Genomic DNA, 55,455 nt, shown 5'->3' on the forward strand with positions numbered 1-55,455 from the left:
ATTATGGCGATAGAAGAGGGACCTTTTTATACAGTGTGGAAAAAGGTAATGGCAGATCTGGAGCAGCAAAGCTGGCCACAAGCCTGCTTGTATGTGGTGGCAACGCCTATTGGCAATCTGGCAGACATCAGTCCCCGTGCGATTTTTGCCCTGAGTCATGCGGATGTGATTGCCGCTGAAGATACGCGCTCTTCCCGGGTGTTGTTGAATGCATGGGGAATCACGACCCCCCTGATGGCTGCGCATCGCCATAATGAAGCGCGGGCAGCGCAGGATATTATCCGGCTCTTGCAGGAAGGCAAGCGAGTGGCCCTGGTTTCGGATGCCGGTGCGCCGGCTGTCAGTGACCCTGGCGGGCGTATCGTTCGCGAGGTCAGGCAGCAGGGTCTATTGATCCGACCCATTCCAGGGGCATCCGCAGTGATTACCGCACTCATGGGCAGTGGCGTAAGCAGTGATGAAAATCCGACTTTTGCCTTTGCCGGGTTTGTGCCACAAAAATCGGCGGCCAGGCAACAATGGCTGCGTAAATGGGGGGGTATGGATGCACCGGTGGTCATGTTTGAATCACCACACCGGATTCAGGCTTTTTGCCGTGATTTGCTATTGGTGTGCGGGGCCGATCGCCAGTTAACCGTGGCCCGCGAATTAACCAAACGCTTTGAGCAAATTGTCACCCTGCCCATTGGTGAGCTTGAAGAGTGGTTTATGCAAGATGCCCATCGTCAGCTCGGAGAGTTCGTGCTGATTCTTGATGCCGCGCCCAAAGCGGATGAGGACGAGTTGATGGACAGGGCGAATGAACTCCTGAAAGTATTGCTGGAAACGGTGTCGGTTAAAGACAGCGTGAAGATTGCCACCCAGCTAACCGGACTGGCGCGTGATGTGGTGTATTCACGCGCGCTTGAGCTGAAAAATGCTTAAAGCATGGTTTTGCCGGTTTTTTTGCCCTTGGCATTGTTATTCTTGATGAGTTCAACCTTGACCTTGGCACTGCCTTTATTCACGATACCCAGTTTTTTTGCTGCACCAAAAGACAGGTCAATAATGCGATTGCCATGGAAAGGGCCGCGATCATTGATCCTGACCATAATGCTTTTACCGGTAGAGACCCGGGTAACCTTGACCACACTGTTCAGGGGTAATTCTTTATGAGCGGCGGTCATTAAGTTCTGGTTGAATTTTTCGCCATTGGCCGTGCGTTTGCCATGAAAGCCGGGGCCGTACCATGAGGCATTGCCAACCTCGGAAAAATCGGTAATATTATTGGCAAATGGTACATAACGTTTGCCTTTGACGGTATAGGCACGGGCATGGCTGCGGTGTGACGGCTGGGCCTTGAAGCGGGGGCCAGGTGCTGGCGTGGTTTCCTCTGGCTGGCTTTCTGTGACTGCATCAGTTTCTGCAGTATCCAGGCTGCGCAGGTTTTCACCATAAGCCCTGTCATAGCTGCTTTCCGGAAAAATGCCATTGGCCGTAATTCTGAAACTGCCGGCTTTTAGTTCTTTGACAGGGGCAGGTTGCGTAATTTCTTTGGCTTCAATGACATCTGTCGGATGTTCTTTTTCACTGGTACTGGCATGGGTGCTATATGATAAAAATGTCACACATAAGGCCAGGAAAAGGGGTTGATGCTTTAGAGTCTTCATGTAAGGTTCTTTGGTACTTGTGAACGATGTCGAACGCGTATGGGTCGATGTGAACTGAAGCGCTTGGCCAGTTCTTCTGCTACGTATACAGATCGATGCTGTCCGCCGGTACAACCTATGGCGACGGTAAGGTAACTACGCGTATCCTGCATGTAATAGGGTAACCATTTCTGGATGTATGCAGTGATATCGTTAATGATTTCAGACACGCTATCAAATTGAGATAGCCATGTTGCTACGGGCTCATCACGACCGGTAAGGGGACGTAAGTCCTTGTCGTAATGAGGATTAGGTAGGAATCTTACATCAAAAACCAGGTCTGCGTCACTCGGAACCCCCTTTTTAAATGCAAAAGATTCAAAAGTCAGTAACACATTGTTGTTATCGTGTACGACCAAATCCTTGATCCAGGCCCTTAGTTGGATCGGGGGCAAGTCGGAAGTGTCAATCACTTGCTCGTGATCGCGCAAAGGGGCGAGCAGTTCGCGTTCATGGGAAATACATTCTCCCAGTGAAGGGGCGATGCCGTTTTTCAGCTGCAGTCGGTAGGCCAGCGGATGCCTGCGGCGGGATTCGGAGTAGCGCTGTTTCAATGTGCGGTCATCGGCTTCGAGAAATATGACCTGCAGGGGAGTGCCCATGGCGCGTATTGCGCTAATGACATCAGGCAGGTTGGCCAATTCGCCAGGTGAACGGACATCAATTGCAACCGCTATTTTTTCCAGGCCATCTTCGCGTGCACTGGCGATCAATTCATGCAGGAATTTAACGGGGAGATTGTCAATGCAGGTATAGCCTTGGTCTTCAAGCTGGCGAATGGCCACTGATTTGCCCGAACCGGAAATACCGGTAATAAGAACGACATGAAACATTTTTTTGTATGAAATCAATTGTTTGAACTTCATACAGGATAATCAAAATTTATTACATTTACAATCAGGATTGAAAAATGTATGAATTGATAACATTTGCCCGTTTTCTGTTACTGGAGATTGCTGTTTTCCATAATGGCCTGTGCCTGTCTTTCCATGAACTCACCCAGCGTATCTATCCCTCTTAGTTTGAGGATGGTATTGCGTGCCGCTGCCTCGACCAGAACAGCCAGATTGCGGCCGGCAGCCACTTGCAGCATGACACGACGGATGGGCAGACCCAGCAGCTCCTGGGTTTGATCCTGAATGGGCAGGCGTTCAAATTTTTCACTGTTGGCACGTACCAGGTGCACGATCAGTTTGAGTCGCATTTTGCGTCGTACTGCCGTTTCACCAAAAATGGTACGGATATCCAGCAGGCCAAGCCCCCTTACTTCAAGCAGGTTACGTAACAGATCGGGGCATTGCCCTTCTATCATGGTGGGGTTGGTGCGTGAAAATTCGACGGCATCATCGGCAACCAGGCCATGACCACGGGAAATGAGCTCGAGTGCCAGCTCACTTTTACCCAGGCCTGATTCCCCGGTAATTAACACACCCATGCCCAGGACATCCATGAAAACGCCATGAACGGTTGTGGTGGGGGCAAAACGCTTGCCAAGATAAATACGCAGGACATCAATAAGATGGGCGGCGTCATGCTGGCTGGAAAGCAGCGGGATTTTATTTTGGGAGCAAAAGGTGGTCAGCTCAACGGGGGTTTCAAGGCCTTCTGCAATAATGACAGCAGGCACGCCTCCTTCAGCCAGCTCAATCAGCAGTTTTTCCCTTGAGATTTCTTTGAGTTTTTTGTAGAAAACCAGCTCTTCCTTCCCAAAAACCTGTATGCGGGAAGGATGAACAACATTAAGGTGTCCAAGCAGGTCGGCGGCGGCAGTGTTGGATTCAGGCAGTTGCCGGTTACCGGCATCCATGCCTGCAATCCAGGTCAGACCCAGCGTTTCAGTGTTCTCGTCGACAAGTTCTTGGATGCTTAACATAGCCATATTCAGGACGATTGTGTCAGCAGATCATAAATTTTTGCAGGATCGTTCTCAGACAGCAGTTGATGACGAATCGTGTCATTGGACAGTATGCGGGCGACCTCTGCCAGAATTTCCAGATGCTGCTGGGTGGCACTTTCGGGAACGAGCAGAATGATCAGCAACTGAACATTCTGTCCGTCGGGGGAGTCGAAGGGAATGGGGTTGGCCAGCCGCATGAATGCAGCGGTTGCCTGCTTTAGTTTTGAAATACGTCCGTGTGGGACGGCAACACCGTGTCCAAGCGCGGTAGACCCTAATCTTTCTCGAGAAAACAGGCTGTCGAAAACAACCGAGCGTGCAATACCCTGATTGTTTTCAAATAACAGGGCGGCTTGTTCAAATGCCCGCTTCTTGCTGGTTGCGTTAACGTCAAGAAGCGTATTTTCGGGGGTTAAAATTTGCGTTAATAGATTCATACATCGGATTATATGATTATCTTGCAGAAAGTAGCAATTTCTTTAATCTGTTTTTTTGCACTAAAAACCCAGCCTGATGGCTGGGTAGTTGCAAGGTATTGATATTGCAATAAGTTTACGCGACAGTCATGCGTTTTGTTGAGTCATTTGAATGATCTTGCAGTTTGGATTTGTGTTTGATGACCAGGCGGTCTGCCTTATCACTCAGAAGGTCAATGGCAGCATAAAGGTTTTCTTCTTCGGCTGAGCAGTGAATATCTTTGCCAGGAACACGCAGGGTAATCTCGGCGATATGTTTAAGTGGCTCAAGTGAAAGGATAACCTGGGCATCAATCACATGGTCAAAATGTTTGAGGACTCGTCCGATTTTGCTTTCGACATATTCTTTGATGGCTGGCGTGATTTCTAAATGATGGCCGCTGATACTTATATTCATATAATTGCTCCATTGAATAATTTAAACCGCATTGTGCATGCGCGGAAAAACTTAAGGCACTTGAGTTTTTAGAAGATCCCTCTCACTTTAAGTTAGTCACATCTCTAGTTTATAGATTATTTTTTTTAAAGCAAGTGCCTTAAATCAAACATTTCACATTTACATTTTGAAGTGCTCACCCAGATAAACCTTGCGCACTTCCGGATCCTGGATGATGGTTGCCGGAGCGCCATCGGTGAGTACTTTGCCTTCGCTGATAATATAGGCCCGATCACAGATGCCCAGTGTTTCACGGACATTATGATCGGTAATCAGGACACCGATATTGCGGTTTTTCAGGAAGCGGATGATGCGCTGGATTTCAATGACGGCGATGGGATCCACGCCGGCAAAGGGCTCATCAAGCAAAATAAAACGCGGGTGGGTAGCCAGGGCCCTGGCAATTTCCACCCGACGACGCTCACCGCCTGACAGGGAAAGGGCGGCATTATTGCGGATATGGGTAATTTGCAATTCAACCAGAAGATTTTCCAGCTGTTCTTTAACCTGTGTCCGGTTAAGGGGTTTGCCGGTTTCGGGGTCATATTGCAATTCGAGCACGGCCTTGATGTTTTCCTCTACGGTCAGACGACGGAAAACCGAAGCATCCTGGGGCAGATAGGACAGGCCTATTCTGGCCCGTTGATGAATGGGCAGGTCGGTAATGTTTTTTTCGTCAATTTCGATACGTCCGAAATCAGCGGGTACCAGACCGACAATCATGTAGAAACTGGTGGTTTTGCCTGCACCGTTAGGACCCAGCAAGCCGACAACCTCTCCGCTTGATACGGACAGGGAAACATCCTGGACAACCGTTCTGCCACCATAGGTTTTACGCAGGCCAATTGCCTGGAGCAGGCCTTTGTCGCTGGAGGAAAGAGTATTCAGGCTGGAGCTGGCGGATGTGTTCATGCAGAAAAAAAGATTCAGTTAAATGTGCTGGGCATGGGTTTGTTATTATATTGTTTGCGGCAGGCCTCGGTAGCCTCGTTGGCTGCCGATTGGGGTTTCACAACGGAACGTACCCTGCCTGGTTCGACGCCCTGTGGGCCGCCTTGGGCGGCATAGGTATTGTTCCTGTTGTTATAGATCACCACCTCGCCCCTGACGGTGTCGATTAATTGACCGCAAATATAACGGTTGACAATGGCATGGCCGATCATTTTGACGGTGTCGTCTTTACCGTTATATTCGGCGCGATCACCTTCCGAGCGAATGGTTTCATAGGTTTCCGGGCGCTCTTCAAAGATGTGTACCTTACCACTGTTGACGGTGGCGAAACCATGCTGAAAGCCCTGGGCATCTTCCTGGATTTTCAGGGTGTCGGCCGTTAGCCTCATTGGGCCACGGGTAAGAATGACATTGCCATTGAAAATGCTGGTTTTGGTTTTATCATCGTAACTCAGGGTGTCGGACAGGACCAGGGTTTCCGGTTCGGCCTGTGCGCTGGCGGCAGGCGTGGTGGTTTGTGCCAGTACTGGCGTATTCAAAATGAGCAAGGGGAAGATCAGTTTTATCAATAACGGTTTCATGGCCGGGTATTCTCTTCAGGAGCTTGGTCGGTATTTGACGATTTGGAGGGCAGGTCTTTGCTTGAGATGGAAACATCGGTATTGGCATAAACCTCCAGCTCGCGGGTTTTGTTATTGTAGGTCATTCCCTTGCCATTCATGCGGGAATTTCCCTGGATGACCGTAGCAGGCTTGTCTGTCTCGATAATATCTTTCTCTGGGTAGATAATCAGTTCACTGCTGGTGATATCCAGGGCTGAAGTATCGTCAGACGGAAAGCGGTGTAAATGGGCATTGCCCCGCATCAGGATGGTTTTATCGTTATTGAACATGGTGGCATGGTCTGCCCGTCCGGTGGTGATTGCAGAGCCTGGGCGCTGTCCGGTAGAAACGGCGTTGACAATTTCATACGAATCATTATGGGGGAAATGCTGCATGGCGTCTCCCTCGAGGCGGTTTTGGGGAACGCCGTTTGGGTCGGAACTGAGCATGATGAAGTGGCCCGACCAGGCGTCGGGTTCATGCGAGATGCGGGCGGGCGGGTCCAGTGGAATTGACCGCTGCGCATAATCGGCCGCCCACCAGGTGGTAATCACCAGGCAGAGCAGCATGAACAGGGCAATCAGGGCTGGCAGGCGTTCTTTCATGTCTTATTGGATGACGGGTCCGGTCAGGCGGGTTGAGTGCAGGTACTGGCTTAAAGCACCCTGGGATGCCAGGATCATATCGCAACACTCTCTTGCCGCGCCAGAGCCGCCTGGCAATGAGGTTACCCATTTGGCTGCCTGGGTAATGTATGACGGGGCGTTCGGGACACTGACTGACAGGCCGCACTTGTGCATGGCGGGCAAGTCGATGATGTCATCACCCATAAAGGCAATTTGTTCCAGCCCCAGGCCATGACGGCTGGCCAGTTCCTCGATCAGCTGACTTTTATCCCGTACATTCTGATACAGCTCGCCGATGCCCAGTTCTGCCGCGCGACGTGGGATAATGAGGCCTTCGCGCCCGGTAACCAGAGCAACAATAATCCCGCTTTGCTGCAACATTTTAAGGCCGTGGCCATCAAGGGAATGAAAACGTTTCAGCTGTTCACCGTTTTCGCCGTACCACAGGCTGCCATCGGTTAGCACGCCGTCAACATCAAAGGCGACCAGTTTGATGGTGGTTGCTATTTCACGAATATGCGCAGGTACTTTGGAAAGTACCAGGGATTCGGCGGGATGGGGAATGGATAAAGTGGGTTTCATAAGCCTTTAAATAACCTTTGCAACCATCAGGTCGTGCATGTGCATGGCACCCACCAGGGTACCCTGTTTGTCAACGACCAGCATATGGCTGAGTTTGTTTTTTTCCATCAGTGATGCGGCTTCGACGGCAAGTTCGTCGGGCGCAATGCTTTTCGGGTTGGAGGTCATGACCTCATGCATGGTGAAATGACGGATGTCGCCATGGCGGACAATCAGGCGGCGCAGGTCACCATCGGTAAAAATACCAACGGGCTCATTGTTGTCATTGACAACCGCGGTCATGCCCATGCGTTTGAGAGACATTTCTTTCAGGGCCTGCGGCAAGGAGATGTCCGGAGATACCAGTGGCAGGTCATCACCCTGTCGCATGACATCCCTGACATATGTTAGCAGGCGGCGGCCCAGGGCACCTCCCGGGTGGGAGCGGGCAAAATCGGATTCGCCAAAATTACGGGCTTCAAGGCAGGTGACGGCCAGTGCGTCTCCCAGGGCCAAGGCAACTGTTGTGCTGGTGGTGGGAGCCAGGTTCAGGGGGCAGGCTTCTTTCTGGATGCTGGCATCCAGAAACACATCACATAATTTGGCCAGGTCGGATTGGGGGTGGCCGCAAATGGCAATTACCTTGGTGCCCAGTCTGCGTACAACAGGCAATACGGTAGACAGTTCGTTGGAGTTGCCGGAATAGGAAATGGCAATCACAATATCCCTGCCAGTGACCATGCCCAGGTCACCGTGAACGGCTTCTCCGGAATGAACGAAAAAACTGGGTGTCCCGGTAGAGGCCAGCGTGGCGGAAATCTTGCGGCCGATATGCCCGGACTTACCCAGGCCCATGACAACCACACGCCCCTGGCAAGCCAGGAGTAGGGCGATGGCATTGCTGAAGCTGTTGTCAAGACGGTCGTGAAGGTCCATCAGCGCCTGTGCTTCGGCCTGAATGGTGCGGCGTCCTGAGCTTAGGGCCTTTTCGGGAGTGTATTCAATATTCTTCATCATCACGTGATTTTAATCATATCGGGAATACTAAAACATGGATTTGCGAATTTCATGGAAAAAACCGTATTCCATTCAGGCATGGCCCTATAATGTGGTGAAAATCAGTCGCTAATATATTAATTTTTTAAGAGTTGTGGATTATGGAAGACTCGTCAGTTCCTCTGTTTGGGACCCCCTTGTCAGGAGTGGCCCTCAAGGTCATGTTGTTGGGCTCCGGAGAGTTGGGCAAAGAGGTGACAATTGCCTTGCAACGGCTTGGTGTAGAGGTGGTCGCCGTTGATCGCTATGAAAATGCACCTGCCCATCAGGTGGCCCATCGCTCGCATGTGGTCTCCATGACCGACAAGGAAGCGTTAAGGCGTGTCATACTGGCTGAACAGCCGGATGTCATCGTTCCCGAAATTGAAGCTATTGCCACCGATCTGCTGGTTGAACTGGAAGATGAGGGTGTGGCAAGGGTCATTCCCACTGCGCGGGCAGCCCAACTCACCATGAACCGTGAAGGGATCCGCAGGCTGGCGGCTGAAACCCTGGGTTTGCCGGTGTCACCCTATCAGTTTGTCGACTCCCTCGATGCGCTCAGGCAAGCTATCGATAGTGACATTGGTTACCCTTGTGTGATCAAGCCGGTCATGTCCTCGTCAGGCAAGGGGCAGTCGGTGCTCAAGTCTGCCGCTGATCTGGAAAAATCATGGACGTATGCCCAGGAAGGAGGACGTACGGGCAAGGGCAGGGTGATTGTGGAAGGATTCATCAATTTCGATTATGAGATAACCCTGTTAACCGTGCGCTATCGTGATCCTCACAGCGGACAGATCCAGACCGCTTTCTGTGAGCCAATTGGTCACCAGCAGCTTGATGGTGATTATATTGAAAGCTGGCAACCGCATGTCATGAGTCCGAAAGCACTTGAAAAGGCCCGGGAGATTGCGAAAACCGTGACAGGCAGTCTGGGGGGCATGGGTGTATTCGGCGTGGAATTGTTTGTGGCGGGAGATCAGGTCTGGTTTTCCGAGGTCAGTCCACGCCCGCATGATACCGGCATGGTAACCATGATCAGCCAGGAGCAAAGTGAGTTTGAATTGCATGCCCGTGCCTTGTTGGGTTTGCCGGTCAATACGACATTGCGTCAACCGGGAGCAAGCAGTGTAATTTATGGTGGCGTTCAGGCCAAGGCCGTGACAATTGCCAATGTGGCGCAAGCATTGGCCGAAGAGGGAACCGATATCCGTCTGTTTGGCAAGCCTGAATCTTTTGTGAAGCGGCGCATGGGTGTGGCCCTGGCAACAGCGGCAGATGTGCGGCAGGCGCGAGAAAAAGCCAAGCGCGTCTCCTCGACAGTTACCATTTCAGCGGCAAGCTAAGGTCTGGCACGCCCACTGTCTTTGTTCTTTTTTGTTATTTCATCCATTTACCTTGAGAGACCATGATGACCGATCCCAATGAGCTTGTTCGTAATGCGATACGAAGTGTGCCTGATTGGCCCAAGGAAGGCGTTACATTTCGGGATATTACACCTGTGCTGCAGGATCCGCGAAGTTTTCGTGCCTTGATTGATATTTTTGTTTACCGTTACATGCGCCAGCGTATGGATCTGGTGGCGGGCGTGGATGCACGCGGGTTCATTATTGGCAGCGTGCTGGCCTATGAACTGAATCTTGGTTTTGTACCGGTACGTAAAAGTGGCAAATTGCCCTTTAACACCGTGGCCGAAGAGTACAAGCTGGAATACGGCAATGCCAGTGTCGAAATGCACACTGATGCCGTATTGCCAGGGCAACGTGTCTTGCTGGTTGATGATCTGATTGCCACAGGCGGCACAATGGTTGCCGCCAGTCGTTTGCTGCAGCGCTTGGGCGCCAACGTTGTCGAGGCCGCTGCCATCATCGATTTGCCTGATCTGGGTGGCTCCCGGTTGATACGGGATAGCGGTTTGCCGGTTTTTACGGTGTGTCAGTTTTAACTGGTGGAACAAAAAAAACGGGGCAACTTCAATGACCCCGTTTTTTGTTGCGGTAACGGATTATAAAAAGGCTTATAAAAACAGTTTATAGGCGGGATTGTCGGTTTCCTTGACGAACGGATATCCAATGGTTGACAGGAAGTCCCTGAAGGCTTTTTTGTCTGCGGGCGGCACCTGGATGCCGACCAGAACACGACCGTAATCAGCACCCTGATTGCGGTAGTGGAACAGACTGATATTCCATTCCGGATTCATGGTGTCAAGAAATTTCATCAAGGCCCCCGGCCGTTCGGGGAATTCAAAGCGATACAGCACTTCGTTTTCAGCCAGAGATGAATGCCCTCCCACCATGTAACGCAGGTGTGATTTGGCCAGGTCATCGGCGGTCAGGTCAAGGACATCGAATTTCTTGCGGCGCAACCGGTCGGCCACTTTTTCTGCCTCTTCCTGTGAATTGATCTGGACACCCACAAATACGTGGGCCTTATTGGCGTCTGAAATCCGGTAATTGAATTCGGTCACGTTGCGTGCGCCCAGCGCGGTACACAATTGCTTGAAGCTGCCCTTGACTTCGGGCATGGTGACGGCAAAAATGGCTTCCTTGGCCTCGCCGACATCAGCACGTTCGGCCACAAAACGCAGGCGGTCGAAGTTCATGTTGGCACCGGACGTAATGACCGCAACGGTTTTGTTTTTCCATTTGTGTTCGGCAATATAACGTTTGGCACCTGCCAGGGCCAGGGCGCCGGCCGGTTCCAGTACGCTGCGGGTGTCCTGGAACACATCTTTCAGGGCCGCGCAAATGGCATCGGTATCAACGGCAATGAAGTCATCCACATATTCCTTGACCAGCCGGAATGTTTCAATGCCCACCTGTTTGACAGCCGTGCCATCGGAAAACAGCCCGACATCGGGCAGGGAAACGCGTCGACCGGCCCGGACACTGCGAATCATGGCATCAGAATCTTCGGTTTGAACGCCGATGATTTTGATTTCGGGGCGCAATTGCTTGATATAGGCGGCAATGCCGGCAATCAGGCCGCCACCGCCAATGCTGACAAAAATGGCGTCCAGGGAACCGGGGTGCTGGCGCAATATTTCCATGGCAATGGTGCCTTGGCCGGCAATCACAAACGGGTCATCAAAAGGATGGACAAAGGTGAGGTTTTGTTCTTTTTCGAGAATCAGTGCATGCTCGTAGGCATCGGTAAAGCTGTCGCCATGCAAGACGACCTCACCACCCAAACGTTTTACCGCATCAATTTTGACCTTGGGTGTTGACGTGGGCATGGCAATGACGGCACGGCAACCCAGTTTTTTGGCCGAGAGGGCAACGCCCTGGGCATGGTTGCCTGCCGATGCGCAAATCACGCCATGAGCGCGTGCTTCAGCGGATATATTGGCCATTTTGTTATAGGCCCCCCGGATCTTGAAGCTGAAAACGGATTGCGTGTCCTCACGTTTAAGCAAAATAGTATTCTGGATTCGGGCAGAAAGCAGTTTTGCGGGTTCCAGTGGGGTCTCGGTGGCGACATCATAAACTTTTGATGTCAAAATACGTTTTAGATAATCTGTGGACATGTTGGGGGAGATAGGATTCAAACAATATATTACAGATTAACACAGCATATTCTGAATTTTCTGGATTTTCATCCGGGCAGGATCATAAAAAATTGATGCGGGTTACAAGGTAGTATGGAAAATGAAATGATGGGGGCCGTGCAATGGCTGTTAATGACATTGGCTTTGCCAACAGTAGGTTTGCCGGCCATTTTTTTGATTGCCCTGGTATCGGCAACTTTGTTGCCATTGGGCTCCGAGCCAGCGGTATTCGCTTATCTCAAGTTGTCGCCTGATATGTTCTGGGCAGCCGTTTTGGTGGCTACAGCGGGCAATACGATAGGTGGTGTGGTGTCCTACTATATGGGATATTGGGCTAAAAAAGGGGTGGATCACTGGAAAAAAACGCATCAGGCCACCGATGGGCAAAATACAACGGCAAGTGTGCAGCAAAGGCGTCTCAGGCAACAGAAACTGGGTGGAACCCATTTCAGGAAATTGGCGGTGTATTTAAGAAAAATGGGGCCCTGGGCTTTGTTGTTTTCCTGGTTGCCGATTGTAGGCGATCCTTTATGCAGTGTCGCCGGCTGGATGAAGTTGCGTCTGTTACCCTGTGTTTTTTACATGGCGATTGGCAAATTTGCCCGATATGTCGTCATGACTGCGGTTTTATTGCGTCTGTTTTAGGATAAAGCCGCTTTACCGTAATAAATTTCGGGTTCTCCGCGTAAAATGATAGGTATCGTCAGATAAATTTCAAATTCATCCAGCCATTTATTAGTATGAACGCACCTATTGATACCCAGATTTTGTCAGAAGCAGAGCAAACCGGCCCTGTCCGGCGTTTGCGTGAGATACCTTACAACTACACGTCTTTTTCAGATAAGGAAGTGGTTGCCCGCTTGTTGGGCAGCGATGCCTGGGATTTGTTGTCCGATCTCAGGGGGGTTCGAAAAACGGGTCGCTCTGCACGCATGCTGTACGAGGTCTTGGGTGATATCTGGGTCGTCAGGCGCAACCCTTATCTTCAGGATGATCTGTTATCCAACCCCAAACGGCGTGGCCTGCTGATAGATGCGCTGAACCATCGGTTGAACGAAATCAACCGTCGCCGTGAGCCTTCACACAAAGAAAATGACAGCAAGGTTCAGGAACTGCTCAGACGGGCTCACAAAGCGGTTATCGAATTTGAGGCCGAGTTTGAATATACCGAAACCCTGCGTGCGGAAGTCATGCAGGAAATGGGTCGTATTACCCATAAGGACAATATCAAGTTTGATGGCTTGTCACGGGTTTCCCATGTTACCGATGCTACCGACTGGCGCGTAGAGTATCCCTTTGTGGTCCTGACACCCGATTCCGAACTCGAAATGGCGGCCCTGGTGCGTGCCTGTTTCGAACTTAAACTAACCATTATCCCTCGTGGGGGTGGTACAGGGTATACCGGTGGCGCCATTCCCCTGTCATGGCGTTCTGCCGTCATCAATACCGAAAAACTGGATGCGTTGTCGGCTGTGGAGTCTACGGTTTTGCCAGGTTTGCAAGAGCCCGTTGCCACGATTCTGACTGGTGCCGGTGTCGTGACCAAGCGGGTGGCCGAGGCAGCGGAAGCAGCCGGCTATGTGTTCGCGGTAGATCCGACTTCAGCCGAGGCCTCATGTATTGGCGGAAACGTGGCCGTGAATGCCGGTGGCAAGAAAGCGGTATTGTGGGGAACGGCGCTGGACAACCTGGCCTGGTGGCGCATGGTCGACCCCGATGGCAACTGGCTTGAGGTCACCCGTCTTGAGCATAATATGGGTAAGATTCATGATGCCGCACAAGTCCGTTTTGAAGTGAAATGGTTTGACGGCCGTTACGAACCGGGCAAAAAAGAACTACGTACAAAGATTATTGATATTGAAGGCAGTGCTTTCCGCAAGGTGGGGCTGGGCAAGGATGTGACCGATAAATTCCTGGCCGGCTTGCCTGGTGTCCAGAAAGAGGGCTGTGATGGCCTGATCACTTCGGCACGCTGGGTGTTACATCGCATGCCCAAGCATACCCGTACGGTTTGCCTGGAATTTTTCGGGCAGGCCCGCGATGCCGTGCCGTCCATTGTTGAAATCAAGGACTATCTGGATACCGAAGGCCGTAAAACCGGTGCCATTCTTGCCGGCCTTGAACACCTGGATGAGCGTTATCTGCGGGCGGTTGGTTATGCCACCAAAAGCAAGCGCGATGCCTTCCCCAAAATGGTGCTGATTGGCGACATTGTGGGTGATGATGAAAACGCGGTGGCAGCAGCCACCAGCCAGGTGGTGCGTCTGGCCAATGGTCGTAGTGGCGAAGGGTTCGTGGCCGTCAGTGCCGAAGCACGCAAGAAGTTCTGGGCTGACCGTGCCCGGACTGCCGCGATCGCACGTCATACCAATGCGTTTAAAATCAATGAAGACGTTGTGATTCCTCTTGATCGCATGGGTGAGTACACCGAAGAAATTGAACGTATCAATATAGAATTATCCACCCGCAATAAACTCAAACTGGTCGAGGCGCTTGAGGCTTTTCTTGAAACAGAATTGCCGGTACATAAGTCAGAAGATTTTCTTGATGAGGAACTGACCCGTGAAGAAGTGATTGGCAGCCGTATTGAAGAGGCCCGTGAGGTGTTGGGCCTGACGGCTTCGCGCTGGTTCTGGTTGCTGAACAATATGAATGATTCACTGGCGGGCAGCCTTGACAAGCTGTCCCAGCTGGGCCTGGATGAGCTCATGGGGGTCCTGAAGCAGCGTTTGCAGGACCAACCTGACTGCCGTATCTTTGAGGTATTGCAGGATCGCACGATTCGCATTTCCTGGAAAAAAGAAATCCTGGCCAAAATGGAAGTGATTTTTTCAGGTGCTGACCGGGCTGCGGTGCTGACCGAGATGCAGGCCATTCATGATCGCGTCCTGAAGGGGCGGGTATTTGTGGCCTTGCATATGCATGCCGGTGACGGTAACGTGCATACCAATATTCCGGTTAACTCCGACAACTACGAAATGCTGCGTGAGGCCAATGAAACCGTTGTGCGCATCATGCAAATCGCCCGCGACCTGAACGGCGTGATTTCCGGTGAGCATGGCATTGGCCTGACCAAGCTGGAGTTCCTGACTGAAGCCGAATTGGCTCCGTTTCGCCAATACAAACAGGACATCGACCCTGACGGCCGTTTCAATGCGGGCAAGCTGTTTGCGGGTTCTGACCTGCGTAATGCCTGGACGCCCAGCTTCAACCTGTTGGGTCATGAGTCCCTGATCATGAAGCAAAGTGATATTGGCGCCATCTCAAGCTCTATCAAGGATTGCCTGCGTTGTGGTAAATGCAAACCGGTCTGTGCCACCCATGTGCCGCGGGCCAATCTGCTGTACTCGCCACGCAACAAGATTCTGGCCACCTCATTGCTGGTTGAGGCCTTCCTGTATGAAGAACAGACCCGTCGTGGCATCAGTTTAAAGCATTGGTCAGAATTTGAAGATGTGGCCGAGCACTGTACTTTGTGCCACAAGTGTTATAACCCTTGTCCGGTGGATATCGACTTTGGCGATGTCAGCATGAACATGCGGGCAGTTCTTAACCGCATGGGCAAACAATCGGTGCGTCCCGGTAAAACGGCCGCCATGTTCTTTCTGAATGCGACTGATCCGACCACCATTAATGTGACCCGCAAGGTCATGGATATTGGTTACAAGGCTCAGCGCCTGGGTAATGAGGTTCTGAATTCGGTAGCCAAAAAACAAACCGCCCATCCTCCGGCAACGGTTGGACGTGCTTCTTTGCGAGAAGAAATCATTCACTTCGTGAATAAGAAAATGCCGGGAGGATTGCCCAAGCAAAGCGCCCGTAAGCTGCTCGATATCGAAGACAAGAATTTCGTACCCATTATTCGCGATCCCCATAAAACCAGTGCCGATACCGAAGCCGTGTTTTATTTCCCGGGCTGTGGCTCGGAACGCCTGTTTTCACAGGTCGGACTGGCAACCCAGGCCATGCTGTGGCATGCCGGGGTGCAAACCGTACTGCCACCGGGTTATCTGTGCTGCGGTTATCCGCAACGCGGTAACGGCCAGCTGGACAAGGCCGAGCAGATCATTACCGATAACCGGGTTCTGTTCCACCGGATGGCCACCACCCTGAACTATCTGGATATCAAAACCGTTGTTGTCAGTTGTGGTACCTGTTACGACCAGCTTGAAGGTTATGAGTTTGAGAAGATCTTCCCCGGTTGCCGCCTGATCGATATCCATGAGTACCTGCTTGAAAAAGGTCTGAAACTGGATGGTGCCACCGGCAAGCGGTACATGTATCATGATCCCTGTCATACGCCCCTGAAGCAGCAGGATCCCATGAAAACCGTGAAATCCCTGGTGGGCGACACCACCATCAAGGCCGATCGCTGTTGTGGAGAGTCTGGCACATTGGCCGTCAGCCGTCCTGATATTTCCACCCAGATCCGTTATCGCAAGGAAGAAGAACTGCGCAAGAATTCCGCCGCCATACGTGCGGATGGTTTTGCCGGAGAGGTCAAGCTGTTAACCTCATGTCCTTCCTGCCTGCAGGGTCTGACACGTTATCAAGGTGATATTGCCATTGACGCCGATTACATCGTGGTGGAAATGGCCCGTCATATGCTGGGTGAAAACTGGATGGCCGATTACGTGAAAAACGCCAATACGGGCGGCATCGAGCGCGTGCTGGTGTAAAAGCGCCAGTCAGTCTGCCGGCTTGTTCTCAGGCAAGGGTTTTAAAGCAACCCTTGCCTTTTTAATGCCTCGTTAATTTGTTGGGCAAAAGCGGCCGCACCTGGCTGGTCGCCGTGAATGCACAGGGTATCTGCCTGTATGGGTACCGGTTTGCCGGAAAGCGCAATTACATGGCCCTTTTCCAGCATGCAGATTAACTGCTGGATGGCTTGCTGCGGGTCGCTAATCATGGCGCCGGGTGTACCGCGCGGGGTAAGAGTTCCGTCATCCTGGTAGCTGCGGTCGGCAAATACCTCGTGAGCAACCTGCAGGCCCATTGCCTGGGCAATGTGCGCCTGCCGGCTGTTGGCCAGGGCATACAATACCAACGTATCATCCACATCCAGCACGGCTTGTGCAATCGCCTGTGAAAGGGCGTCGTTATGGGCGGCCATGTTGTACAGGGCGCCATGGGTCTTGACATGATGCAGGCGGGCACCCTGGGTTTTCGCGACTGCCGCCAGCGCACCAAGCTGTACCACCACCATGTCATAGGCCTGGTCGGGCGAAACGGGAAAAGGCCGGCGTCCGAAACCGGGCAGGTCGTTCAGTCCGGGGTGCGCGCCAATATGCACATGGTGCTTAATGGCATTGGCTACCGTTCTGCGCATGATATGGGCATCGCCGCCATGAAACCCGCAGGCAATATTGACGGAAGTGATGTGGGGCATGACGGCTTCATCGTTGCCCATGGTCCAGCCACCATAACTTTCACCCATATCGCAATTGAAATCCAGTTTTTTCACCGTGATGGCTCCTTCTTTGGTGGCTTGGTTAATGGAGTGCAATGCTCCTGCGCCATCAGCAAATTTACTTCAGGTGCAGATGGCGTGTTAAAGGTAACATTCTGACAGTCGCTGTGCAATCATTGCCAGACGGTTTTGCAACACCATGAATTTTTCTTCCCGGTCAAGCATGAGTGCCTGTGCTTGCTCCAGCGTCACCAGAGAAAATGAAAGGTGCTCGTTGGGCAGCAATTGTGCCAGTACCGGCAGATCGGCAGAAATAACATTGGCTATTTTGGGATAACCGCCGGTGGTTTGCCGGTCAGCCATCAGAATAATGGGATTGCCATCAGGGGGAACCTGAATGGTACCGAATGTCGTGGGTTCAGACAGGATTTGCAAGGGTTGGCACAAGAGCAGTGTCGCCCCTTGCAGACGGTAGCCCATGCGCTCGGATTGGGGGGTGATCCTGAATGGCGTGTCAAGAAACCGTTCATGGGTTTGTCGGGTAAAGTGATTCCAGTGATGGCCCTTGATGACCCTGATGCTGTTTTTTTTCTGTAGACCCAGATTGGCGGGAAGGTAAATTTCAAGCTGGCTGAAAAAATCCTGCAGGGTTTGCCGGTGTCGGGGGGCTAGCGGTTTACTGATTGGAATATGATCGTGCTTTTGCAGGGCCCGACCCTGATAGCCACCCAGCCGGTTTTTAAGATCGGTGCTGCAACTGTCCATCATGGCGGGTAGCCTGAATCCGCCATGCGTAGCCAGATAAAGGCGGGCCATGGGTACAGATGCGTTTTGTCTGATATGCAGGGTTTGTCCGGCATGGATCAGAAAAGGGCGGTTGACCGGTATGGGTGTGTCGTTGGCAAAGGCATGCACGGGGGCACCGCTTAAAGCGATGCAGGCATCTTCTTCAAATAATAAATTGGGGGCGGTCAGGGTGATTTCCAGCACCGCTGCTGAAGGCGGGTTGCCCACCAATAAATTGGCCAGCCGCAGGCTGCTTGGGTTCATGGCACCGCCAACCGGCACCCCAAGGGATTGAAACCGGTGTCTGCCTTCATCCTGAAAGGTGGATAGCAGCCCCGGACTAATAACCTGGATGCTCATGTCGCTTGCTCTTTAATTCAGTAAATGTTTTTTTGCTGATGGCCTTGAAACGGACCGTGTCACCGGGAGACAGGAGTGTGTGGGGAGTGCGCTCCGGATTGAAAAGTGTAATGGGGGTTCTGCCAATAATGTGCCAGCCGCCTGGAGACGCCCGGGGATAAATGACAGTTTGCCGGTTGGCAATGGCCACTGAGCCGGCTGCGATCACCGGGCGTGGCGTGGTCAGGCGGGGTACATTCATTTTTGTGTCCAACAGACCCATATAGGGCATGCCGGGTGCAAAACCAAGCATGAAAACCCGAACCGTCTGTGACGTATGCAGGGCAATGAGCTGTTCAATGTCGCATTTGAGTGTGCTGGCCAGCGACTCAAGATCCATGCCATATTCAGGATCATAGCAAACGGGAATTTCAATGGTGCGGTCTGGTGCGGTACCGGATGGGGAGGATGGTTGGGCCAGCAGTGAGTCCAGTGCCTGGCAAAGGTTGTGAAACGGCGTCTTGCCCCAGCAGGCGGCCCGGTAATGGATCCCCACGCAGTTGAAGGCGGGAATAATGTCGCTAATGCCGGGCAGGTTTGCGTTGGCAATGCTTTGGGCCGCTTGCAGGCAAAGCTGGCTTACCTGGAGGTCAAGGTCTTCCTGTCTGAAGCGGATGATAATGCAGGCATCACCCTCGGGGGTGAACTGCCAGCTTTTCTGGAGAACGGGTGTTGGGCTCATTAATAATGCTATCGGGAGGGAAGACGATGCTGAATGTACTTCCCTTGTTGATTTCGCTGTTTATGACCAATTTTGCATTATGCCGTATAACGACGTGTTTTGTAATGGCCAGCCCCAGACCGGTGCCGCCGGATGCCCGGGAGCGGCTTTTGTCGACTCGGTAGAAGCGTTCTGTGAGGCGGGGAATATCATGTTTGGCGATGCCCAGTCCGGTATCGTGGACACTGAAAACGGCATTGCCTTTGTCGTCTTTGCGCCAGCTGACAGTAATGGTGCCATCAGAGGGTGTATAACGGACGGCATTGGTCATCAGATTGCTGATGGCCGAAGAGATTTCCGTTTGCTGCCCCAGAATGGCCAGTTTTTCGTCTATTTCAAAAATGAATTTGTGCCTGCCTTTTGACAATGAATGGGCCAGTTGACCTGCCGACTCAATGAGTTGGGCAAGCTCCAGCTTTTGTCCGCCGCTTGCCTGAGTGGATTCCAGGGTCGACAGGGTGAGCAAATCGGCCACAATGGCCAGCATGCGTTGGGCCTGTTCATGCATGAGCGTTTCATAGTGTTTGCGCTGTTCGGGCGAAACCGCTTCCGGGGGCAGGTCTTGCAAGGTTTCCAGAAAGCCGATCAGAACGGTCAGTGGGGTGCGGATTTCATGCGAGACATTGGCCACGAAGTCTTGTTGCGTGGTGCGCAGTTTTTCGAGCTGGGTGATATCCTGGCACAGCATTAAGATGCCTTCTTCCGAATATTGGTTCAGGTCAAACTTAAGGCAGCGGAACTGACCGTCAGACTCCATATGGGTTACGAACGACTTGCTCCAGTCACCGTTCTGTGCGTACTCAAAAAACTCGGGTAAACGGACCAGATTGAAAATATTATAGCCCTTGTCCTGTGCATAACTCAGTCCCAGCATTTTTTCTGCCAGACCGTTACACCATTCGATATGAAAGTGGCGGTCAAGGGTGATGGCAGCAGCGGGCAAGGCCTGGGCAGCCGACAGGACGCTGTGGGACAGGTGTCTGAGCGAGGTCAGTTCATTGCCGCGAAAACGCAGCAGCTTGTATATGGGCGTGACAATATCGTCATATTTCCCCAGATCGGGCGGGGGCGGATTTTCAGCATCATGTGCCCAGTTGGCGGTAAGCTGAAAATGCCTGTCTTCAAGATAATAGAAAGCGGCAAAGATGAGTCCGAGAGAAATAATACCCCAATAACCCTGCGTCAGGTATTGAATGCCGATGCAGAATAATATTGCGAAACAAAGCCATAGCAAGGGTTTTATCCATCTCATGATAATCAACCACGGGCCTGTGCGCCCAAAATAACGTAAATGAAGGGTAAGGAACAGGCCCTTTGGGCTGCCAAAAGGATTTTATCGCATTATGCGGTCATTTATTGTGGAAGACGGGTGGTAAACCGGTAGCCGCTGCCACGCACAGTTTCAATCAGGCCATGGTGCCCGGATGGTTCAAGGGCCTTGCGCAGGCGACGGATATGGACATCTACCGTTCTTTCCTCAAGAAATACATGGTCGCCCCATACCTGATCAAGCAATTGGCTGCGGGTAAAGACCCGTTCCGGGTGTGTCATGAAAAAATGCAAAAGACGGAATTCAGTGGGGCCTAAGGGCAGGTTGCTGCCATTTCCGGTGGTGCGGTGAGAAACCGGATCCAGTTTCAGTCCGGCAATTTCAATTTCGTCATCGGTCAGTTGTGGGGCCCGGCGACGTAAAACCGCCTTGATGCGCGCGATCAGTTCTTTGGGTGAGAAGGGTTTGGTAATATAGTCATCGGCACCGCTTTCAAGGCCTTCCACTTTATCTTTCTCGGCGCTTTTGGCGGTGAGCATGATAATGGGAATGTCTTTGGTCCGTTCATCGGCCCGCAGGCTTCTGGCCATGCTAAGTCCTGATGCACCGGGGAGCATCCAGTCCAGCAGGATCAGATCCGGGAGCTCGGCGTTAATCAGGATTTTTGCCTGTTCAGCGTCAAGGGCGCGTAAAACTTTATGACCCGCAAATGATAAATTGACGGAAATCAGTTCCTGAATTGCGGGTTCATCTTCTACTACTAGGATCGTGCTTGCCATAATGAAGTAAGATTTAAAGGGGTACCAATGTTAAAATGCCGTATTAATGTATGACACTTATGGTATTGCCTAATTATGTCATGTTTGTGACAACTCTCCGTTTAATAAGATTATTGTATGAAACCTGATACGAACCAAGAAAGCAGCGAAAATTCAACCACCCATTTTGGCTTTAAAACCGTCAGTGAATCTGAAAAGGCCAGTAAGGTGGCGGAAGTCTTTCATTCGGTAGCTTCCCGTTATGATGTCATGAATGATCTTATGTCGGTGGGCTTGCACCGGGTCTGGAAAGTATTCACCATTGGCCGGGCCAATGTCCGTCGTGGCATGAAAGTGCTGGATATTGCTGGTGGCACCGGAGACCTTGCCCTGGCATTTGGTAAAAAAGTGGGTGATACCGGGGAAGTCTGGCATACCGATATCAACAGTTCCATGTTAAGCGTGGGCCGGGACCGTCTTATCGATAAAGGCGTGGTTTTGCCAACGGCAGTGTGTGATGCCGAGTATTTACCGTTTCCTGATAACTATTTTGACTGCGTCACCGTGGCCTTTGGTCTGCGTAATATGACGCATAAAGATCAGGCGCTGGCCGAAATGTTCAGGGTGCTCAAGCCGGGTGGAAAATTGCTGGTTCTTGAATTTTCCCGGGTTTACAAGCCGCTGGAGCCCGCTTATGACTGGTATTCTTTCAATATATTGCCCTGGCTGGGTAAAAAAATCGCCAGTGATGAAGACAGTTACCGTTATCTGGCTGAATCCATTCGCATGCATCCCGACCAGGAAACGCTGGCCGGCATGATGCGTGAGGTTGGTTTTGAGCGGGTGCAGTATTTTAATCTGACTGCCGGCATTGCCGCTGTGCACGAGGGCATCAAGCTGGGTTGAAACCCGGTTGCCCTGACACCGGACAGCCTGGGTATGTAGTGTTTTGAAACAATAGACGCGTCTTTTTGGGTTTTTTTACTTGTTAAAACGTTCAGCTTTTTGTAAGATTAGCCGATGCGCCTGTAAAGGCAGGCTTGATTTATACAAGGAGCTCGTTTTAATGACTAAAAAATGGTCTAAATTTTTAGCCGCGGCATTGGTGGTGGTCTCAACCTCAGCCATGCTCACGGTTTCTTTCGATGCGGAAGCGCGTCGCATGGGTGGTGGTGGCAGTTTTGGTCGTCAGTCCAGTAATGTTACTCAAAAGCGTGCGGCAACGACTCCTCCGGCAGCCGCCAATACCACTCAGCGCTCTGCTGCAGCCGGCAGCACAGCAGCCGCAACCGGTGCAGCGGCACAAAAAAGCGGGTTTTCCCGTTTTCTGGGCCCAATCGCAGGTATAGCCGCTGGTTTGGGTATTGCTGCTTTGTTATCCAGCATGGGACTGGGCGGTGCGTTTCTTGAGTTCCTGTCCAGTGCGATCCTGATCGGTATCGTGATTTTTGCCATTATGTTTATTGTGCGTCGCCTGCGTGGCGGTGCTGCAAAACCGGCCATGCAAGGTGCGGGTGGCAATAATATGTATCGTCAAAACGACCAGCAGCCCATGTTTGGCCAAAAACCGGCTATGCCTGCCAATGCGACCCCAGCAACAGCACCGGCTGCGGCGGCTGTTCCCGAGGTGGTTGCAGGTGAAAACCCCAATGTGGATAAATCCTGGTTTGTGCCGGCTGACTTTGATACGCCTGCTTTCTTGCAGAATGCCAAGGAACAATTCAAGGCTATCCAGGGTATCTGGGATAAGGGTGATATTGCCGCTCTTAAAGAGTATCTCACCGATGACCTGATTGCTGAACTCAGTCCTCAAATTACGGCCCGTGCAGGTCAAAGTGTGACTGAAGTCGTGTTGCTCAATGCCGAGTTGCTGGGTATTGAACAGGTCAGTGATGGTTATTTGGCCAGTGTCCGTTTCTCAGGCATGCTGCGTGAGGAAGTCAATACTGCGGCCTTCCGCTTTGAGGAAGTTTGGAATTTGTACAAACCCGAACAGGGTGGCTGGCTCCTGGCCGGTATTCAGCAAATTCCCGTTGAGTATGCCTCCTGATCCAGAGGCTAAAACCTGCTTTTAATTCATCGGCAGGTTTTCAAAAAACAATGGCGGCGCCTGTGAAAACGGCGCCGTTATTGTTTTTGCCGGTGTCTGTCATTGTCTTGCCAGTCTGTATTGCCGGTTCGGGTCAGGTTTATGGCAGGGCCCTGACAAAAAAAGGTAAACTTGAAGTTTGTTTGCCAAACTGTTTTTCTGCCGGACACATCAAATGTTCCCCTTGTTTCTTCATCCTAATCAGGTTTCCGTTAACCTGCTCAATGCTTTACTTAACCGAGAGCCATGGGCCAAGGATAAGGTTGCCGCTCATGCTGGCAAAACCGTGCGGATCAATATCGCCCGGTTCTCATTTCTGTATACCCTGCATTATGACGGCTCATTAAGCGTGGCTGATGCTGCGGTTGTTCCCAATGTCAGTCTTTCCTTGTCTGAAGATAAACTCAGCCAGTTGCCCGATGCAATCCGTAACCGTGATAATCCGCAGCTTTTGTCTTCCTTGCTGCACCTCGAGGGAGATGCCGGTCTGGCGCAACTGGTGTCTGATCTTGCCCGTGACTTACGCTGGGATATCGAGCATGACTTAACGCGCATGGTTGGCCCCATTCTGGCCAAACGGCTGCTGAAGGGTTTTGGTTTTGTCCGGGAAAATGCCCGGGAACTGGCGCGTCGGGGCACGGAAAATATGAGTGAATACCTGTCTGAAGAAGCGCGGATTCTATTGTCCCACCCCGCTTTTGAAGGTCTGCAGGAACAGCTGCGAGAAAAAAATCAGCAATTGGATGATTTGCAAAAAAGGATCCGGGCACTGCAAAACAAACGAAGTGACCGGGGCATTTCATGATTATGACTTTTTTTCGTCTGCTCAGGATTATTTTAATTTCATTTCGTTATGGTCTGGATGAACTGGTTTTAAGTGGTATCAATCACCCCATTGCGACCCGGTTATTGAAAATCGTTCGCTTTGGACGTACATACAAAAAACCACGTGGTGAACGTTTGCGTCTGGCGCTGGAATCATTGGGGCCAATATTCGTTAAATTCGGACAGGTTATGTCGACCCGGCGCGACCTCGTTCCCCATGACATCGCTGATGAGTTGTCCGCCTTGCAGGATCGGGTACCACCGTTTTCATCGGAACTGGCGATCGAAAGTATTACCAAGGCTTTTGGCAAGTCCCCCGATCAACTGTTTGCCCGGTTTGATCCTGTACCGGTTGCTTCGGCTTCGGTTGCCCAGGTTCACCGGGCCGTATTACATGATGGACGGCAGGTGGCGGTCAAGGTGCTAAGACCTGGTATGCTGGAGGTCATTGAAAAAGACCTGGCCATTATGCGGGTATTTGCCGGCCTCATACAAAAACTGCTGGCAGACGGGAAACGTCTGAAACCCAAGGAAGTGGTTGCTGAATTTGACAAATACCTGCATGATGAGCTGGATTTGCAGGTGGAAGCGGCCAATTGCAGTCAGTTGAGACGTAATTTTTCTACCGATCCCGAGCGAAGCCAGCTGATTCTGGTGCCCGAAGTGATCTGGAACCTGACGTCCAAAACGGTTTTTACCATGGAGTGGATGGATGGGATTCCGGTCAGTCAGATTGACCGCTTGCGAAATGCCGGTGTGGATATTAAAAAACTGGCCCGCATGGGGGTGGAAATTTTCTTCACCCAGGTGTTTGAGGATGGTTTTTTCCATGCGGACATGCATCCGGGCAATATCCTGGTGTCTGACCATCCTGCCTCCCTGGGTAAATACATTGCGCTTGATTTTGGTATTGTGGGGTCTTTGTCAGAGTTTGATAAAAATTATCTGGCACAGAATTTTCTGGCCTTTTTTCAACGCGATTACCGCCGCGTGGCACAGTTGCATATTGAATCGGGCTGGGTTCCCCCCAATACGCGTGAGGAAGAGCTTGAGGCAGCGGTCCGGGCCGTCTGTGAGCCGCATTTTGACCGACCCCTTGCCGAAATTTCATTGGGTCAGGTATTAATGCGGCTGTTCCAGACTTCACGCCGTTTTAATGTTGAAATCCAGCCCCAGCTGGTCCTGCTGCAAAAAACCCTGTTAAATGTCGAGGGTATGGGCCGTGAGCTGGATCCCGAACTGGACTTATGGAAAACGGCCAAGCCTTTCCTTGAAAAATGGATGTGGAACCGCATTGGTCCTAAAGGGCTTATTGAGCGCATCAAGCATGAAGCCCCTCAATGGTCACAAATTATTCCGGAATTGCCCCGTCTGGTGCATGCCAGCCTGGCCCGGGATCACAGTCATCCACAAATCAGGAAAGAACTGGAAAAACTGAATCATACACAGAAAAAAACCAAACAGGTGCTCATGGTTGTCGGCATGGTGCTGGCCTTGAATGCATTTCTTTTCTTGTGGCTGGCGGTCAATGCCGGCCTGTTCAATAAATAAGGATACGAGGCAAGAATGGCGATTCGTTTTGAGAAGAAAATACTTGGCCGTGAGCAGTGCGTGCGGGCCGTGGAAAAGGGTGAGTTCAAGCGACCCTTGGTGTTTACCAATGGCGTGTTCGATATTTTACATCGCGGTCATGTCAGTTACCTGGACCAGGCGGCACAACTGGGCGCAACGCTGATTGTGGCGGTCAACACTGATGAGTCGGTGCGACGCCTGGGCAAGGCTCCTGATCGTCCCTTAAACAGGCAAGAGGATCGTGAGGCCCTGCTGGCGGCATTGGCCTGTGTAACCGCGGTTACCCATTTTTCTGAGGATACGCCACTGGAGCTGATTACACAGCTCAAGCCTGACATTATTGTCAAGGGAGGTGATTATGATATGGAAAAATTGCCCGAAACGGCAATGGTGAAAAGCTGGGGTGGCAAAGCAATTGCGATTCCCTTTGAATTTGAGCGCTCCACCACTTCCCTGGTCAAAAAAATCAGGGAAGCAGGGCAGGCACCTGAAGCGGATGGCTAGAATTTGAAATGTGAAACCGTTGTGCCGCTTAGTGGTTTGATATAGGTTTCAAACAGGGATTCGGTTTCGAAGGAGGCAGCGGTGGTACGGGTAATCCGTAATGCGGTCATGGCAGGAGCCTGACCGACCACGGCAACCAGACGGCCACCGATAGCAAGCTGATATTTCAGGGAGTCGGGGATGTTGGGCAAAGAGCCGGTAACCAGAATGGCATTGAACTCGGCAGAGCCCCAGCCCGTGCGACCATCACCGATTTCAACATTGACATTGCTGATTTTTTCACGCTGCAGGTTTTCTTTGGCGAAAGCGGCAATATGCGTGTCGATTTCGATACTGAGAACCTGGGTGCACAAACGGCTGAGCAGGGCAGCCTGAAAGCCTGAACCTGTGCCAATTTCCAGTGTGGCGTCACTGGGCTTTAATTGAAGCTCTTGTGCCAGACGGGCTTCAAGTTTGGGGGCCAGCATGGTTTCGTGGGTATCAATTCCATTGACTTCCAAAGGAATTTCAATGTCGGAAAAGGCCAGATTCTTGTAGCGTTCGGGAACGAAGTTTTCGCGTGGCAATGAAAGCATGGCGTCAAGTACCGCGCTGTCAAAAACATTGGCCGGGCGGATTTGCTGTTCCACCATATTAAAGCGGCTTTGTTCAATTAAAGATGTTGGGGCATTCATATTGGCTACTTGTAATCATTTAAATGAAAGTTGGACCTATTGTACTAAGATCATTAGGGTTTTGTCGTATTCCTTACCACCATGCATGAAAATGTTGCACGGGGCCATGGCCGCTGCCAACCGTAAGAAGATTGGCTTTGGCAATGGCGGCCAGCAGATATTCTTTGGCCTGTTGCGTGGCATCAGGGACGTTTTTGCGTTGCGGTAACAGGGCGCAAATGGCCGCTGATAGCGTGCAGCCGGTGCCGTGTGTGTTTTTGGTGGCAATGCGCTGACCGGGCAGTTCCAGCATTTTGTCACCGTTATACAGCAGGTCGATGGTGTCGTTACCGGGAAGGTGTCCGCCTTTAAGCAAGACCCATTTGTTGTCGCGGTCAGACATCAGTTTGCGCAGTTTTTCGGCGCTGCGGTACATTTCCTTTAGCGTTTCGGCCGCACGGGCATTGAGCAGGACACCGGCCTCAGGCAGGTTGGGCGTTATCATGGTGGAAAGCGGAATCAAGGCTTCTTTTAATGCATGAATGGCATTTTTTTCCAGCAGTACATCACCGCTTTTTGCCACCATGACCGGATCAAGCACAATGTATTCAGGTTTGAATTTGGCCAGTTTCTCAGCCACTGTCAGGGTGACTTTTTCATGTCCCAGCATGCCTATCTTGACTGCGTCAATGCGGACATCCTGAAAAAGGGTATCCAGCTGCAGCGCGACAAATTCGGGGCTGATTGCCTGTACACCGGTCACGCCTTGCGTGTTTTGTGCGGTCAGGGCAGCGACAACCGCACAGGCATAGGTACCCAGCGCACTCATGGCTTTGGTATCGGCGAGTATGCCGGCACCGCCGGATGGGTCCATTCCGGCAATGGTAAGTGTATTGTTAATCAAGTCCAGTCCGTATTATTTATATTAATGAAGAATGCCAACAATAATAACTTAAATTCCGGGACGGTTTGTTTGACTAGCCTTGCCTGATCAGCTGTTCGGCCCGTTGCTGGATGGATTGCAGGATATTTTTCAGCTGTTCTTGTTCATCCGGTTGCAGGCAATCCAGCAAAAATTGGTTGCGTGCCAGCATGCCGGGCGCAATTTCCTGGTAAATGGCGCGCCCTTTTGGGGTGACCGAAATGATCAGGTTGCGCTTGTCATGTTCATCAACGGTTCTGTCCAGCAGTTTTTTTTCCTCCAGTCGTGCAATGGCACGGCTAACCTGCATTTTATCCAGGTTGGCGTGAAGGGCGATGTCGGTGGCCCGCATGTGTTTGCCTTGATTGAGGGCAACCAGCACACGCCAGTCATCGCGCATTAAACCATGACGTGTCTGATAAACAGGTGCAATGGCCTGGCTGACGCGCTCAGCCAGGACACTGATCTGGTAGGGAAGAAAATCGTCCAGGTTCAAATTCATGTCGGAAAAATGGGATAATTGAGTATGGTAACAAAAAATATTAATTCTATGATACCTAATAAATAACAATAATTTAATAAATAATTGATATTTATTAAATTATTGTTGACATGGTGTGGAAACAATAGTTTAATGGTAACCATAGTTACTAATTTGGCTGTTTACGAATATATCGATAACATTTTCAGAGGCAAATCATCATGGCTATCCAGCAAATTCATCACGTTGCTTATCGCTGCAAAGACGCAAAAGAAACCGTACTTTGGTATAAAGAAAACCTGGGTATGGATTTCGTCTTGGCGATTGCAGAAGACAAAGTGCCTTCAACCAAGGCCCCGGATCCTTACATGCATATTTTCATGGATGCCGGTAACGGAAATATCCTGGCATTTTTTGAGGTGCCCAATTCTCCTCCAATGGGTCGTGATCCCAATACCCCCGATTGGGTCCAGCATATTGCTTTCCAGGTTGAGAGCGTCCAGGAGCTCGAGGAAACCAAGGCACGCCTGCAGGCCAAGGGTATCGAGGTGATTGGTGTGACCGATCACGTGATTTTCAAATCCATTTATTTCCGTGATCCTAACGGTCACCGCCTGGAGCTGGCCGCCAAAACCGCCACGCCTGAAATGGACCGTAAACTGGATGAGGTGAAATGGGACATGCTGGAAGAGTGGTCAAAAACCAAAAAGGCACCCAAACACGCAGCCTGGTTGCACGAACCTGAATTCAAGCAATAGTCTTCCGGTTTTATGGCGATACCATCAAGTGTCGCCATGCGCTAACCTTTGTGGCAAAAGCCCGCCTTATTGAAGTGAACCCATCGTTGGATACTTCATGTCAGCGGGCTTTTTCTATTGGACAAACAGTGTGCGCGCATCGGCAAAGCGTTGCGCAAAGTAGCGACTGTTTAAAGAGTCAATTCTGACCTTGCCATTATTGCGGCTTGATGGGGCGTGGACGAACTGGTTGTTGCCAATGTAAATTCCCATGTGGGTGTAGGGACCCGATGTGTTGAAAAAAACCAGATCGCCACTTTTCAGGGCTGATTTGGGGACCGGTCTGGAAACACCGGCAATCATTGAGGTTTTGCGGGGCAGCTGAACCTTGGCGGTTTTATTGAATACATAGTTGACAAAACCGCTGCAATCAAAACCTTCTTCGGGATGATTGCCACCATAGCGATAGGGTGTGCCAATATAAGACAGGGCGTTTTTCATCAGGGGTTGCCGTTTGGCCGGATCAACACTGGCGTATTGGGAAGATCCCGCCAGCTTGGGGCTGCTGGAACAACCGGCCAGGAGCAGGGTGCCAATGAGTGCGGAAAACAAAAAACGGAAGGGCATAAACTCTCCTTTTGCAAGAAAGTGTTTTGACAGTATCGCAGGCAATAAGGTGTTGATAAAGACTTTGGCGCGCCAATCAGGTATTTATTTAAAATATATTGTTTTAAAACAACTCATTATGGAATTTCTTTAATGTAATAAATGAATCCGGCAAGCCGCACCGTAACGCGAAGTAAGCCGTGGCAGGTTTTGTCGGGTGGACGAGCCGGTATTTGCCGTTAATCATGAGGTTAATATAAAGTACGTATAATGAACCGGATGATTAACGTAGGAAACAGCAATGAGTGAACAGAATACTTTTGATTTCGATTTGTTTGTAATTGGTGCCGGAAGTGGTGGCGTTCGGGCTGCGCGTATGGCGGCTCAGACAGGGGCGCGGGTTGCCACCGCTGAGGGGGCTCCTCTGGGGGGTACCTGCGTGAACCTGGGATGCATTCCCAAGAAACTGTACAGCTATGCGGCGCATTACGCCGAGGCATTTGAAGAGTCGCATGGATATGGCTGGGAAGGCGAAAAACCGGTGCTTAACTGGGAAACCCTGAAGCGGCAAAGGGCAACAGAGATTAGTCGTCTTAACGGGGTTTATGAAAATCTGTTCAAGGGTGCCGGGGTGGAACTGATCCGTGGCTGGGCAACCCTGCAAGACCCGCATACCGTCACGCTCGATAATGGCCAGTCTTATACGGCAAAATACATCCTGATTGCGACCGGGGGCAGGCCTGCCGTGCCGGATGTGCCAGGCAAGGAATATGTGATCACATCTAATGAGATCTTTGACTTGCCCGAGTTTCCACAACGCCTCCTGGTCGTGGGGGGCGGTTATATTGCCTGTGAATTCGCCTCTATTTTCAATGGCCTGGGTGCGCACGTTACCCAGCTTTATCGTTCTGAACAGGTCTTGCGTGGTTTCGATCGTGAAATCCGTGATTTTGTAGCCGGTGAAATGCGCAAGGCCGGTGTGGATCTCAGGGTCAATGCCAATATTGCGTCAATTGAAAAAACCGGTGAAGGCCTGAAAGCAACCCTTGAAGATGGTTCCGTGTTGCTGACAGACCAGATTCTTTATGCAACGGGACGTGCGCCCAATATTAAGGGCTTGGGGTTCGAAGCATTGGGCGGGGAAATTGCCAAAAACGGGGCGATCAAGGTGAATGAACGTTATCAAACTTCAATCTCTTCCATTTTTGCCCTGGGTGATGTGACAGACCGGATTCAGCTCACACCGGTAGCCCTTGCCGAAGCCATGGTGCTGGTGGATGATCTGTTTGGCAAAAAACAGAAAACAATGAGCTATGAATATATTCCCACGGCGGTGTTTACCCACCCCAATATCGGAACCGTCGGTTATTCGGAAGAAGATGCACGCGAAAAATTCGGCCAGATCCGAGTGTTCCGTTCCGAATTCCGCCCGCTCAAGCATACGCTTAGTGGCAGTAGCGCGCGTGTTTTCATGAAGCTGATCGTAGACGTGGCGACCGATAAAGTCGTGGGCATGCATATGGTGGGCGATGATGCCGGTGAAATCATCCAGGGTTTTGCCGTTGCGGTGAAGGCAGGAGTGACCAAGGCCGTGTTTGACAGTACCATAGGCATTCACCCCACCGCTGCCGAAGAGTTCGTGACCATGCGAGGGTAATCACGCGGTTATCAAATTATTGCTGCATTTAACTTGTCTAGTTTTTTGCCAGAAAGGAATTGCCGAAAACCGGTAATTCCTTTTTTATTATATAGATAAAAGCACTTTTGACAGAAGGGAACTTGTCTGGTTTTTGGAGGGCGGATAAAGCGCAATATTGCAATTTTGTCATAGATCATTAACGCTCCTGTCATATCACCGCTTTATTATGCAGCCATCTTTCGAATTAATCCTTTGTAAAAAGGCAGGAAAATGGCTTCAGCGATTCAAGTACAAAACCTGAGTAAAACATTTGGTTCCAAACAGGTTTTATTCAATATGGAACTGAATGTTCCCAAAGGTGCCATGGTGGCACTGATTGGCGCATCGGGTTCAGGCAAATCAACATTATTACGCCATTTGTCAGGTTTGGCCTGTGCCGATCGCGCAACGGGCGGAAGCATTCATGCACTGGGTCAACAGGTTCAGGGCGATGGTCATTTAAGCCGTGACGTGCGTCGTATCCGTTCTGATATTGGCTATATTTTTCAGCAATTCAATCTGGTTGGCCGCCTTAGCGTACTGCAAAATGTATTGCTGGGCTGCCTGGGCCGCATGTCCCGTCTGCGTGGCACGCTGGGATTGTTTAATGCTGAAGAAAAAGAACGAGCCTTGCGTTCGCTTGAACGCGTGGGTCTGCTTGAGCATGCTTACCGGCGTGCCTCAACATTGTCGGGAGGACAGCAGCAACGGGTGGCGATTGCCCGTACGCTTTGCCAGCAGGCAGAAATCATACTGGCTGATGAACCTATTGCTTCGCTTGATCCGGAGTCGGCCCGCAACGTGATGGATGCCCTGGCCGATATTAATAAAAAAGATGGAAAAACCGTCATTGTCACATTGCATCAGGTGGATTATGCCGTCAAGTACTGCAAGCATGCGGTTGCCCTGAAAAATGGCAAAAAGCACTTTGATGGCCCAATCAGTGGTTTGACCAATCATTTCCTGAATGATCTGTATGGCGCTGAACTGGGTACGAGCTTATTGTTTTCCGATCATCAGGCAGACAAAGAAGAACGGCATGAGCCCATGTTCAGGCAAGTGGAACGCAAGGTGGCTTGACCTGAAACCATTAAAAATTCAAATTTAAATTAATTTGAAAACGAAAGCCTGCAATGGCTATATCCCTTTGTAAACCCAATCATTTGTTATTGCAAACCTGAAACCAGAGATAAACAATGCTTAAATCCATTTACCAACGTGTGGGAGTTTCCCTTTTGGCAACCGCTTTGACGGCAGGTGTCGCCTATGCCCAAGACAAACAAGAAATCAACTTCGGTATTATTTCCACCGAGTCTTCACAAAACTTAAGACAGCTGTGGGATCCGTTCCTGGCCGATATGTCCAAAAAAACCGGTTATGAAATCAAGGCTTTCTTTGCCCCTGATTATGCCGGCATTATCCAGGGTATGCGTTTTGATAAGGTTGATATTGCATGGTATGGCAATAAATCGGCCATGGAAGCGGTAGACCGCGCCAATGGTGAAGTGATTTACCAAACGGTTGATAAAGACGGCAAACCGGGTTACTGGAGCCTGTTGATCGCGCATAAAGACAGCCCGATCAATAATGTGGAAGACATGATCAAGAATGCCAAAAACCTGAACTTTGGCAATGGTGACCCAAACTCCACTTCCGGTTTTCTGGTGCCTGGCTACTACGTTTTTGCCCAGAACAATCTTGATCCCAACAAGATTTTCAAACGCACGGTTAATGCCAATCACGAAATCAATGCCTTATCGGTAGCCAATAAGCAGGTTGATGTCGCGACCAACAACACCGAAAGCCTGGATCGCCTGAAAGTTTCAAACCCTGAAAAGGCGGCACAAATCAAGGAAATCTGGCGCTCTCCATTAATTGCTTCTGACCCGATTGTATGGCGTAAGAACCTGCCTGAAGAGGTCAAAACCAAAGTGACTGAGTTTTTTGATACCTATGGCGACAAGCCGGAAGAGCTGGCGGTGCTGAATGGGCTGAGTTGGGCCAAGTTCAAACCTTCCAGCAATGACCAGTTGCTGCCGATCCGTCAGCTGGAACTGTTCAAACAGCGTAACCAGGTGGCTGCTGACGGGAAACTGTCAGAAGCCGATAAACAGGCCCAGCTGAAAAAACTGGATGAGGATCTGGAGAAACTGGCCGCCAGCCTGAAAGCATTGGAAGCAAAACAGTCCTGATTGCCGTTGCAGGATTTGAAAAGGTGCGTGGCCTGGTGCCATGCACTACAAATACAGAAAAGATATGACAACACTTACTTCACAAGTAAATTTACAAAAGCCACCGCGTAAATCCCTGTTAAGCCTGCTGGGATGGGGGCTGTTCCTGGTGATCCTGGCATGGTCCTGGCAAGGCGCTGAAATGAATCCGGCCCAGCTGTGGAAAGATGCCGGAAACATGGCAGAGTTTGCCGCGGATTTTTTCCCCCCCGACTTTACCGACTGGCGTTTATATCTGCATGAAATGATCATCACGATTCAGATTGCCGTATGGGGAACGGTGCTGGCGGTGATTGCCGGCATTCCACTGGGCATTCTGTCTTCAGCCAATATAGTGCCCTGGTGGATTAACCAGCCTGTACGTCGTCTGATGGATGCCTTGCGTTCGATCAATGAAATGGTGTTTGCCATGCTGTTTGTGGTGGCGGTAGGGCTTGGGCCTTTTGCGGGCACCCTGGCGCTCTTTCTGGGCACTACAGGGGTATTGGCCAAGCTGTTCGCCGAGGCGGTTGAATCGATTGATCCCGGTCCGGTTGAAGGCGTGCGGGCCACGGGTGCCAGTGCCTTGCAGGAAGTGATCTTTGGTGTCATTCCACAGGTGATGCCCTTATGGATTTCCTATGTGCTGTACCGCTTTGAGTCAAACGTACGTTCGGCTACGGTGGTCGGGATGGTGGGTGCCGGTGGTATCGGGGTCTTGCTGTGGGAGGCAATTCGTGGTTTTCAGTTTGGCCAAAGTGCAGCCATCCTGCTGATCATTATTGTCGCGGTTAGCGTGATCGACATGATTTCCCAGCGATTACGCCGTTTCTTTATTTAAGCTTTAAGGGATAAGGGGCAGGTAGAAACTGCCCGTTTTCAAACATGAACTTGTATAGACAGGAAGGTCCGGTTTATTTGACATTGGCAGCCACGCTCAGGGCGGAGCTGTCCATTTATCAGGCAGGTGATTTCCTGCCCGGTGAACTGCCTTTGGCCAGACGTTTTGCCGTGAATCGGCATACGGTACGCCGGGCGCTGGAGGTGCTGGTGCAGGAAGGCTGTGTTTTACGTATCAAGGGAAAGGGAACCCAAGTGCTGAACCGCCCCATCCCTTATCCGGTCCAGGCCAACAGTGCGCATAGCGATGCGCTCAGTGCCATGGGTTATAGCGCCAAAGCCCGTTTGCTTAAGGTTTACCAGCGCAGCCCCAGCGCAGATGAAATCAAGCATCTTGAACTGCGCGATGGGGAAGATGTGCTTGAGTACAAAACCCTCCGGTTTATTGAAGAGCAGCCGGTCAGTCTGATCAGCCATCACTTTTCAACGCGCTATGGTTTTTTATTAAAAGATTATGCCAAAGGATCAATGCGGTCTTACCTGAAAGAGCGGGGGTGTGAACTCTCCCGTAAATTCAGCCTGATCGGTGCCCGCATGCCCACGGTAGATGAAGCCAGCCGCTTGCTGATGTCCCAGCAACAGCCGGTACTGACTATTCTGACCTTATCCCAGGATCAACATGACAGACCCATGGAGTTGTCCTTCAGTGTCAGTCGTGCCGATCATTTTCAATATCAGGTTTTTATTAATGGAGTCAACGAGCATGACAGCTCAAGCAAATAAAACGTTGCGCCAGCAATGGATGCAGGTACTGGCCAGGGCCGGAGATGCATTGATGTCTTTTGAAACAGAATTGACCCGTAGTGCCTATCGCAAAATCCGTGCGCCTGAAACCGGCATGGTGATGGTAAGGGGACGCACCGGTGGCACCGGACAGGCTTTCAATGTCGGTGAAATGACGGTGACCCGCTGCGTGGTCCGTTTGGATGAGGGCAGTACCGGATACAGCTACATTACGGGGCGCAATAAACGGCATGCCGAACTGGCGGCCCTGGCCGATGCCCATTTGCAAGGCAATGATCAGGCGCACTGGATGGCAACCTTAATACAGCCGCTACAGCTGCAGCAACAGCAGAAACGTTCGCAAAGAGAAGCGGAGGTAGCCGCTTCCAAGGTCAGTTTCTTTACGATGGTTCGCGGAGATTAAAACAATGAACTCAAACGATTTGAAACCGGCTTTTGACAATCCGGTTAGCGGTTCCCGGCAAAGTTTCCGGCTGGCCCTGAAAGCCATGTCCGAACCCGGTCTTTCCCATGAGCTCCGTCTGGTTGATGCGCTGGATACACTGGCGCCTGCCAGTTATGCCCTGGCCTTGACCCTGCTTGACAGTGATACGAAGGTCTGGCTGAGCCCGGCACTGGATACACCTGCCATCAGGGCCAACCTGGCTTTTCATTGTGCCTGCCCGGTGGTAGAACAGCCCCAGGATGCCGACTTTGCCCTGATGCTGGCTTCTGAAACCGGGGTGATTGCCAGTTTGAATGCGGGAACCGATCGCGACCCTGATCAGTCCTGCACAGCCCTTATTCAATTGGATTCTTTTGAGGGTGGTGTGCCAACTGTCTGGCAGGGACCTGGCATCGAAACACAAAGACAGGTTTGTTTGCCGGTGAATCAGGCTTTCTGGCAGACCCGTCAGGCGGTGAGTGCGTTTCCCCGCGGTATTGATATGTTTTTTATTGCCGGTGAGCAGATCATGGCCTTGTCACGCAGTACGCAAGTCAACTTTCAGGTGGAGAATTAACCATGTATGTTGCTGTAAAAGGTGGCGAAAAAGCCATTGATCACGCCCATTACCTGCTGGCAAAAAAACGTCGTGGTTCTACCGACATTCCCGAGCTTGAAGTGGTGCAGATTCGTGAACAAATGAGTCTGGCGGTGGCGCGGGTCATGACCGAGGGCTCTTTGTATGATGAAGAGCTGGCGGCACTGGCCATTAAACAATCGGCGGGTGACTTGCTGGAAGCGATTTTCCTGCTGCGTGCCTATCGTACGACCTTGCCCCGCTTTACCGAGTCAGTGCCATTGCAAACCGGTGAGATGCAAATAGAGCGCCGTATCTCTGCCACTTACAAGGACTTGCCGGGCGGACAGTTGCTGGGCCCCACGTTTGACTATACCCACCGCTTGCTGGATTTCACCTTGCTGGCAGAGGGGCAGGCCTTGCCCGAACCGTCACAGGAACCTTTGCAGGCCGAGCCTTGTCCCCGTGTGCTTGAGCTGCTGGAAAAAGAAGGCCTGATGCGGGTTGAAAAGAACAGCCAGGCGGACGTGCCGGATATTACCCGTGAGCCGCTGGACTTTCCAACCAGCCGGATGCAGCGCTTGCAGGCATTGGCCCGTGGGGATGAAGGTTTCATGATGGCACTGGCTTATTCAACCCAGCGTGGCTATGGCCGCAATCATCCCTTTGCCGGTGAAATCCGGATTGGTTTTACCGAGGTCTGGATCGAGCCGGAAGAACTGGATTTTGCCGTGCCGCTGGGTGATATTGAAGTGACCGAGTGCGAAATGGTGACCCAGTTCATTGGTTCCAAAACCGAACCGGCCCAGTTCACCCGTGGTTATGGTCTGGCCTTTGGTTACAACGAACGCAAGGCCATGAGTATGGCGTTGGTGGATCGCGCCCTGTGTGCCGGGGAACTGGGTGAGGAAATCATCTCACCGGCCCAGCAGGAAGAGTTTGTGTTAATGCATTGCGATAACGTGGAAGCTGCCGGATTTGTTTCACACTTGAAGCTTCCGCATTATGTCGACTTCCAGTCAGAGCTGGAACTGATCCGCAAAATGCATGCACAGGATGAGCAAATCAGTGAAGAATATTCTATACAGGAGAAGCAGGCATGATAAGCAGCCTGGAAAATCAGAACCGTCCGGCCCGGGCAGAAGGGTATAACTTTGCCTATCTTGACGAACAAACCAAACGCATGATTCGTCGTGGCCTGCTCAAGGCCGTGGCCATCCCCGGCTATCAGGTGCCTTTTGGCGGTCGTGAAATGCCTTTGCCATATGGCTGGGGTACCGGTGGCATACAGGTAACCGCTGCCGTACTGGGTGAGGACGATGTACTTAAGGTCATTGACCAGGGGGCTGATGATACGACCAACGCGGTGTCCATCCGGCGCTTTTTTTCCACCACCGCAGGTGTGCAAACCACCGAAAGAACCGGGGAAGCCACAATCATCCAGACCCGTCACCGGATTCCCGAGGCTGAACTGAAGAAAGGCCAGATCATGGTGTTTCAGGTACCCATTCCCGAGCCCTTGCGTTTTATCGAGCCTTCAGAAACGGAAACCAAGACCATGCATGCCCTGAATGATTATGGTGTGATGCACGTGAAGCTGTATGAGGACATTGCCAAATATGGCCATATTGCAACGGCGTATGCCTATCCGGTGTTGGTGGATGACCGTTATGTGATGGACCCGTCACCTATTCCGAAGTTTGACAACCCGAAGCTGGACATGAGCCCGGCCCTGATGCTGTTTGGTGCCGGTCGTGAAAAGCGCCTGTATGCGGTTCCCCCGTATACCCGGGTCAGCAGTCTTGACTTTGACGATCACCCGTTTGAAGTGCAAAAGTGGGAGCAAAGTTGTGCCATCTGTGGCAGCGACCATTCTTACCTGGATGAAATCATTGTCGATGACCAGGGCACCAGACAGTTCGTGTGTTCGGATACCGATTATTGCAGCCAGCAGGTTGCAGAGCAGGAGAAACAGTAATGGCGGCATTACCTTCAATTATTGAAACAACACAAAGTGCGGGCAGGCAGCCTTTGCTTGCAGTCAGGGAAGTGGGCAAACTGTTTGGCCCTGATAAAGGTTGTCAGAATGTCTCCTTTGACCTGTATCCCGGTGAGGTGCTGGGCATTGTGGGTGAGTCCGGTTCCGGTAAATCCACGTTGTTAAGCGTATTGTCGGGGCGTAGCCAGCCACAGGAAGGCAATATCACCTACTGCAATCAACAGGGTGAGTTGATTGACCTGTACAGCAGTAGCGAAGCCGAGCGCCGTACCCTGTTGCGTACCGAGTGGGGGTTTGTCGAGCAGAACCCGCGTGACGGACTGCGTATGGGCGTATCAGCCGGTGCCAATATTGGTGAGCGCCTGATGGCACAGGGTGTCCGTCACTACGGTACCTTAAGGGAACAGGGCCTGAGCTGGCTGAATCAGGTGGAAATTGATCCCAACCGCATTGATGATTTGCCGCGCACTTTTTCGGGTGGGATGCAACAGCGTCTGCAAATAGCCCGCAACCTGGTTTCCAGTCCACGCCTGGTTTTCATGGATGAACCCACAGGGGGGCTGGATGTCTCGGTACAGGCCCGTTTACTGGATATGTTGCGCCGCCTGGTGCGTGAGCTGGATCTGGCTGTGGTTATTGTGACCCATGACCTGGCTGTGGCCCGTTTGCTGGCAGACCGCTTAATGGTGATGCGCCGTTCACGGGTTGTGGAAAGCGGCCTCACTGACCAGATTCTTGATGATCCGCAGCATCCCTATACCCAGTTGCTGGTGTCATCCGTTTTACAGCCTTAAGGTGATTGCAATGCAAACAATTTTGGAAGTTGAAAATTTAAATAAAACCTTTACGTTGCATCAGCAGCAGGGCGTTGTCCTGAATGTGCTGAAAAATATCAGTTTCAACGTACAGGCAGGCGAATGTGTGGTCTTGCACGGTCACTCGGGGGCAGGTAAATCAACCCTGATGCGTACGCTATACGGTAACTACCTGCCTGCCAATGGCAGTATCCGTATTTTGCACCAGGGTGGCATGTTCGACATGGTGGGTGCCGAACCGCGCGAGATTATGGCGGTGCGCCGCGAAACCATGGGTTATGTGAGTCAGTTCCTGCGGGTGATTCCACGCGTCACGTGTCTGGATATCGTCATGGAGCCGGCGCTGGAGCGGGGCTGGAGCCTTGAAAAGGCTCGCAGCCGGGCCCAGGCCTTGCTGCAGCGCCTGAATATTCCCGAGCGCTTGTGGTCATTGGCTCCCGGCACGTTTTCCGGTGGTGAGCAGCAGCGGGTCAATATTGCCCGTGGCTTCATGGTTGACTGGCCGGTTCTGCTGCTGGATGAACCCACGGCATCGCTCGATGACGTCAACCGTCAAGTGGTGCTGGATTTGATTACGGAAGCCAAACAGGCGGGTTCGGCGCTTATTGGCATTTTCCATGACAAGGCTGCCCGTGATGGGGTGGCCGACCGTTACATTGACATGAATACCCAGGAGGCAAGTCATGCCGCATGAGCAGATTTACACCAATGCCAAGGTTGTCACGGCCAATGAGGTCTTTACCGGTACGGTGGTGGTTCGGGATGGCCTGATCAGCGAGGTGAGCGAAGGAAACAGCCGGCTTTCGGCTGCCCGGGATTTAAATGGCGATTATTTAATGCCTGGATTTATCGAGTTGCATACCGATAACCTGGAAAAATACATGAATCCCCGTCCGGGGGTGGATTGGCCGTCAGACTCGGCCGTACTGGCCCATGATGCGCAAATTGTCGGCTCCGGTATTACTACGGTGTTTGATGCGCTGTCGATTGGCGATGTGAATCCCAAAGGGAACCGTCTTCAGCAATTGCCTCGTATGGTAGAGGCCATTGGAAAGGCTAACCGGGAGGGTCATATGCGTGCCGATCATCGGTTGCATCTGCGTTGTGAGGTGAGCCATGAAAAAACCCTTGAAATGTTTGAAAAACTGGTTGATCATGAGCTGGTCAAGCTGGTTTCTTTAATGGATCACACACCCGGACAGCGCCAGTTTGTCAAATACGAGAAATACCGTGAGTATTATCAGGGCAAATATCACCTGAGCGATGCCGAGATGGAAAATTTTATTGTTCGCCAGCGCATCAATGCCGAAAAATACAGTGTTGAGTATCGTCGCAAGATTGCCGGTATTTGCCAGGAAAAAAACCTTTCCATGGCCAGCCATGATGATGCCACTCATGAGCATGTGACAGAGTCGGCCGGTTTTGGCATGCAAATTGCAGAATTTCCCACCACGCATGAAGCGGCCACGCTTAGCCATCAGTTGGGCATGAAAGTACTGATGGGGGCGCCCAATATTGTACGGGGCGGTTCCCATTCCGGCAATATTGCCGCCGCAGATCTTGCCGGCCATGGCGTACTGGATATTCTGTCCAGCGATTATTATCCGGCCAGCCTGTTGCAGGCGGTTAAAAAGCTGAGCGAATTGGAAAATGGTTACGATTTGCCCAAGGCCGTCGCCACCATTAGCCTGCTGCCGGCACGCGCCGCCAATTTGAGTGATCGCGGTGAAATCAGGCTGGGTTTGCGGGCGGATCTGGTTCATGTCGCACAGGCCGGTTCTCAGTTTGTGGTGCGTCAGGTCTGGCGCGAAGGGAACAGGGTGTTCTAATGGCGGGAAAACTGGTTTATTTGGTGGGACCCTCAGGAAGTGGCAAGGATAGTCTGTTGCAGGCCCTGGCCCATGATTTGCCAGATGATTGCGTTATCATGAAACGGGTGATTACCCGGCCAGAAAATTCGCCGGGTGAAGTGGCGGATTCGGTCTCGATGCAAGTATTTGAGCAGATCGAGGCCCAGGGCGGTTTTTCCATGAGCTGGCGGGCCAACGGCCTGGCCTATGGTATTCCGAAAGACCTTGACCGTCATCTGGCGGAAGGAAAAACGGTATTGGTTAACGGTTCGCGTTCTTATTGTACTCATGTAAGCCAGTTATATCCCGATGTCATTATCGTGCTGGTTGCCGTCAAGCCCGAGCTGCTCAGGCAACGCCTGATTAGCCGGGGACGGGAATCCTTGCAGGAAATTACCTTGCGTTTAGAGCGAAACAGCTGCTTTGAGCAGGTATTGCAAAATAAGCTGGCCTTGCAGCAGCTCAGTTTCTTTCTTTTGGACAACTCCGGTGATTTGATGCAGGCGGTTGAGCAATTGCGCGATAAACTGGAAATGTGGTGCCATGCAGGGGTTCGATCTGAAAAGCGTGCGTTTTTATCCTGAGATAACCGGTATCTTGATGTTTTCCCCGGTTTGCAGGCCGGGATTTTTTCTGGAGCAATAAATGAAATTGACATTTCTGGGCACCGGGGATACGGCCCAGGTGCCCGTTTATAACTGCCACTGCCCGGCTTGCCAGCAGGCACGCCAGAATCCGCAATTTGTGCGCAAACCCAGCAGTGTGCTGGTACAAAGCGGGACAGAACAATGGCTGGTTGACAGTGGCCATATGGATTTATGCCAGCGCTTCGCGCCGGGTACGCTAAGCGGTATTTTGCAAACGCATTATCATGCCGACCACGCCCAGGGTTTGTTGCATTTGCGCTGGGGCGTGGGGTTGCGTATCCCGGTTCATGGCCCGTTTGATGAAGCCGGCTTTGCCGATTTATACAAGCACCCCGGTATCCTTGATTTTTCGCAGCCTTTTGCTGCATTTGAAACTCGCCAGTTGGGGGCGCAATTCCAGGTGACCGCCTTGCCATTGGTGCACTCCAAACCCTGTTTTGGTTATTTGTTTGAGGAAGGGGAAAGGCGTATTGCCTACTTGACCGATACGGTTGGACTGGGGGCGGATACTTACGCTTTTTTAAAACAGCGACCCCTGGACTATTGCATTGTGGATTGTTCCCATCCGCCTCGCGATACGCCTCCACGCAATCACAATGATCTAAACACGGCGCTGAAGATGTGTGAGGGCTTGGCGATTGGTGTCTTGCTGCTGACCCATATTGGCCATGAAATGGATAACTGGCTCATTAACAATCCCGACTCCCTGCCGGCTAATGTCAAGGTGGCCAGGGACGGACAAGTCCTGACGGTTTGATATTGTTTCTTATAGATGGTTTAATAATATTCAGGTTCATGCCCCGTTAATCGGGGCGTTATTTTTTAATCTCCGAAGTAAACAAACAGGAACAACACATGCTGGAACCCTTGTCCTATTGGCTTAAAGCCTGGGAATATGACGTGACGGAAAACGAGGCCACCTGGATTGCGCTGGGCTTGATTTTCATTACAACCGTTATCATTCATTTCATCCTGCATTATGGGTTGGTACGATTTTTGCGGGCGCATATGCAAAAATCCCCGTATCTGTTTTTACAGCTATTAAGCCATTCTCGTCTGCTCAGCCACGTAGTCTTTTTTATTCAGGGGATCCTGGTCGGTATACAGGCCAATTTATGGCTATTACAGGGAAGGCTTCTGAATGGCATATTAATTGCCGTGCAAATATGGACATATATTTATGCACTGCTCGCCTTGTTTTCAACGCTGAATATCCTGCTGGACTGGTGTTATAAAAGGCAGGTGGCCACACAGCTTCCTTTAAACGGGATTTTCCAGACCATCAAGCTGGTCGCCTCCATTGCGGTGGGTATTTTCATTGTTTCCCTGCTTATTGGCCGTTCACCGGTTATTTTGCTAAGTGGTTTGGGTGCCATGACGGCCGTCCTGATGCTGGTGTTCAAAGATCCCATTCTGGGTTTGGTAGCCGGCATACAATTGTCGGCCAACCAGATGCTCAAGCTGGGTGATTGGCTTGAAATGCCCAAATACAATGCTGATGGTGCCGTGATTGATGTCGGCCTGACCACTGTCAAGGTCAGGAACTGGGACAACACGATCACCACAGTTCCCACTTATGCACTTATTTCAGATTCGTTCAAGAACTGGCGGGCGATGTCGGAGTCGGGTGGGCGTCGTATCAAGCGATCCATTAATATTGATGTGACCAGCATCAATTTTATCAGTGAAGCAGAAATGAAAAAGCTGGCCAGAAGCCGTTTGCTGGCCGACTATATCCTGGAGAAAAGTCGTGAGCTCGAGCGTTATAACCTAGAGCATGACTGGGATTTGAGCCTGGCCCTGAATGGCCGGCGGTTAACCAATATAGGTACCTTCAGGGCCTATTTGGAAACGTATTTGCGCAATCATGCCAATATCCGCAAAGACATGACCATCATGGTCCGGCAGTTGGCCCCCACTGAAGATGGTGTGCCTATTGAAATTTACTGCTTTACCAATACCGTGGCGTGGGTTGAATATGAAAGTATCCAGTCTGATATTTTTGATCATATCTTTGCCGTGGTTCCCGAATTTGGGTTGCGCCTGCATCAATCGCCCAGCGGGCATGATTTTGCCTTGATTGCCCGGAATTTGTCTGAAGTCGCAGAAAAGCAAAGTCAGTCAGCCTGAAAACAGGACCGCTGACGGTTGGGAGAATCGGGCATTTGCCTGTGAAAAAACCAGGTAATAACCCGATTCAGCCACGGCCGGCGGGTTTGTCGTGACTTGAATAGAAAACGCTCTGTTACAATGAAACGTTATTGTTTACCCGGAATGGGTAAATTTTTTCTATGGTTTTATAAGAACATCCATGTAGGAGATTGAAAATGGCTATTTCCCGTCGTGATTTAATGAAAATTGCGGGTGTTTCCGGTTTGGCTGCTTTGGCACCGTCTTTCGTGCGTGCCCAAGACAAGAAACTGGAAAAAACAGATGTATCAATCGCGGTGGGTGGCCAGGCGCTGGTTTACTATCTGCCTTTGTCGATTGCTGATATTAATGGCTACTTCAAGGAAGAAGGACTGAATGTGAAAATTGCCGACTTTGCCGGTGGCTCAAAAGCCTTGCAGGCGGTTGTGGGTGGCAGCGCCGATGTTTGTTCTGGTGCATTCGAGCACACCATTAACCTGCAGACCAAGAAGCAGTTTTATCGCTCTTTTGTGCTGCAGGGACGTGCGCCCATGATTGGTCTGGCTGTGTCCAAAAAGAACATGCCCGATTACCAATCACCGGCAGACCTGAAAGGCAAAAAAATCGGTGTCACGGCACCAGGGTCTTCCACCAATATGCTGGTGAGCTTTTTCCTGAAGCAACATGGTCTGAAAGATTCCGATGTGTCCATTATTGGCGTCGGTGCCGGTGCCGGTGCGGTAACCGCTTTGCGCTCGGGGCAAATCGATGCCATCAGTAACGTGGATCCGGTGTTAAGTATTCTTGACTATGCGGGAGATATCCAGATCATTGCCGATACCCGCAGCCTGAAAGTTACCGAAGAGATTTTTGGTGGCCCCATGCCCTCAGGCTGTCTGTATGCGTCACAACGCTTTATTGATGAGAATCCCAATACGACACAGGCCTTGGCCAATGCCATTGTCAAAGCCGACAAGTGGATCCAGCAGGTGGGTGTTGACGAAGTCATGAAGGTGGTTCCCGAAAGTTACCTGTTGGGTAATCCCGAGGTCTACAAGCTGGCCTTGACCAAAAGCTTCGAGGGCTTGTCACCCAATGGCCTGATGAACGAGAAAGGACCCGAAACGGCTTTGAAAGCATTGGCCAGCTATATTAAAAATTTCAACGCCGAGGCGATTGATTTGTCCAAGTGCTGGACCAACGATTTTGCTGAAAAAGCGCAAACAGTTTAAGTCAATATGTCAGAACCTGCATTATCTTTGGATAAGATCACATGTACCTTCGTGTCACGTGATAACAAAAACGAGAAATATACCGCACTGCGTGACGCCAGCCTGCATATTGCACCTGGTGAGTTTGTCTCTGTCGTGGGGCCAACCGGTTGTGGCAAGTCAACCCTGCTTAACGTAGGGGCCGGGTTGCTTGAGCCGTCTGCCGGTTCCGTCAAGGTCTTTGGCCAACCTTTGCGGGGTATTAATCACCGGGCCGGTTATATGTTCCAGGGTGAGGCACTCATGCCCTGGCGCAGTGCGCTTGAAAACGTGATGGCCGGGCTTGAGTTTGCCAATGTTCCCAAAGAGCAGGCCCGTGCCCGGGCCATGGATTGGCTGCAACGGGTTGGTTTGTCGCATGCCGTCAACAAATACCCCCATCAAATGTCGGGGGGAATGCGTAAGCGGGCCATGCTGGCGCAAACCATGATCCGGGATCCGGATATCATTCTTATGGATGAGCCTTTTTCGGCCCTTGACATCCAGACCCGTCAATTGATGGAAAACGAGGTCCTGGAAATATGGATGAGCCAGCGCAAGGCGGTGTTGTTCATTACCCATGACCTGGATGAGGCGATCGCCATGAGTGATCGTGTGGTGATTCTTTCAGCCGGTCCGGGAACGCATATTATTGGTGAGTTCAAGATTGATTTGCCACGGCCCCGTGATGTGGCCGAGGTTCGTTCCCATCCCCGTTTTGCCGAGCTGCACAAGGCTATCTGGGATGTCCTGCGCGAAGAAGTCCTGAAAGGATACAATCAACAGAAACGGGCCTGATATGTGGAATTCAATTAAACCTAATACACGCAACTTCCGGTTGTGGCAGTTTATTATTTTGGTGTCAATACTGGGTGTTTGGTATTTTGCCTCGCTTAACGACAACGTGGCTTTCTTTTTTGGCCGGCCGCTTGGGGTGGCCCAGACTATCTGGGACTGGTTTATTGTCGATGGCGATATTTACCGTCATTTAGGGGTGACCTTAAGTGAAACCCTGTTGGCTTTTGTGATTGGCACGGTATTCGGCATGTTGTTTGGCTTGTGGCTGGGCCTGTCAAAAACCGCCAGTCTGGTGCTTGATCCTTACCTGACCGCGCTCAACTCCATGCCCCGGGTTATTCTGGCGCCTATTTTTGCCATGTGGTTTGGCCTGGGTATCTGGTCAAAAGTGGCGCTGGCCGTCACGCTGGTATTTTTCATCGTGTTTTTCAACGTGTACCAGGGCATCAAGGAGGTCAGCCCCACTTTGCTGGATAACGCAAGAATGCTGGGAGCCAACCGCAAACAATTGTTGCGCCATGTCTATTTGCCATCGGCAACCAGTTGGGTGTTTTCCAGCCTGCATGCATCGGTAGGTCTGGCTTTTGTGGGCGCAGTGGTTGGCGAGTACCTGGGTTCGGCAAGTGGGGTCGGTTACCTTATTTTGCAGGCCGAAGGCACTTTTGATATCAATACGGTGGTGGCCGGTATTATTGTGTTAACCGTCTTCGCCTTGGTCCTTGATTTAATGGTCAGCCTTACCGAGAAACATTTCCTGACCTGGAAACCCACCTCGGGCGAAACCGAAAAGCTGTAAGTGCTCAAGCAGACAGATGTTTGTCTGTTGATACGATCCTCCTGTTGCCGGATAACACATGCCGGGAACAGGGGGATTTTTTCTTGTCTGTTTTCCTGTTGTTTTTTTAAGGTTGAGTCAGGCTCACCGTTCGCAAGATGGGCATATATGGTTAAGATATGATATTCATGAATTACAGTTTAAATAAATAAGAATATTTACTTTTTTGTTGGATGACAAATGACAAAACAAATCAGGATTGCAGCCATTCCCGGTGATGGTATTGGTAAAGAAGTCATGCCCGAGGGCTTGCGTGTATTGAAAGCGGCACAGGAAAAGTTTGGGCTGGATTTGCACATAGAGGAGTTTGAGTGGGCCAGCTGCGATTATTACGTTCAGCACGGCAAAATGATGCCCGATGACTGGTTTGAAACCCTGCAGCAGTTTGATGCCATTTATTTTGGAGCCGTAGGCTGGCCCGATACCGTGCCTGACCATATTTCCCTGTGGGGTTCCTTGCTAAAGTTCCGTCGTGATTTTGACCAGTATGTAAACCTGCGCCCGGTAAAATTGTTACCTGGCGTGCCATGCCCATTGGCCAATCGCCAACCTGGCGATATTGATTTCCTGGTCGTGCGTGAAAATACCGAAGGTGAATATTCGTCGGTAGGTGGCAAAATGTTTGAAGGCACCGACCGTGAGCTGGTGTTGCAGGAGTCGGTTTTTACCCGCAAGGGCGTAGACCGCATTCTGAAATACGCCTTTGAGCTGGCGGCCAGGCGCGAACGTAAAAAACTCACGGCCGCCACCAAATCCAATGGCATTTCAATTAGCATGCCTTACTGGGATGAACGGGTGGCCTTAATGGCGCAAGACTACCCACAGGTACAATGGGATAAACAGCACATTGATATCCTGTCTGCCCGCTTTGTGCTGCAACCCGACCGCTTTGATGTGGTTGTGGCTTCCAATCTGTTTGGCGATATCCTGTCCGACCTGGGGCCGGCCTGTACCGGCACGATTGGGTTGGCGCCTTCAGCCAACCTGAACCCCGACCGCACCTTCCCGTCCCTGTTCGAGCCGGTGCACGGGTCTGCGCCTGATATCTACGGACAAAACATCGCCAATCCGATTGCCATGATCTGGTCGGGTGCCATGATGCTGGACTTTTTCAGAGAACAGGATCCGGCCTGCGCACAGGCTCATGATGCCATCATGGCTGCGATTGAAACCGTGCTGGTGCAGGGGCCAAAATCTCGGGATCTGGGTGGCACGGCCAATACCACAGAAGTGGGCATGGCGATTGCCGGTCTTATTTAAGCATTGGCAAACAAGGAAAAATAATGAGCAAGAAACGGATCGCCATTGGCGCTTTGGGGGGCACCATTAGCATGACTGCCAGCCAGTCCGGGGGCGTAACCGCCACCCTGGGCGCCCGGGAGCTGGCTCAAGGCGTGCCGGGTATTGCCGATATGGCAGATTTTAGCCTGCAAACCCTGCAAAAATTGCCCAGTGGTTCCATTCGTTTTGAGCATCTTTTCAATTGCCTGGCATGGGCCGAAAAAGAAGTGGAAAAGGGTGCCGATGGTGTCATTATTACCCAGGGCACCGATACGCTGGAAGAGTCCGCCTTTTTTCTGGATCTTTTCTGGCGTCATCCCCAGCCCTTGGTATTGATGGGGGCCATGCGTTCGCCCGAAGAGCCCGGAGCCGATGGCGCAGCCAATTTGCTGGCCTCGGTGACGGTTGCGTGTAGCCAGGAATCTGTCAACAGGGGTGTTCTGGTAGTCATGAATGACGAAATTCATGAAGCGAGACATGTCCGTAAAGTTCATTCAAGCCGTGTTAATGCCTTTGAATCTCCGGTATTTGGTCTGGCAGGGGTGGTGCTTGAAAAGCAGGTACAGTATTTCAGGGCAACCGTGCGTAAACCACAACTGGCGATCCCGGCCAGTACCAGTGCTAAAGTGTTATTGCTTGAGCATACGCTTGATGATGATCCGGATATACTTTCTCTGGCAATAGCGCACGGGGCTTGCCAGGCAGTCGTGGTTGCAGGCTTCGGATCCGGCCATGTTTCTGAGTCCCTGCGGGATGTGCTGGTGGTGGCCGCAGAACGGATACCGGTTGTTGTCTGTTCCAGAACCGGTGCGGGCAGTACCACACAGGCCGTGTATGGTTATAAAGGTGCTGAAATAGACCTGCAGAAAAATGGTGTTTTAATGGGGCGGTGGTTGTGTCCGCGCAAGACGCGATTGTTACTGGCTGTGGCACTATGGAATAATTGTGACAGGGAACAGATTAAAGACTTGCTCGTGCAATGGAGTGCAAGCCACTAATACCAGGAAAAAATATGAGTGATTTTAGTTATTTTTTACTTGCGACGGTACTGGGCGTATTGTTTTTGGGGATTGGGTTGATTGCCTGGAGGCTTATTAAACGGGCAATTGGCATTCCCAAAGAGATTGATAAAAATGATCTGGATTGACCGTTCGTTTTTGCTTGAACAACATGCCTGGTGTAAAGGCGTTTTTTCAGCTGTTCAAGAAAGGTTCTAGCAGGGTTTTGGCCAGTTCAACCTGGTCTGCCCGAACCATCAGGGTCTGCTCATTCAGGCTATTGGATACCGCTCCGGGATACATGGAACTGAATCCCCGTCCTGAAATGATAAAGTGAATGTTATAGGCCGTCATGAGCGAAGAAATAACGGCCGCCTCCGGTTCTGATTTCATTGTATAAATCGGGATCATGTCCATCGTGTTCTCACTGTGTGGTAGTAACAAAAATAGAGTATATTTTTCAATTGTTTAAGTGTATCCTATACGAAACGGCCATTGAGGTGGATGAATTGGCTTTTCTGTTTTAACCTTTCGGAGGTGTAGCATGAAAAAATCCTTTATACTTATCTCCACTTTTGCTGTTTTGGGAGCTGGGCTTTTCGCTACTTCGGCGGGTGCTGCCAGTTTCGAGTATTCCCCTCCCCTGGAAGTAGGGTTCAACAACAATAATAATCATGAGTTGAAATTCCGTGGCTTCGAGCAGGATAAACTGGAAGAAAGAAATTCCCGCATAAGCTGTGTGGGTGCTTGCGATGACCGTAATAAAACCCTGTACTTCCTGCAGCATCAAACCATTGCCAATCTTCCCCTGGTTACGGGCACAACAGAACAGGTAAGCTCGTCCAGTATAGATAACCAATCCGTTACAGTCAGTCATGAAGTCATTAGCAATGAGGCCGTTGACAATAGTTCCCAGTAAGTTCTTACTGGAGGTAACTCATAGGCTGTCTGATGAATACTAAAGGGAATGCATAAACCTGCTTGCCAGCTTGGCTAGTGCGCAGGTTTTTTGTTTTTCATTGTTGTATATTAGGATGAAACAGAGCGGTCTAGCCTGAGCTTAGTTACGATTAACCCCAGGGTCAACAAGCTCATGCTGATGCAAAATATAATAACGGCTGACAGTAAACCAAAAGCATCGGCCAGCAGCCCAACTGAAACAATGGGTAGAATGGTTCCCAGATAGCCAATAAACAAATAAGTTGAAAAAATGGGACCTCGGTTTTCAGGGGTGCTGAGTTGTCCCACAATGCCAAACGTGGCCAGCAGGATGGCGCCATGGGCAAGCCCGGCCAGGATATCCGACATTACAAATAATAGGGTGGAATGGGTACTCATGGTGAGTCCCAGTGCCAGGCAAGCCAGCAGCAGGAACAGCATGCCAAGGTATAAGGTCCGGTGTAGGGGCAAAGACCTTAGCATGAACTGGGTACAGCCTGATATGAACAGGACCGAAGCAATTGCCGTCCCGCTAATGGCTGGGCCGTTCCATGGAATCATTTTTTCAAGGAAAGAGGGGGCCAGTGAACCATAAAGGCTGAATATGCCAAAAGCGGCAAACGCGGTCATGGAAATAATCAGGAAAAGCGGTTTAAGGGCAGGGTCTGCCGGCATCTCCAATTTGGGCATGAAAGAAGGGTGGCCTGGCTTGCTTTGTATTTCTGGCCTGACAGACCGCAAGCCATAAAGAATAACAATACAGGGTACCAGGACGGTGACATAAGGCGTGACCAGTGGATAGGGCAGAAACTGGGCAATCCAGCCACTAATGAATGGCCCCGAGCCAAATCCCGCTACACTAACCATAGAGGCAATCTGCCCCGATCTGGATTTATGGCTGGCAGGAAGAATCTGGCTCATGCCAAGCATGGCTGAAGTGCTGATCATACCAGAAGCAATACCTATGGTGACCCGCCCGAGCCCAAGCAGGAATGGGGAAATGGCCAGGGCAGAAATGCTTAGGCCAATAATGGAAAAAACAAGTCCTCCTTTGAGGACGGGTAAAAAACCGTAGTGGGCGGTGACTTTACCCAGAAAAAGCAGGGTAACCAGGACACCCATCATATAGGCAATGAAAATATAGGTGATTTCGCTGGGTAGCAGGTCCCACAGGGCTTGGTAAAACGGATAAAGAGGGCTTGCAAGGGCAGTTCCCATGGTGCCGGCACACAGTGCGGCACCGACCCAGGCAAAGGGTCTCCAGGTGGTTTGCATGTTTACGCGTGAAAAGTCACGAATTCTTCCAGCGGCACCCGGGTGGTCACCAGGGTGTTGGCAGGGTTGGAGGTATCTTCATAGCCAAGGGAAATGCCGCAGACCAGGGTTTGCCCAGTCGGGATGGACAGATGCTGTTTGACAATGGCAGGGTAATTGACCAGTGCAACCTGCGGGCAAGTGTGCAGGCCCAGGGCACGGGCGGCAATCATGATATTTTGTATGAACATGCCGGCATCCAGCCAGCTGCCCTGTTCCATGTCGTTGTCAAGGGTCACGAATAAGACAACAGGGGCCCCGAAAAATTCAAAATTGCGGGCATGCTGACGTTGCATGGCGGCCTTGTCGCCTTTTTGGATACCCAGAATATTGTAAAGCGACCAGCCGTTTTCGCGACGACGGGCCAGATAAGGTTCCCGCCATTCTTTAGGGTAGTATTGGTATTCGCACTGGTTGGGGGTGCCAGTCTGGAAAGCATCAAGCAGGGCGGCAGATAAGGCATCGCGGGCCTGGCCTGATACGACATGTACCTTCCAGGGTTGGATATTGCTGCCACTGGGCGCGCGTGCTGCGGTTTTCAGCAAGGTGTGTAACAGCGGGGCCGGTATGGCATCTGGCAAAAAGCCTCGGATGCTTTTGCGACTGGTAATGGCCGCTAATGCAGCGTTTTGGGGGATTTGCTCAATCGTGTCCATGTATATCAAATGCCTGAGAGGTAAAAAAAACGGACCTGGTCCGTTTTTTTTGTTAACGATTATTGAAATTGGCCGGTCGTTTTTCAATAAAGGCATTCATGCCTTCTTTGCGATCTTCCAGTGCAAAAGTAGCATAAAGCATTTTTCGCTCAAAGGCGAGCCCTTCGTTCAAGGGTGTTTCAAAAGCCCGGTTCAGGGATTCTTTCATCATCATGAGAACAGGCAGGGAATACGCTGCGATGGCTTGTGCCTGTTCAAGTGTTTCGTGCATGAGTTCCGCTTTGGGATACACGCGCGATACCAGGCCAAACTGCAGGGCCTCGGCGGCGGTAAGCATGCGACCGGTAAAGCATAGATCCATGGCTACCGCTTTACCGACAGAGCGGGGCAGACGCTGGGTGGCACCGGCCCCCGGCAAGGTGGCGATCCTGACTTCGGGTTGTGAGAACTTGGCATTGTCTGCTGCAAACACCATATCGCACATCATGGCCACTTCGCAGCCACCCCCCAACGCATAGCCTGAAACAGCGGCAATGGTAGGCTTGCGGAAAGTTTTCAGGCGCTCCCAGTTGCGGGTAATGAAGTTGTCACGATACACATCAATGTATTCGTAGTTGCGCATTGCGGCAATATCGGCTCCGGCGGCAAACACTTTTTCCGAACCGGTAATAATCACACAATGAATGGCATCATTTTGCTCGAACTCATCCAGACCCAGGGTCAGGCCGTTCATGACATCATCATTAAGGGCATTCATGGCATCCGGGCGATTGATGGTCAGTATGCCGACCTGGCCCACGATTTCTTTAAGTACTGCTGTATTCATGTTTGTGGTTCCACCTATTGGCTGGATTAATCAATCTGGAAAGTTTTGGCTTCCTCGCGCAGCATGAATTTTTGCAGTTTGCCGCTGGGTGTTCTGGGTAAATCGCCCCTTATTTCCAGCTTTTCGGGGAAGTATTGCTGGGCCACTTTTTTCTCTTTCAGGTATCGGATCATTTCCTCAAAAGAGAAGCTGGCACCTTCGTTAAGCGTTACAAAGGCGCATGCCCGTTCACCCAGCCGTTCATCAGGGAAGCCAACAATGGCAACGGTGGCAATGGCAGGATGCTGGTAAAGCAGGTTTTCAATTTCAACCACGGGAATGTTTTCTGCACCGCGAATAACGATATCTTTGCTGCGGCCATTGATGCGGATATAGCCCTCCGGGTCCATGAAGGCAAGGTCACCTGAATCAAACCAGTCGTCTTCGGTCAGTGCATTGAGTTCGGGTTTTTTGTAATAACCCACACATTGGGAAGCACCTCTGACCAGCAGGCGTCCTGTTTCGCCTTGTGGCAATTCATTGTCATTACCGTCAACTATTTTCAGTTCGGTGCAGGCAATGGCCTTGCCATCGCTGATGCTGGATTTTTCCAGTGCCTTTGAAGGGGGGGTAATGGTGATGGCGCCGTTTTCGGTCATGCCCCAGGCAGAACATACCGTGAGGTTCATGATTTTATGGGCACGCTCTATCACAATGGGCGGAATGGGCGCGCCTGCGCAGCAGAATTTGGTAAATTGCGGAGAACGGGGGGCTCCCTTTTCAGTGGCATTGCACATGTCCTGTACAAAGGGGCTGGAAGCCATGCTGAACGTGACTGCTTCGTCTTTAATGATTTGCAGGGCGATATTGGGTTCCCAGCTATCCATGACAACCGTGGTTGAATTAAGCATGATAGGCAGCATGGCCAGATAACCGTAACCGGTAAGGTGTGCCATGGGAGAGGCACCCAGGATAATTTCACTGTCTTTCAGTTCAAGGGTATCCACGAAACCGTCAAGGGCGGCAAACAGCGTGTTGGACGTATGCATGACCGCTTTGGGTTCACCGGTGGTGCCCGATGTGAACATCAGCAGAAGAATATCGTTTGGTTTGACCGGATCGGGGACAAGGGGTTCGGAAGAGGTGTCCGTCAGCAGGAGTTTGTCAAAACTGTTTTCGCCTTTACCGCCTACGACCACAATATGTTGCAGGGTGTCTATTTTTTGTAGTAGTCCGTTGGCCATTTCTTCATAGTTGAAGTTCTTGAATACGGACGGGACAATGAAGACCTTGGATTCGAGAAATTTCAGCATATAGCTTAATTCCCGGTCACGGAAAATGGGCATCAAGGGGTTCGCCACCGCACCAATCCGGGCGCATGCCAGGGATAAGGCAATAAACTCCCAGCTGTTGGGAATCTGGAAACTGACTACATCGGAGCGTTGAATGCCCAGGCGGATAAGGGATTTGGCAATGGTGTCAATACGCTCATTGAGTTGACGATAGGAAAGGCGTACGGGGGAGCTGTTTTCACCATCGACCTTATAGGTAACAACGGCAGTTTTATCCGGATGCGTTTGCATTGCCTGGCTGAAGAAATCCTCGATAGTCCTGTTTTTCCAGAAGCCGTTTGTTGTCATTTTTTCTTTGCGTGCATCAATCAGGGATGTGTCAAATTTCATGATCTGTCTCTTGTGTAATAGTGGATGAAAGAATTTGATGCTTGATGGATGGATTACCTTATTTATGCATGGATTCGTGGATATCCCTGCAGGCATATAGGTAAACATATTTCCATAATATTTTTTGTTATTCTTCCTCATTGAGCACAATTAAAATACTAGTGTTTTCCCTTTATTTTGATTTTTTTGTCCATTAATCAGGGAATTTTGTTGAACTCGATCAAGGATTATGTAATTATAGGTATATAGGTAAATATATTTACATATATTCTAATCAGGTTGAAGAGGCAATATGGAATTTTCAATTACAGAAGATCAGCGGGTATTGGTGGAAAGTGCGGGCAGGTTTGCACGCGAGGTGCTGGCACCCGGTTATCAGCTACGCGATAAAACAGGACGCCTTGAGCGGGACATCGTGCGCCAGATGGGTGATTTGGGTTTGCTGGGTGTGGAAATGCCCGAAGCTTATGGTGGTATGGGAATGGACTGCGTCACCAGCGGTCTGTTGCTTGAGCAGCTTTCCGCTTCGGATTTCAACATGGCATATGTCAGCTTGCTGGTGTCCTTATGTGGTCAAATCGTCAATCGTTTTGCCAGCGAATCGCTTAAACAGGAATGGTTGCCAAAAATCATTGCCGGAGAAAAACTGATTGCGATTGCACTGACTGAGCCCTCAGCCGGTTCAGACGCTGCAGCATTGCAATTGAAAGCGGTCAAAGAGGGCGATCATTATGTCCTGACCGGTGAAAAAACCTCCATTTCACTGGCTGACCAGGCCGATGTTGCCGTGGTTTTTGCCCGTACCAACAGTGGCGTCAAAGGTGCCAAAGGCATTAGCGCATTTTTGGTACCCATGGATTTGCCCGGTATTACCCGTACCGCCTTTGATGATCTGGGTACACGTTGCGTGGGGCGGGGCTCAATATTTTTTGATGGTGTCAAGGTGCCGGCCAGCCATATGCTGGGTGAAGAAGACAAAGGTTTTACCCAGGTCATGCAGGGTTTTGACTATAGCCGGGCCTTAATCGGTCTGCAGTGTCTTGCCGTGGCACGTGCCTCTTTGGATGAAACCTGGGAATATGCCAAAGAGCGTGAAACTTTTGGCAAACCCATCGTGGAAAACCAGGGGGTCAGTTTTCCATTGGCCGAATATGAAACCTATTACCAGGCGGCCCGTCTGGTTTGCCTTGAAACACTCTGGCTGAAAGACAATGATTTGCCCCATACCTCACAGGCGGCCATGTGTAAATGGTGGGGACCAAAACTGTCTTATGACATTATTTACCAGTGTCTGCTGTTCCATGGACATGGTGGTTATGCCAAAGACTACCCTTATGAGCAGCGCTTAAGGGATGTGCTTGGCCTGCAAAT

At 51.0% G+C, this 55,455-nt stretch carries 58 protein-coding genes and 2 pseudogenes (1 of these 60 running past the window's edge); 35 read left to right on the top strand and 25 right to left on the bottom strand.

The window, feature by feature from the left end:
- Window positions 1-3 precede the first annotated feature (3 nt).
- Window positions 4-924, top strand: a complete 921-nt coding sequence (gene rsmI, locus HCX92_RS02000; protein WP_169293326.1) for a 16S rRNA (cytidine(1402)-2'-O)-methyltransferase — start codon at window positions 4-6, stop codon at window positions 922-924.
- Here the strand turns inward: rsmI and HCX92_RS02005 are convergent.
- The 10 genes from HCX92_RS02005 to HCX92_RS02050 form a co-directional block, all read right to left on the bottom strand.
- On the bottom strand, window positions 921-1,649 hold the full coding sequence (locus HCX92_RS02005) for a septal ring lytic transglycosylase RlpA family protein (RefSeq protein ID WP_169293250.1): 729 nt from the start codon (window positions 1,647-1,649) through the stop codon (window positions 921-923). The two genes, rsmI and HCX92_RS02005, sit on opposite strands and share 4 nt — an antisense overlap.
- A complete protein-coding gene (rapZ, locus tag HCX92_RS02010; protein WP_169293327.1) occupies window positions 1,646-2,521 on the bottom strand; it encodes an RNase adapter RapZ in 876 nt (291 codons plus the stop codon). The genes HCX92_RS02005 and rapZ overlap by 4 nt, the downstream gene beginning before the upstream one ends.
- 110 nt (window positions 2,522-2,631) lie before the next feature.
- Window positions 2,632-3,561 (bottom strand): HPr(Ser) kinase/phosphatase, encoded by a 930-nt coding sequence (hprK, locus tag HCX92_RS02015; RefSeq protein ID WP_169293251.1) that lies wholly within the window; start codon window positions 3,559-3,561, stop codon window positions 2,632-2,634.
- 8 nt (window positions 3,562-3,569) lie between these two features.
- A complete protein-coding gene (gene ptsN / locus HCX92_RS02020) occupies window positions 3,570-4,022 on the bottom strand; it encodes a PTS IIA-like nitrogen regulatory protein PtsN (RefSeq protein ID WP_169293252.1) in 453 nt (150 codons plus the stop codon).
- Between the two features lie 115 nt (window positions 4,023-4,137).
- Window positions 4,138-4,458, bottom strand: coding sequence for a ribosome hibernation-promoting factor, HPF/YfiA family (gene hpf, locus HCX92_RS02025; protein WP_169293253.1), 321 nt, complete (start codon window positions 4,456-4,458; stop codon window positions 4,138-4,140).
- Window positions 4,459-4,617: 159 nt separating this feature from the next.
- The gene (gene lptB, locus HCX92_RS02030) at window positions 4,618-5,409 is read right to left on the bottom strand and encodes an LPS export ABC transporter ATP-binding protein (RefSeq protein WP_169293254.1); all 792 of its coding nucleotides are present in this window, start codon (window positions 5,407-5,409) and stop codon (window positions 4,618-4,620) included.
- Window positions 5,410-5,423: 14 nt separating this feature from the next.
- Window positions 5,424-6,029, bottom strand: a complete 606-nt coding sequence (lptA, locus tag HCX92_RS02035) for a lipopolysaccharide transport periplasmic protein LptA (RefSeq protein ID WP_169293255.1) — start codon at window positions 6,027-6,029, stop codon at window positions 5,424-5,426.
- Window positions 6,026-6,655 carry an LPS export ABC transporter periplasmic protein LptC gene (gene lptC, locus HCX92_RS02040; protein WP_169293256.1) on the bottom strand — a complete coding sequence of 210 codons (630 nt, stop codon included), beginning with the start codon at window positions 6,653-6,655 and terminating at the stop codon, window positions 6,026-6,028. Before lptC ends, lptA begins: the two co-directional genes overlap by 4 nt.
- Before the next feature lie 3 nt (window positions 6,656-6,658).
- Window positions 6,659-7,258, bottom strand: a complete 600-nt coding sequence (locus tag HCX92_RS02045) for an HAD family hydrolase (protein ID WP_169293257.1) — start codon at window positions 7,256-7,258, stop codon at window positions 6,659-6,661.
- A gap of 6 nt (window positions 7,259-7,264) precedes the next feature.
- Window positions 7,265-8,254, bottom strand: coding sequence for an SIS domain-containing protein (locus tag HCX92_RS02050; RefSeq protein WP_169293258.1), 990 nt, complete (start codon window positions 8,252-8,254; stop codon window positions 7,265-7,267).
- A gap of 140 nt (window positions 8,255-8,394) precedes the next feature.
- On the opposite strand from HCX92_RS02050, the gene purT reads away from it, so the two are divergent.
- Both purT and HCX92_RS02060 read left to right on the top strand, forming a co-directional pair.
- A complete protein-coding gene (gene purT / locus HCX92_RS02055; protein ID WP_169293259.1) occupies window positions 8,395-9,618 on the top strand; it encodes a formate-dependent phosphoribosylglycinamide formyltransferase in 1,224 nt (407 codons plus the stop codon).
- Window positions 9,619-9,680: 62 nt separating this feature from the next.
- The gene (locus HCX92_RS02060) at window positions 9,681-10,217 is read left to right on the top strand and encodes an adenine phosphoribosyltransferase (protein WP_169293260.1); all 537 of its coding nucleotides are present in this window, start codon (window positions 9,681-9,683) and stop codon (window positions 10,215-10,217) included.
- A gap of 72 nt (window positions 10,218-10,289) precedes the next feature.
- Here HCX92_RS02060 and ilvA read toward each other — a convergent pair whose 3' ends face one another.
- The gene (ilvA, locus tag HCX92_RS02065; protein ID WP_169293261.1) at window positions 10,290-11,798 is read right to left on the bottom strand and encodes a threonine ammonia-lyase, biosynthetic; all 1,509 of its coding nucleotides are present in this window, start codon (window positions 11,796-11,798) and stop codon (window positions 10,290-10,292) included.
- Window positions 11,799-11,912: 114 nt separating this feature from the next.
- Here ilvA and HCX92_RS02070 point away from each other — a divergent pair, with 114 nt between their 5' ends.
- The 3 genes and pseudogenes from HCX92_RS02070 to HCX92_RS02075 all read left to right on the top strand — a co-directional run.
- A complete protein-coding gene (locus HCX92_RS02070) occupies window positions 11,913-12,464 on the top strand; it encodes a YqaA family protein (protein ID WP_169293262.1) in 552 nt (183 codons plus the stop codon).
- A 95-nt stretch (window positions 12,465-12,559) separates the two neighbouring features.
- Window positions 12,560-12,910: pseudogene (locus HCX92_RS15020) on the top strand (DUF3683 domain-containing protein); the annotation flags it as partial.
- Between the two features lie 42 nt (window positions 12,911-12,952).
- Window positions 12,953-16,498 (top strand): annotated as a pseudogene (locus HCX92_RS02075) (DUF3400 domain-containing protein); the annotation flags it as partial.
- Window positions 16,499-16,539: 41 nt separating this feature from the next.
- Here the strand turns inward: HCX92_RS02075 and HCX92_RS02080 are convergent.
- From HCX92_RS02080 to phoB, 5 genes are all read right to left on the bottom strand, one after another.
- Window positions 16,540-17,283 (bottom strand): LamB/YcsF family protein, encoded by a 744-nt coding sequence (locus tag HCX92_RS02080; protein ID WP_169293264.1) that lies wholly within the window; start codon window positions 17,281-17,283, stop codon window positions 16,540-16,542.
- An 87-nt stretch (window positions 17,284-17,370) separates the two neighbouring features.
- Window positions 17,371-18,375 (bottom strand): biotin-dependent carboxyltransferase family protein, encoded by a 1,005-nt coding sequence (locus tag HCX92_RS02085; RefSeq protein WP_169293265.1) that lies wholly within the window; start codon window positions 18,373-18,375, stop codon window positions 17,371-17,373.
- Window positions 18,356-19,096, bottom strand: a complete 741-nt coding sequence (gene pxpB / locus HCX92_RS02090; protein ID WP_169293266.1) for a 5-oxoprolinase subunit PxpB — start codon at window positions 19,094-19,096, stop codon at window positions 18,356-18,358. The genes HCX92_RS02085 and pxpB overlap by 20 nt, the downstream gene beginning before the upstream one ends.
- Complete coding sequence (gene phoR, locus HCX92_RS02095) at window positions 19,044-20,387, bottom strand: phosphate regulon sensor histidine kinase PhoR (RefSeq protein WP_169293267.1); 1,344 nt, start codon at window positions 20,385-20,387, stop codon at window positions 19,044-19,046. Before phoR ends, pxpB begins: the two co-directional genes overlap by 53 nt.
- Window positions 20,388-20,488: 101 nt before the next feature.
- The gene (gene phoB / locus HCX92_RS02100) at window positions 20,489-21,184 is read right to left on the bottom strand and encodes a phosphate regulon transcriptional regulator PhoB (RefSeq protein ID WP_169293268.1); all 696 of its coding nucleotides are present in this window, start codon (window positions 21,182-21,184) and stop codon (window positions 20,489-20,491) included.
- Between the two features lie 117 nt (window positions 21,185-21,301).
- Here phoB and ubiE point away from each other — a divergent pair, with 117 nt between their 5' ends.
- From ubiE to rfaE2, 5 genes are all read left to right on the top strand, one after another.
- The gene (gene ubiE, locus HCX92_RS02105; protein WP_169293269.1) at window positions 21,302-22,069 is read left to right on the top strand and encodes a bifunctional demethylmenaquinone methyltransferase/2-methoxy-6-polyprenyl-1,4-benzoquinol methylase UbiE; all 768 of its coding nucleotides are present in this window, start codon (window positions 21,302-21,304) and stop codon (window positions 22,067-22,069) included.
- 160 nt (window positions 22,070-22,229) lie between these two features.
- Window positions 22,230-23,213, top strand: coding sequence for a Tim44 domain-containing protein (locus HCX92_RS02110; RefSeq protein ID WP_169293270.1), 984 nt, complete (start codon window positions 22,230-22,232; stop codon window positions 23,211-23,213).
- 214 nt (window positions 23,214-23,427) lie between these two features.
- Window positions 23,428-24,057 carry an SCP2 domain-containing protein gene (locus HCX92_RS02115; protein ID WP_169293271.1) on the top strand — a complete coding sequence of 210 codons (630 nt, stop codon included), beginning with the start codon at window positions 23,428-23,430 and terminating at the stop codon, window positions 24,055-24,057.
- On the top strand, window positions 24,054-25,628 hold the full coding sequence (gene ubiB / locus HCX92_RS02120) for a ubiquinone biosynthesis regulatory protein kinase UbiB (protein ID WP_211182224.1): 1,575 nt from the start codon (window positions 24,054-24,056) through the stop codon (window positions 25,626-25,628). The genes HCX92_RS02115 and ubiB overlap by 4 nt, the downstream gene beginning before the upstream one ends.
- 15 nt (window positions 25,629-25,643) lie before the next feature.
- Window positions 25,644-26,153, top strand: coding sequence for a D-glycero-beta-D-manno-heptose 1-phosphate adenylyltransferase (gene rfaE2, locus HCX92_RS02125; RefSeq protein WP_169293272.1), 510 nt, complete (start codon window positions 25,644-25,646; stop codon window positions 26,151-26,153).
- Here rfaE2 and HCX92_RS02130 read toward each other — a convergent pair.
- The 3 genes from HCX92_RS02130 to HCX92_RS02140 form a co-directional block, all read right to left on the bottom strand.
- Window positions 26,150-26,827, bottom strand: a complete 678-nt coding sequence (locus tag HCX92_RS02130; RefSeq protein ID WP_169293273.1) for a protein-L-isoaspartate O-methyltransferase — start codon at window positions 26,825-26,827, stop codon at window positions 26,150-26,152. The genes rfaE2 and HCX92_RS02130 overlap by 4 nt on opposite strands.
- Window positions 26,828-26,900: 73 nt before the next feature.
- Window positions 26,901-27,710 carry a bifunctional hydroxymethylpyrimidine kinase/phosphomethylpyrimidine kinase gene (gene thiD, locus HCX92_RS02135; RefSeq protein WP_281421620.1) on the bottom strand — a complete coding sequence of 270 codons (810 nt, stop codon included), beginning with the start codon at window positions 27,708-27,710 and terminating at the stop codon, window positions 26,901-26,903.
- 73 nt (window positions 27,711-27,783) lie between these two features.
- The gene (locus HCX92_RS02140; protein ID WP_169293274.1) at window positions 27,784-28,230 is read right to left on the bottom strand and encodes a MarR family winged helix-turn-helix transcriptional regulator; all 447 of its coding nucleotides are present in this window, start codon (window positions 28,228-28,230) and stop codon (window positions 27,784-27,786) included.
- A 200-nt stretch (window positions 28,231-28,430) separates the two neighbouring features.
- Between HCX92_RS02140 and HCX92_RS02145 the strand changes: the two genes are divergently transcribed.
- On the top strand, window positions 28,431-28,967 hold the full coding sequence (locus tag HCX92_RS02145) for a VOC family protein (RefSeq protein WP_169293275.1): 537 nt from the start codon (window positions 28,431-28,433) through the stop codon (window positions 28,965-28,967).
- A gap of 114 nt (window positions 28,968-29,081) precedes the next feature.
- Here HCX92_RS02145 and HCX92_RS02150 read toward each other — a convergent pair whose 3' ends face one another.
- The gene (locus tag HCX92_RS02150) at window positions 29,082-29,573 is read right to left on the bottom strand and encodes a C40 family peptidase (protein WP_169293276.1); all 492 of its coding nucleotides are present in this window, start codon (window positions 29,571-29,573) and stop codon (window positions 29,082-29,084) included.
- Window positions 29,574-29,853: 280 nt separating this feature from the next.
- On the opposite strand from HCX92_RS02150, the gene gor reads away from it, so the two are divergent.
- The 21 genes from gor to HCX92_RS14960 all read left to right on the top strand — a co-directional run bounded on the left by gor (window position 29,854) and on the right by HCX92_RS14960 (window position 48,837).
- Window positions 29,854-31,209, top strand: a complete 1,356-nt coding sequence (gene gor / locus HCX92_RS02155) for a glutathione-disulfide reductase (RefSeq protein ID WP_169293277.1) — start codon at window positions 29,854-29,856, stop codon at window positions 31,207-31,209.
- 252 nt (window positions 31,210-31,461) lie between these two features.
- Entirely contained in the window at window positions 31,462-32,310 is an 849-nt protein-coding gene (gene phnC / locus HCX92_RS02160; protein WP_169293278.1) for a phosphonate ABC transporter ATP-binding protein, read from the top strand.
- Window positions 32,311-32,426: 116 nt separating this feature from the next.
- Window positions 32,427-33,422, top strand: a complete 996-nt coding sequence (gene phnD, locus HCX92_RS02165) for a phosphonate ABC transporter substrate-binding protein (RefSeq protein ID WP_169293279.1) — start codon at window positions 32,427-32,429, stop codon at window positions 33,420-33,422.
- A gap of 64 nt (window positions 33,423-33,486) precedes the next feature.
- The gene (gene phnE / locus HCX92_RS02170; RefSeq protein ID WP_169293280.1) at window positions 33,487-34,281 is read left to right on the top strand and encodes a phosphonate ABC transporter, permease protein PhnE; all 795 of its coding nucleotides are present in this window, start codon (window positions 33,487-33,489) and stop codon (window positions 34,279-34,281) included.
- A 44-nt stretch (window positions 34,282-34,325) separates the two neighbouring features.
- A complete protein-coding gene (gene phnF / locus HCX92_RS02175; protein ID WP_169293281.1) occupies window positions 34,326-35,063 on the top strand; it encodes a phosphonate metabolism transcriptional regulator PhnF in 738 nt (245 codons plus the stop codon).
- Window positions 35,044-35,487, top strand: a complete 444-nt coding sequence (phnG, locus tag HCX92_RS02180; protein ID WP_248289975.1) for a phosphonate C-P lyase system protein PhnG — start codon at window positions 35,044-35,046, stop codon at window positions 35,485-35,487. The genes phnF and phnG overlap by 20 nt, the downstream gene beginning before the upstream one ends.
- Window positions 35,488-35,491: 4 nt before the next feature.
- The gene (phnH, locus tag HCX92_RS02185; protein WP_169293283.1) at window positions 35,492-36,085 is read left to right on the top strand and encodes a phosphonate C-P lyase system protein PhnH; all 594 of its coding nucleotides are present in this window, start codon (window positions 35,492-35,494) and stop codon (window positions 36,083-36,085) included.
- A 2-nt stretch (window positions 36,086-36,087) separates the two neighbouring features.
- Window positions 36,088-37,188: a carbon-phosphorus lyase complex subunit PhnI gene (locus tag HCX92_RS02190; RefSeq protein WP_169293284.1), complete on the top strand. Its 1,101-nt coding sequence runs from the start codon at window positions 36,088-36,090 to the stop codon at window positions 37,186-37,188.
- Window positions 37,185-38,063: an alpha-D-ribose 1-methylphosphonate 5-phosphate C-P-lyase PhnJ gene (locus HCX92_RS02195; RefSeq protein WP_169293285.1), complete on the top strand. Its 879-nt coding sequence runs from the start codon at window positions 37,185-37,187 to the stop codon at window positions 38,061-38,063. The genes HCX92_RS02190 and HCX92_RS02195 overlap by 4 nt, the downstream gene beginning before the upstream one ends.
- The gene (gene phnK, locus HCX92_RS02200) at window positions 38,063-38,878 is read left to right on the top strand and encodes a phosphonate C-P lyase system protein PhnK (protein WP_169293286.1); all 816 of its coding nucleotides are present in this window, start codon (window positions 38,063-38,065) and stop codon (window positions 38,876-38,878) included. The genes HCX92_RS02195 and phnK overlap by 1 nt, the downstream gene beginning before the upstream one ends.
- 10 nt (window positions 38,879-38,888) lie before the next feature.
- Window positions 38,889-39,593 (top strand): phosphonate C-P lyase system protein PhnL, encoded by a 705-nt coding sequence (gene phnL, locus HCX92_RS02205; RefSeq protein WP_169293287.1) that lies wholly within the window; start codon window positions 38,889-38,891, stop codon window positions 39,591-39,593.
- On the top strand, window positions 39,583-40,728 hold the full coding sequence (locus tag HCX92_RS02210) for an alpha-D-ribose 1-methylphosphonate 5-triphosphate diphosphatase (protein ID WP_169293288.1): 1,146 nt from the start codon (window positions 39,583-39,585) through the stop codon (window positions 40,726-40,728). Before phnL ends, HCX92_RS02210 begins: the two co-directional genes overlap by 11 nt.
- On the top strand, window positions 40,728-41,333 hold the full coding sequence (phnN, locus tag HCX92_RS02215) for a phosphonate metabolism protein/1,5-bisphosphokinase (PRPP-forming) PhnN (RefSeq protein ID WP_169293289.1): 606 nt from the start codon (window positions 40,728-40,730) through the stop codon (window positions 41,331-41,333). The genes HCX92_RS02210 and phnN overlap by 1 nt, the downstream gene beginning before the upstream one ends.
- Before the next feature lie 61 nt (window positions 41,334-41,394).
- Window positions 41,395-42,153: a phosphonate metabolism protein PhnP gene (phnP, locus tag HCX92_RS02220; RefSeq protein WP_169293290.1), complete on the top strand. Its 759-nt coding sequence runs from the start codon at window positions 41,395-41,397 to the stop codon at window positions 42,151-42,153.
- A gap of 98 nt (window positions 42,154-42,251) precedes the next feature.
- Window positions 42,252-43,526, top strand: a complete 1,275-nt coding sequence (locus tag HCX92_RS02225; protein ID WP_169293291.1) for a mechanosensitive ion channel family protein — start codon at window positions 42,252-42,254, stop codon at window positions 43,524-43,526.
- A gap of 197 nt (window positions 43,527-43,723) precedes the next feature.
- Entirely contained in the window at window positions 43,724-44,758 is a 1,035-nt protein-coding gene (locus tag HCX92_RS02230; protein ID WP_169293292.1) for an ABC transporter substrate-binding protein, read from the top strand.
- A 6-nt stretch (window positions 44,759-44,764) separates the two neighbouring features.
- On the top strand, window positions 44,765-45,574 hold the full coding sequence (locus tag HCX92_RS02235) for an ABC transporter ATP-binding protein (protein ID WP_169293293.1): 810 nt from the start codon (window positions 44,765-44,767) through the stop codon (window positions 45,572-45,574).
- 1 nt (window position 45,575) lies between these two features.
- Entirely contained in the window at window positions 45,576-46,370 is a 795-nt protein-coding gene (locus HCX92_RS02240; RefSeq protein WP_169293294.1) for an ABC transporter permease, read from the top strand.
- A 219-nt stretch (window positions 46,371-46,589) separates the two neighbouring features.
- On the top strand, window positions 46,590-47,669 hold the full coding sequence (locus HCX92_RS02245; RefSeq protein ID WP_169293295.1) for a tartrate dehydrogenase: 1,080 nt from the start codon (window positions 46,590-46,592) through the stop codon (window positions 47,667-47,669).
- Window positions 47,670-47,692: 23 nt separating this feature from the next.
- On the top strand, window positions 47,693-48,688 hold the full coding sequence (locus HCX92_RS02250; protein ID WP_169293296.1) for an asparaginase: 996 nt from the start codon (window positions 47,693-47,695) through the stop codon (window positions 48,686-48,688).
- Between the two features lie 14 nt (window positions 48,689-48,702).
- Window positions 48,703-48,837: a hypothetical protein gene (locus tag HCX92_RS14960; protein WP_256368573.1), complete on the top strand. Its 135-nt coding sequence runs from the start codon at window positions 48,703-48,705 to the stop codon at window positions 48,835-48,837.
- A gap of 46 nt (window positions 48,838-48,883) precedes the next feature.
- Here the strand turns inward: HCX92_RS14960 and HCX92_RS02255 are convergent, their stop codons facing one another.
- Window positions 48,884-49,105, bottom strand: a complete 222-nt coding sequence (locus HCX92_RS02255; protein WP_169293297.1) for a putative signal transducing protein — start codon at window positions 49,103-49,105, stop codon at window positions 48,884-48,886.
- Window positions 49,106-49,232: 127 nt separating this feature from the next.
- Between HCX92_RS02255 and HCX92_RS02260 the strand changes: the two genes are divergently transcribed.
- Complete coding sequence (locus HCX92_RS02260; RefSeq protein WP_169293298.1) at window positions 49,233-49,607, top strand: hypothetical protein; 375 nt, start codon at window positions 49,233-49,235, stop codon at window positions 49,605-49,607.
- A gap of 110 nt (window positions 49,608-49,717) precedes the next feature.
- On the opposite strand, the gene HCX92_RS02265 is transcribed toward HCX92_RS02260, so the two are convergent.
- From HCX92_RS02265 to HCX92_RS02280, 4 genes are read right to left on the bottom strand one after another with little or no spacing between them, the layout of a single operon-like run.
- Entirely contained in the window at window positions 49,718-50,902 is a 1,185-nt protein-coding gene (locus HCX92_RS02265) for an MFS transporter (RefSeq protein ID WP_169293299.1), read from the bottom strand.
- A 2-nt stretch (window positions 50,903-50,904) separates the two neighbouring features.
- Window positions 50,905-51,597: a nitroreductase gene (locus tag HCX92_RS02270; protein ID WP_169293300.1), complete on the bottom strand. Its 693-nt coding sequence runs from the start codon at window positions 51,595-51,597 to the stop codon at window positions 50,905-50,907.
- A gap of 52 nt (window positions 51,598-51,649) precedes the next feature.
- Window positions 51,650-52,423 (bottom strand): enoyl-CoA hydratase-related protein, encoded by a 774-nt coding sequence (locus HCX92_RS02275; protein ID WP_169293301.1) that lies wholly within the window; start codon window positions 52,421-52,423, stop codon window positions 51,650-51,652.
- 26 nt (window positions 52,424-52,449) lie between these two features.
- A complete protein-coding gene (locus tag HCX92_RS02280) occupies window positions 52,450-54,084 on the bottom strand; it encodes an AMP-binding protein (RefSeq protein WP_169293302.1) in 1,635 nt (544 codons plus the stop codon).
- A 292-nt stretch (window positions 54,085-54,376) separates the two neighbouring features.
- Between HCX92_RS02280 and aliB the strand changes: the two genes are divergently transcribed.
- Window positions 54,377-55,455, top strand: the 5' portion of a protein-coding gene (aliB, locus tag HCX92_RS02285) for a cyclohexanecarboxyl-CoA dehydrogenase (RefSeq protein WP_169293303.1). 70 nt of this gene lie beyond the right edge of the window; only the first 1,079 of its 1,149 coding nucleotides appear in the window; its start codon is at window positions 54,377-54,379; its stop codon lies off the right edge, out of view.

The organism is Advenella sp. EE-W14 (assembly GCF_012923605.1).
In the GTDB taxonomy this organism is placed as follows: domain Bacteria; phylum Pseudomonadota; class Gammaproteobacteria; order Burkholderiales; family Burkholderiaceae_B; genus Advenella; species Advenella alkanexedens.

Bases quoted from the DNA above. Each gene is read 5' to 3' on its own strand.
- rsmI (WP_169293326.1), top strand. From the start codon at position 4: ATGGCGATAGAAGAGGGACCTTTTTATACAGTGTGGAAAAAGGTAATG.
- HCX92_RS02005 (WP_169293250.1), bottom strand. From the start codon at position 1,649: ATGAAGACTCTAAAGCATCAACCCCTTTTCCTGGCCTTATGTGTGACA.
- rapZ (WP_169293327.1), bottom strand. From the start codon at position 2,521: ATGTTTCATGTCGTTCTTATTACCGGTATTTCCGGTTCGGGCAAATCA.
- hprK (WP_169293251.1), bottom strand. From the start codon at position 3,561: ATGTTAAGCATCCAAGAACTTGTCGACGAGAACACTGAAACGCTGGGT.
- ptsN (WP_169293252.1), bottom strand. From the start codon at position 4,022: ATGAATCTATTAACGCAAATTTTAACCCCCGAAAATACGCTTCTTGAC.
- hpf (WP_169293253.1), bottom strand. From the start codon at position 4,458: ATGAATATAAGTATCAGCGGCCATCATTTAGAAATCACGCCAGCCATC.
- lptB (WP_169293254.1), bottom strand. From the start codon at position 5,409: ATGAACACATCCGCCAGCTCCAGCCTGAATACTCTTTCCTCCAGCGAC.
- lptA (WP_169293255.1), bottom strand. From the start codon at position 6,029: ATGAAACCGTTATTGATAAAACTGATCTTCCCCTTGCTCATTTTGAAT.
- lptC (WP_169293256.1), bottom strand. From the start codon at position 6,655: ATGAAAGAACGCCTGCCAGCCCTGATTGCCCTGTTCATGCTGCTCTGC.
- HCX92_RS02045 (WP_169293257.1), bottom strand. From the start codon at position 7,258: ATGAAACCCACTTTATCCATTCCCCATCCCGCCGAATCCCTGGTACTT.
- HCX92_RS02050 (WP_169293258.1), bottom strand. From the start codon at position 8,254: ATGATGAAGAATATTGAATACACTCCCGAAAAGGCCCTAAGCTCAGGA.
- purT (WP_169293259.1), top strand. From the start codon at position 8,395: ATGGAAGACTCGTCAGTTCCTCTGTTTGGGACCCCCTTGTCAGGAGTG.
- HCX92_RS02060 (WP_169293260.1), top strand. From the start codon at position 9,681: ATGATGACCGATCCCAATGAGCTTGTTCGTAATGCGATACGAAGTGTG.
- ilvA (WP_169293261.1), bottom strand. From the start codon at position 11,798: ATGTCCACAGATTATCTAAAACGTATTTTGACATCAAAAGTTTATGAT.
- HCX92_RS02070 (WP_169293262.1), top strand. From the start codon at position 11,913: ATGGAAAATGAAATGATGGGGGCCGTGCAATGGCTGTTAATGACATTG.
- HCX92_RS02085 (WP_169293265.1), bottom strand. From the start codon at position 18,375: ATGAGCATCCAGGTTATTAGTCCGGGGCTGCTATCCACCTTTCAGGAT.
- pxpB (WP_169293266.1), bottom strand. From the start codon at position 19,096: ATGAGCCCAACACCCGTTCTCCAGAAAAGCTGGCAGTTCACCCCCGAG.
- phoR (WP_169293267.1), bottom strand. From the start codon at position 20,387: ATGAGATGGATAAAACCCTTGCTATGGCTTTGTTTCGCAATATTATTC.
- phoB (WP_169293268.1), bottom strand. From the start codon at position 21,184: ATGGCAAGCACGATCCTAGTAGTAGAAGATGAACCCGCAATTCAGGAA.
- ubiE (WP_169293269.1), top strand. From the start codon at position 21,302: ATGAAACCTGATACGAACCAAGAAAGCAGCGAAAATTCAACCACCCAT.
- HCX92_RS02110 (WP_169293270.1), top strand. From the start codon at position 22,230: ATGACTAAAAAATGGTCTAAATTTTTAGCCGCGGCATTGGTGGTGGTC.
- HCX92_RS02115 (WP_169293271.1), top strand. From the start codon at position 23,428: ATGTTCCCCTTGTTTCTTCATCCTAATCAGGTTTCCGTTAACCTGCTC.
- ubiB (WP_211182224.1), top strand. From the start codon at position 24,054: ATGATTATGACTTTTTTTCGTCTGCTCAGGATTATTTTAATTTCATTT.
- rfaE2 (WP_169293272.1), top strand. From the start codon at position 25,644: ATGGCGATTCGTTTTGAGAAGAAAATACTTGGCCGTGAGCAGTGCGTG.
- HCX92_RS02130 (WP_169293273.1), bottom strand. From the start codon at position 26,827: ATGAATGCCCCAACATCTTTAATTGAACAAAGCCGCTTTAATATGGTG.
- HCX92_RS02140 (WP_169293274.1), bottom strand. From the start codon at position 28,230: ATGAATTTGAACCTGGACGATTTTCTTCCCTACCAGATCAGTGTCCTG.
- HCX92_RS02145 (WP_169293275.1), top strand. From the start codon at position 28,431: ATGGCTATCCAGCAAATTCATCACGTTGCTTATCGCTGCAAAGACGCA.
- HCX92_RS02150 (WP_169293276.1), bottom strand. From the start codon at position 29,573: ATGCCCTTCCGTTTTTTGTTTTCCGCACTCATTGGCACCCTGCTCCTG.
- gor (WP_169293277.1), top strand. From the start codon at position 29,854: ATGAGTGAACAGAATACTTTTGATTTCGATTTGTTTGTAATTGGTGCC.
- phnC (WP_169293278.1), top strand. From the start codon at position 31,462: ATGGCTTCAGCGATTCAAGTACAAAACCTGAGTAAAACATTTGGTTCC.
- phnD (WP_169293279.1), top strand. From the start codon at position 32,427: ATGCTTAAATCCATTTACCAACGTGTGGGAGTTTCCCTTTTGGCAACC.
- phnE (WP_169293280.1), top strand. From the start codon at position 33,487: ATGACAACACTTACTTCACAAGTAAATTTACAAAAGCCACCGCGTAAA.
- phnF (WP_169293281.1), top strand. From the start codon at position 34,326: ATGAACTTGTATAGACAGGAAGGTCCGGTTTATTTGACATTGGCAGCC.
- phnG (WP_248289975.1), top strand. From the start codon at position 35,044: ATGACAGCTCAAGCAAATAAAACGTTGCGCCAGCAATGGATGCAGGTA.
- phnH (WP_169293283.1), top strand. From the start codon at position 35,492: ATGAACTCAAACGATTTGAAACCGGCTTTTGACAATCCGGTTAGCGGT.
- HCX92_RS02190 (WP_169293284.1), top strand. From the start codon at position 36,088: ATGTATGTTGCTGTAAAAGGTGGCGAAAAAGCCATTGATCACGCCCAT.
- HCX92_RS02195 (WP_169293285.1), top strand. From the start codon at position 37,185: ATGATAAGCAGCCTGGAAAATCAGAACCGTCCGGCCCGGGCAGAAGGG.
- phnK (WP_169293286.1), top strand. From the start codon at position 38,063: ATGGCGGCATTACCTTCAATTATTGAAACAACACAAAGTGCGGGCAGG.
- phnL (WP_169293287.1), top strand. From the start codon at position 38,889: ATGCAAACAATTTTGGAAGTTGAAAATTTAAATAAAACCTTTACGTTG.
- HCX92_RS02210 (WP_169293288.1), top strand. From the start codon at position 39,583: ATGCCGCATGAGCAGATTTACACCAATGCCAAGGTTGTCACGGCCAAT.
- phnN (WP_169293289.1), top strand. From the start codon at position 40,728: ATGGCGGGAAAACTGGTTTATTTGGTGGGACCCTCAGGAAGTGGCAAG.
- phnP (WP_169293290.1), top strand. From the start codon at position 41,395: ATGAAATTGACATTTCTGGGCACCGGGGATACGGCCCAGGTGCCCGTT.
- HCX92_RS02225 (WP_169293291.1), top strand. From the start codon at position 42,252: ATGCTGGAACCCTTGTCCTATTGGCTTAAAGCCTGGGAATATGACGTG.
- HCX92_RS02230 (WP_169293292.1), top strand. From the start codon at position 43,724: ATGGCTATTTCCCGTCGTGATTTAATGAAAATTGCGGGTGTTTCCGGT.
- HCX92_RS02235 (WP_169293293.1), top strand. From the start codon at position 44,765: ATGTCAGAACCTGCATTATCTTTGGATAAGATCACATGTACCTTCGTG.
- HCX92_RS02240 (WP_169293294.1), top strand. From the start codon at position 45,576: ATGTGGAATTCAATTAAACCTAATACACGCAACTTCCGGTTGTGGCAG.
- HCX92_RS02245 (WP_169293295.1), top strand. From the start codon at position 46,590: ATGACAAAACAAATCAGGATTGCAGCCATTCCCGGTGATGGTATTGGT.
- HCX92_RS02250 (WP_169293296.1), top strand. From the start codon at position 47,693: ATGAGCAAGAAACGGATCGCCATTGGCGCTTTGGGGGGCACCATTAGC.
- HCX92_RS14960 (WP_256368573.1), top strand. From the start codon at position 48,703: ATGAGTGATTTTAGTTATTTTTTACTTGCGACGGTACTGGGCGTATTG.
- HCX92_RS02255 (WP_169293297.1), bottom strand. From the start codon at position 49,105: ATGGACATGATCCCGATTTATACAATGAAATCAGAACCGGAGGCGGCC.
- HCX92_RS02260 (WP_169293298.1), top strand. From the start codon at position 49,233: ATGAAAAAATCCTTTATACTTATCTCCACTTTTGCTGTTTTGGGAGCT.
- HCX92_RS02265 (WP_169293299.1), bottom strand. From the start codon at position 50,902: ATGCAAACCACCTGGAGACCCTTTGCCTGGGTCGGTGCCGCACTGTGT.
- HCX92_RS02270 (WP_169293300.1), bottom strand. From the start codon at position 51,597: ATGGACACGATTGAGCAAATCCCCCAAAACGCTGCATTAGCGGCCATT.
- HCX92_RS02275 (WP_169293301.1), bottom strand. From the start codon at position 52,423: ATGAATACAGCAGTACTTAAAGAAATCGTGGGCCAGGTCGGCATACTG.
- HCX92_RS02280 (WP_169293302.1), bottom strand. From the start codon at position 54,084: ATGAAATTTGACACATCCCTGATTGATGCACGCAAAGAAAAAATGACA.